The organism is Micromonospora sp. DT15 (assembly GCF_049841475.1).
Lineage (GTDB): Bacteria > Actinomycetota > Actinomycetes > Mycobacteriales > Micromonosporaceae > Micromonospora.
Genome location: NZ_JBNCKJ010000003.1, coordinates 55,066 through 111,519, shown reverse-complemented (window position 1 = coordinate 111,519; position 56,454 = coordinate 55,066). Strand labels below are relative to the sequence as shown.

The window sequence follows — 56,454 nt, the reverse complement described above, 5'->3', positions numbered from 1 at the left end:
GCGCCGCTGGCAGTCCTGGCTGACGATCTTCATCATGTCCGAGGACGACAACGAGGGCGTCTTCGGACCACCGCCGGAGACCGGCAACGCGCACCGCTTCTCCCAGCAGATGCTGGGGCACGGTCCGCTGAGCTACAAGCCCACCGCGAACACCCGGCGGGGCTGGTCTCTGGCCGACGCCGACATCAAGGACATCCTGGAGCGCGACGGGCTGGCCCGGGTCGAGCCGTGGACGAACGACCTGGTCGGCGCGTACACGGTGCACCCGTTGGCGTCCTGCCGGATCGGCGACGACCCGGCCACCTCGGCGCTGGACGACCGGCACGAGCTGCGCGGACACCCCGGAATCTTCGTCACGGACGGATCGGCGGTCCCCGGTGCGCTCACGGTGAATCCGGCGTTCACGATCGCCGCCCTTGCCGAACGCGCCATGCCGGGCATCATTCGGGCCGCGCAGGAGCGGGGGGTCTCCGTCACCTACGGCGCGCCGTCGCCGGACGGCGAGACCGCCGGCCGCCGGGCGGTGTTCGCCCGCTGAACCGTCGGGCGTCGGCCGGCCGGGCGTCGGCCGGCGCCTGTTCTTCCGAGGGGGAATCGGTGCGAAAGCTCATCGCGAGGGTCGCTCGACCCGCCACGGCGTTGCAACTCCGGCACGTCGCGCCAGTCGCGCCGAGCCGGGCCGACGCCCCGGTGGCGGCCGTGTACCAGCAGATCGAACGGGACTTCGGGATGCTCGCACCGCCGGTGGCGCTGCACGCGGCCTCTCCGGTCGTGCTCGCCGCGGCCTGGACCATGCTGCGCGAGGCGCTGCTGGCATCCGGGCAGACGGGCCGGGAGGCCCGGGAGGTGGTGGCAGCCGGGGTGTCCCAGGCCAACCGTTGCCCGTACTGCGTGGACGTGCACGGTGGCACCCTCGCCGGCCTGCTGAGCGGCCCGGACGCCGCCGCCATGCTGACCGGGCAGTTGGCCGACCTGCGGGACCCGCGGCTGCGTGAGCTGGCCGGCTGGGCCGCCAACGGCGGGCCGCCGCCGTTCCCGCCCGAGCACGGTCCCGAACTCGTCGGCGTCGCTGTGGTGTTCCACTACCTGAACCGGATGGTCAACGTCTTCCTGCCGGACTCGCCCCTGCCGCCGGTGCCCAGCCCGGTCGCTGCGGTGCTGCGCCGGGGTGCGGCCCGGATCCTGGCCGGGCTGGCCGGCAGGGCCGTGGTCCCGGGCGAGTCCCCGGGCCTGCTGCCTCCGGCGACGGTGCCGCCGGACCTGTCCTGGACCGGCGACCGGCCGCACCTGGTTGCGGCGTTCGCGCGGTCCGCGGCGGTGGTCGACGCGGCAGGCGAACGCAGTGTCCCGGCACCGGTACGCCGGCTGTTGACGGCGCAGCTCCCTCGCCTTGGCGCGCCCCCGTCCGGCCTGGACGCACGCCCGGCCGCCCTGCGACTCCGTTGGCTCGACGAGTGCGTCGCGGGCCTGCCGGAGTCGGACCGCCCGGCGGGGCGTCTGGCGTTGCTGGTGGCGTTCGCCTCCTACCGGGTCACCGCCGCCGATGTCGACCGGGTACGCGCCCAGGGGTACGACGACCGCGGCCTGGTCGAACTGGCCGCCTGGTCGAGCCTCACCGCCGCCCGTCACCTGGGCGCGCGCGCCCTTCGCGTGGCGCCGGCCCCGACGGCGGGCTGGAGCCGGCGCACCATCGGCTGATCCTGGAGGGCGTACGGCCCGCCCGACAGCTCCTGGATGTCGCCGGTCGCGCCTTCAGGTGGCAACGACGCGGCCCGTCTCGTACGCCTTCCTGAGCAGTAGGACGCGCCCCTCGGGTGTGTCTCCCACGGGTGTCCCGCCGACGGGATACTCGAAAGGGGTCGGTCAGACAACCCTCGCCCCCATCCTGGTAGGGACCGTGCCGGGTGGCACGAGGCGGTGCGGCCGACGGGATTCCACTGTCATTTCCCCTATTGTTCACCTGGTCGGACGGCGACCTTTGGAATCCGTCCCGACTGACCATCCGGGCCCGATCGAGACCAGCGCGACGAGCGGCTGATCCACTCAATCAGCACCGGATTGAGAATTGACGAATATTGGCCACGCGATCCCGGCCCGAGAAATTCAGATAGTAATTCTCTTTAAGAGCGAAACGGCTATTGGCAATCCGGGAAACGCTGACTATGCATTGCATTAAATCCGATCAACAGCGTGAGCAAATAATCTTACCTTCCGCTCATCGCTCCGGTCAATAATCTTTTTCAGTCGGCAAAGCGCCAGATTCACTGAAGGTAGCCAAACTACCGGGTACATGATCGACAATTACCGACGTTTCGCGTCAAACCGCAGCCCAGGGGCACCGTATCTGTGACCAGTTTCCAAATTGACCGCTTTCGGCACCCCCCGTGGAAAGTGGGTCGCACCGCTATCCGCATGGATGACCGTCAAGCTCCATATGAGTGTCGAAGGCACTGCTCAAGGCGTTCCTCTCTTCACGATTGCGGTCTATTGCCCTCGATGATCAGCAGTATTGTCAATCGCTCTGGGCTGGGCTAGCCTCGACCGGAAGCGGAGCCCTTCGGGGCGGCGGGAGTGAGGCAGCAGGGCATACCAGCGCAATCATATGCATCACTACAGCGCTCGATGGGACCAAAACCGCGATGCTTTACACGACAATTATTACCACCTAGTACGAAAAATCGCCGGACAGGTCAGGGGGAGGCATCATGGAGGAATCGACCAAGCAGGCCGTGAATCGTGCGATCAGCACCATGCGAGAGAACCTCGGCGAGCAGCTCACCGTCGACGACATGGCCAGGGCTGCCATGTTCAGCAAGTTCCACTTCACCAGGATCTTCCAGCGGACCACCGGGGTCTCCCCGGGCCGTTTCCTGTCCGCGCTGCGTCTGCAACGCGCCAAACAGCTGCTGATCTCCACCACACTCAACGTCGCCGACATCAGCCTCCGCGTGGGCTACAACAGCGTCGGCACCTTCAGCTCGCGGTTCACCCGCAGCGTCGGCATGTCGCCAACCACCTACCGGCGCCGCGCCGGCTACGCCCCGCAGATCGCGACCGACCCGGAACCGGCCCCGCTCTCCGAGGCTCGGGTGCACGGCCGCATCCCCTCGCAGCCGGGCCGGCCGAACGGGCCGGTCTTCGTCGGCCTCTTCACGGACCGCATCCCCGAGGGCCGTCCGGTGCGCTGCGCGGTGCTACCCGACGGCGGCTACTTCCACTTCGACACGGTGCCGCCGGGCACCTGGTACCTGCTCGCTCAAGCCGTCGACACCAACGCGGGCGGGCGTCCCGACGAGGCGAACCGACCGATCGCGGTCGCCTCGGAGGGGCCGCTGACGGTCGCATGGAACTCCGACATCCGGGTGGACCTCGACCTACAGCCGATCCAGAGCATCGACCCGCCCGTGCTACTGGCCCTGATGGACAGCCGAAAGCTCGCGTTGGCCCGGGTCGCGGCGGAACAGCAGGCCGCCGAGACGCCCCTGAGCGCCGCGCCCGTAATGATCACGAAGCTCCGCGAGTCCGACCGTACCGCTGCCTGACTGCTCGACTGCCGGTCCCACCCGGGCCACAGCCGCGACGCGGTGACGGCCCGAACGCTTCCGCCACGAGCGTGCCATGGGATCGCCATCAATCTCCACCCTTTCTACGTGGGAGAATCGCACCGCGGGGCTGTGTTGACCAGCTGGGGGAACTCGATGCGCATCTCTGACCTGAGCCGCTACACCGGCGTGCCCGTCGCAACAATCAAGTTCTATCTTCGTGAGGGTCTCGTCCCACCGGGCCGACTGACTGGCCGCAACCAGGCGCAGTACGGCGAGGCGCACCGACGGCGCCTGCTCTTCATCCGAGCGATGACCGGCATCGGCCAGCTTGAACTGTCCACAGTGATGGAACTGCTGACGGCCATCGAGGACGACGACCTCCCACTTCCCGGGCTGTACCGGACCGCCAACCGGGTGGTGTACCCGGACCTCGACAAGTCCAAGGCCGTCAACGACGTGACGGCCGAGCGCACCGAGGTCGACCGCCTCATCAACGAGCTGGGCTGGCAGGTGGGCGACGACGTCCCGGGTCGGAACCGACTGGCCCATGTCCTCGCAGCTCTGCGCGAGCTCGGCTGTAGCCACGGCACCGAGTTCTTCCATCCGTACGCACAACTCGCGGAACAGTCCGCGGACCGCGAGCTCAGTCTGCTTCCGCGCGACGACATGGAAGTGGAGCGGGCCGCCGCGGTGGCCCGCGCGGTGCTGCTCGACGCGGCGCTCGCCGCGCTGCGCGGGATGGCCCAGGAGCACCTGGTCACCCAGCGTTTCGGCAGACCGGCCGACACGTCCGGCGCGGCCCCGTCGACGCACGGCCGCTCCCCCACCACCGACGCGCCGCCGGCGAACCGCACGCGGCACGCCGGCGACCCGGCGACCGGGGTGCCCCAACAGCTTCCCCGCCGGGCCGACCGTGCCAGCTGAGAGGCACGTGGGAGACGGGCACAGGCACGTTGCCCGGCGGGAGAGCGGCGACACCCGCACCGGCCGCGGTGCGCGCGCCTCAGTCGGCGTACGCGACCCGGTGGCGCCCGCGGATCCTGGCGAGGTCGTACCGCCTGACGGTGCGCGCCGCGAGCCAGCCGCTCATCGGGAGTCACCCGCTGGGTCGGCGTCGTAGAAGGGGCCGTCGAGAAGCGTGGCCGGAATGCCGCGCCAGCGGTCTTCGACGTTCTCGGCGCGAGAGTTTCCGAGCGTCTGCGGCGCACCTCGCCCGTCTCCGGCCGGCCCGCCGATGTGGTAGCCGGGACCGTCGAGGAGCGTGGCCGGGATACCGCGCCACGGGTCTTCGAGGTCCCCGTGGCGAGGGTCTGCGGCCGAATCCTCGGCATCGCGCCCATCCTCACCGTGCGCACCGGTGTCGGTCATGTTCTCGCTCCTCACCTGCCGAAACGCCAGATGGACACGACGCCTCCGCCCGGTCCGGGCCGCGCCGATCAGGGCCGGGGGGCGGCGAAGAAGGTGGGGAACCGGGCGGTCAGACCGAGGTCGCCTCGGGTCTTCAACCGGCCCTTCATCACCAGCATCACCGCGTGCGCGTTGCCCGTGACCAGGTGGACGAAATCAGCCGCGGCCAGGTTCAAGGTCAGCTGTGGCTGCCCGTCGGCGCGGGACGACAGAGTGCAGACGCCGTCGGCGATAACCATCTGGTAGGTGTCGACGCCGCCGTCCGGTCGATCGCCGATGCGCCAGTGCACCACCGCCCGGGTCCGGCCGGCGACCTCGGGCCGAAACGCGGACTGCATCCCGCCGATCAGGTGATCGAGGATTTCGGCACGCCGCTCACCGCGCATGACCTCGCGCAGCTCGTCGTCCGGAGTGTGCTTGACCAGACGGGCGAACTCGACCGGATCCATAGCTTCGACACGTGAATCGTGGATGGACATCAAACTCCTCCATGCTCACCGCAGCAGCGGTGCGACTTCCGTGCCCTCCGGTCATCGCCACCCCCTGCTCTCGTCACACATCCTGGCCCCGAGTTCGACCGGGAGCACCTCCCAGGCTGCGCAGGTGCCAGGGCCCGTCTGATCGGGCGTCGCCGGTGCCCTGCGCTGCGGGAACGGCACGGCGCGAGATGCCCGCCCAGGCGACCGACGCCACGATGGTCGGATGCGACTGTCGCTGAATCTGGGACATCTGGTGGGCGCCGGCGATGCCGCCGGCCGGGTGCGGTTGGCCGTCGAGGCCGAGCGGCTCGGCTTCCACACCGTGTGGGCGGCGGAGGTGTACGGCTCGGACGCGGTGACGATGCTGACCTGGATCGCCGCGCACACCCGGTCCGTCAACATCGGCTCCGCCGTCATGCAGATGCCGGGACGCAGCCCCGCACTCACCGCGATGACCGCCGCGACCCTCGATCGCCTGTCCGGCGGTCGGTTCCGGCTGGGCCTCGGCGTCTCCGGACCACAGGTCTCGGAGGGATGGCACGGCGTGCCCTTCGCCGACCCGCTCGGGCGGACCCGTGAGTACGTCGACGTGCTCCGCCTCGCCCTGTCCCGGCGCCCGCTCGCCCACCCGGGCCGGCACTACCCGCTGCCGCTGGCCGGCGGCGCCGGCAGAGCCCTGCGGTTGACCGTCCATCCGCCCCGCCCGGACCTGCCGATCTATCTGGCCGCGGTCGGCCCGCGCAACCTGGAACTGGCCGGGGAGATCGGCGACGGCTGGCTCGCCGCATTCCTCAGCCCGGAGTTCGCGGCCGAGCAGTTGCGGCACGTCCGGGCCGGCCGGGAGCGAGCCGGCCGGCCCATGGACGGGTTCGAGGTGATCGCGTCAGTGCCGCTCGCCGTCGGCGACGACGTCGGGCGGTGCGTCGACCGGGTCCGCGCGCACGTCGCCCTCTATCTCGGCGGCATGGGCAGCCGAGACCGCAACTTCTACAACCTCCTCGCCGCACGCATGGGATACGCGGACGCGGCCCGTGACGTCCAGGAGCTGTATCTGGCGAAACGGTACGCCGAGGCGGCCGCCGCCGTACCGGCGGACTTCGTCGACCGTACGTCGCTGCTCGGGCCGGTGGACCGGATCGCCGGGCGGCTCCGCGAGTTCGCCGAGGCCGGCGTCACCGAGCTGGCGGTCACCGTCTTCGGCGGCGGCATCGGTGCCCTGCGGGAGGTTCACGAGGCGTACACCGCGGACCGCTCGACGCCGCTCAGGCGGGGGTGACCGTCCGGTTCCAGTCGATCCGGTGCCGGTGCACCGGGCCGAACATCCGCTCGGGCTTCAGCACGGTGTGCCGCGCGACGGGGGCCAGCAGCCGCATGAGCGCGTACGCGACCGGGCCGGGTGCCTTGGCCTGATTGGCGCGCGCGGCATCGGCAGCAATCTTCTCCACCCGGGGCCGGCGCATCATCTCGTAGGTGGCGAACGCCGCCTGCACCCCCGGCACATCACGCAGGCAGCGGGCGAGCTGCACGGCGCTCTCCGAGGCCAACGAGGCGCCCTGACCGGACACCGGGGAGGGCGCGTGCGCGGCATCCCCGACCAGCACCATCCGCCCGCGGTACCACGTCCGCAGCGGGGGCAGGATCTCGATGGCGCCGAACGGGAACACGTCCTGCGGCCCGGCCCGGTCGAGCACGTCGCGCGCCGGTACGTCCTCGGCGTGCACCCGGCGCAACCGGTTCAGCCATCGGTCCGCTGGCACCCGGCGCGCCTCGGACATCGGCATCGGCTCGTCGCTGGTGATGTTGCTGAACCAGTTGACGCGTCCGTCGGATCCGATCCAGTGGCCGAAGAAGGCGTCGTGCCCGTTCGCCAGATGCATGACGCCCGGCTCACCGACCGACGGCACCTCCACGGCGCCGCCCAGGCCGAGCATCCCGGTGTACTGCGCCGTGGGTGCGCCCGGGTCGATGAGGCGCCGGACGGCCGATCGGATGCCGTCCGCGCCGATCAGGACGTCGGCGGTCGCGCTGCTGCCGTCGGCGAAGCTGGCGGTGATGCTGTCCGGCGAGTCCGTGGCGCCGACCAGACGCCGGCCGTAGACGATGCGGACACCCGCCGCCTCGGTCCGCTCGCGCAGCAGTCGTTGCAGGTCGGCGCGCTTGACCGCGCGGCTCGGCGGCAGATCGGGCAGGTGCTCGAAATCGCCGAACGGGCGGCCTCGGCCGTCCGTCATCACGGTACGGCGGATGGGGCTGCCAAGGCGGTGCACGTCGTCCTCGACCCCGACGATGCCGAGCGCGTCGATGCCGTTGGGCGCCAGCATCAACTCGCCGCCGACATCGTCGGACGGTCGGTCGTACGCCTCGAACACGGTCGGCTCGATGCCTGCCCGGCGCAACGCGAGCGCCGCCACACTGCCGGCGATGCCGCTACCGATGATCATGGCTGTTCTGGCCTGTGTCATGCCGCTTCCTCCGGGTCGACGCCCCACACTGCCTCGCGATGGAGCTGAGGTGTGGCCTTCGTACCCGTTTCCCATCAGATGCCTTCTTCCAAAGTGCTGTGGCGGGTGCCCGTCACGACGAGACCGGGTGGGTGGCGAACAGCCACCCACCCGGTCGTCACGGTTCATTTGAAGGAGAGGCCCTTCGCCTTCATCGACGACTTGAGCGTGCTCAGGGCTTTGGGGCCCATCCCGTGCAGCTCCTTGACCTCGGACTCGCTGATCTTGGTGAACTGCTCCAGCTTGGTGTAGCCGGCACCCTCGAGTGCCCGCAGCGCGGGCTTGCCCAGTGAGCTCGGCAGATCGGTGCCTTGCGCCATCGTGTGACTCCCTTCGGTTCTTTGGACGCGCCCGTCCGGCGTTCATGGTGCCCCAGCGGCGGTGCGAAGACGGTCCGGAAACGTTCCGGTCCCGGTGAGTCGCCACCCGTGCCACGCGTACGCGTTCGTGCGCAGTCGCCCTGAACACCCCGGCGGCGAAGATCCACACTGCCCCGCAGCGCACTGACGAAGGTGCATCACCCTCCGTGCGAGGTCGACCATGGAGACGTTTTCCGGGGATTGGCGCACGGGCCCCACCTGCCGAGAACCGACGCCGATCCAGGCCACACCGCCGCCCGGCTCGCACCGGCCCGACGCCACCCGTACGCCCGATCGAGAGGACCTCACGGTGACCGGACCCGACCCGATCCCCGCCCTGACCGCTGACGGTGACGAGCTGGACCGGCTGCTCGCCGGCCTGGACGACACACAGTGGAAGCTGGACACCCCGGCTCCCGGTTGGACCATCGCCCATCAGGTGGCCCACCTGGCCGCGACATTCCGGCTGGCCGGTTTCGCCGCCGCGGACCCGGACGGCTTCCGCGCCCGCGTCGCGACGATGAGCGGTGACTTCGACCGCAACGTCGACGTGGCGCTGTCGGCCTATCTCTCCGACCCGCCGCACGTCCTGCTGAACCGGTGGCGGGAGGAACGCGCCAACGCCGAGAAGGCTCTCGCCGCCGTGCCGGACGGTCAAGTGGTGCCCTGGCTGGTGCGGCCACTACCCGCGCCGGTGCTCGCCTGCGCCGGAATGATGGAGCTGTTCGGCCACGGCCAGGACATCGCCGACACGCTCGGCGTGCGTCAGGTGCGGACGGACCGGATCCGGTTCCTGTGCGGCTTCGCGGTGCGCACCTGGGACTTCGGCTATCAGGCTCGGGGCGAGTCGACCCCCGACGTCGAGTTCGGCTACACGCTCACCGCTCCGTCCGGCGCCGTCTGGCAGTTCGGCCCGGAGGACGCCGAGCAGCGGATCTCCGGGCCGGCCGAGGACTTCTGCCTGCTCGTCACGCGTCGCCGGCACCGCGACGACCTGTCCCTGACCGCGACGGGGGCCGACGCCGAGCACTGGCTGGACATCGCCCAGGCGTACCGCGGGCCGGCCGGTGCGGGTCGCACGCCGGGACAGTTCGGCCGGTCCTGATCATGCCGGATGCACCTCGTTCCAGCAGCGCAACCACGAAGGCGCTGCGCGACACCCGCTGTTGCCAGGATGACGGCATGACCGTCGCGCCGCACGCCGCGGACTTCCTGCTGGGCGACGCGGCACAGCGGCACGCCGGATCCGCACGCCTGGCGGCGCTGGGACCGGTGCACCGGGTGACGCTGCCGTCCGGCGGTCCGGCGTGGCTGGTGGTCGGGTACGACGAGGTGCGCCGGTGCCTGGCCGACACCCGCCTGGAGGGCCGCACCGGCGCGGTAGCCGACCGGCGCGGTCTTTCCGAGCGGCTCCGCCTCGGCATGAACAATCACATGCTGAACCGGGAACCGCCGGACCACACCCGCCTGCGCAGGCTGATCTCCGCGGCGTTCACCCGGCGCCGGATGGAGGACATGCGGCCACGCATCGAGCGGATCGCCGAGGATCTGCTGGACGCGATGGCCGGCGCGGACGAGGTCGACCTCGTCGCGGCGTACGCGTTGCCGCTGCCCATCCGGGTGCTCGGCGGGCTGCTCGGCATCCCCGAGTCGGACGACGCCGCCTTCCACCGCTGGACGACCACACTGACGGCGAGCGCGCTGAGCCTCGCCGAGCTGGAGGCGGCCGCCGGGGAGATGCTGGACTACGCCCAGGGCCTGCTGCGCGACAAACGCCGCGCGCCGGGTGACGACCTCCTCTCCGCCCTGGCATCGGTGCGGGACGGCGGTGACCGGCTCACCGAGGACGAGCTCACCTCCATGGTGTTCCTTCTGCTGATCGCCGGACACGAAACCACCGTCAACCTGATCGGCAACGCGATGCTGGCGTTGCTGACCGACCGCCCGCAGCTCGAGCGGCTGCGCGCCGATCCGGACCTGGTGCCGGACGCCGTGGAAGAGGTTCTCCGGTACGAGAGCCCCGTGCAGGTGGCCGCCCGGCGGGCGCGGCAGCCGCTGGCCGTCGGCGGGGCCACCATTCCGGCCGGCGCGGTGGTGCTGGTCTCGCTGCTGGCGGCCAATCGCGATCCGCAGCGGTTCGCCGAGCCGGCCACGCTGCGCGTCGACCGGCCGCAGAACGCGCACGTGGCGTTCGGGCACGGACTGCACCACTGCATCGGCGCGCCGCTGGCCCGGCTGGACGCGACGATCGCCATCCGCGCGCTGGTGCGCCGCTATCCGCACCTGCGGCTGGCCAACCCGGCCGAATCGCTGGCCTGGCGGGCGAGCGTCGTCATGCACGGCCTGAACGCGCTGCCCGTGCGACTGCGCTGATCTCCCCGTCGCCCCAACCGATCTGGAAAGGAGGAGGCGTGACCGCGAACACCCAGGGTCTGGAGCCGGCCGAGGCCGGCCCGACCGTGGCCGACCTGATCCGGGCGCAGGCCCGGCGGCATCCCGAAGCGATCGCCGTGTCGGACGGCGACGTCGAGCTCACCTACGGCGAGCTGGCACGCCGCGCGGCCGGTGTGCGGGCGGCGGTACGGGCGTACGGTGCCGGGCCGGGACGACCGGTGGCAGTGCTCGCGTCCCCCGGCGCGGACCTGGTCGTCGCGCTCGTCGGCGCGCTCGGTTCGGGGGCGCCGATGGTGTGCCTCGCCGGCACCGGGACCGCGCACGCCGCGCTCGCCGATCTGGGGCCGGCGTGCGTAATCACCGACTCGGACCCGGGCGATCCGGTACGCCGGGCGGTCGACGCGACCGGCGTGCCCGTGCTGGACCTCGCCGGCATCCCCGGCGCCACCGACACCACGGTGTCCGCCGTCGCTCCGGACGCGACCGCCTACGTGGCGTACACGTCCGGCACCACCGGTCGACCCAAGGGCATCCGGCAGACCCACGCCGCGCTGGCCCAGTTCACCGGATGGTTCGCCGCCGAGTTCGGCATCGGTGCCGGCACCCGGCTGGCGCAGTGGGCGGCACCCGGCTACGACGCCTGCCTCGTCGAGGTGTTCGCGGCCCTGCGCGGGGGCGCCACGCTGTGCCCGGTGCCGTGGCGAATACGCGCGGACCCGGATCGCCTGGTGCCGTGGCTGTCACGTGAGCGCGTGACAGTGCTCCAGACCGTGCCGAGCTTCGCCCGTGAGCTGGAGCCGCTGCTCGCCGGCGATCCGGCGTCGACCCGGCTGGCCGCCCTGCTGCTCGCCGGCGAGGCGCTGCCTGGCCCGCTCGCCCGCCAGCTCCGGGCGCGGCTGCCACGGACCAGGCTGGTCAACCTGTACGGACCGACCGAGACCATCCTCGCCACCTGGCACGAGGTGTCCGTCGCGGACACCGGGCCCGGCACCGTCGCGATCGGCCGACCCATCCCCGGACGCGACCTGCTCGTGCTCGACGACCGCGACGGCCCCTGCCCGCCGGGCGAGATCGGTCACCTGGTGATCCGCAGCCGGTACGTCACCACCGGGTACGTGGGGGCGGCGGCCGCGGACAACGGGGTGTTCCACCCGCCGCCCGGCGTCGACGGCGTCACCCCGCACTACCGGACCGGTGACCTCGGCCGGTGGCGCCCGGACGGTGTGCTGGAGTTTCACGGCCGCCGGGATTTGCAGATCAAGATGTACGGCGTCCGCATCGAGCTCGCCGACGTCGAGGCCGCCCTGTCCGCTGACGAAGCCGTGGCCGCCTGCGCCGTGGTGCCCGTGACCGGCTACGACGGTCTGGTCGTCCGCCTCGACGCCTACGTCGTACCCGGCCCAGGCGGGACCCCGGACCACTGGCGCTCGGCACTGCGCCGCCGGTTCGGCGATCCCGTCCTGCCGGTCACCTTCACCACCGTGGATTCCCTGCCGCGCAACACCGGCGGCAAGGTCGACCGGCGCGCCCTGGCCGGCCTCCGTACCGGAAGAACGAAACACCGCGATCCGATGGAGTGTGCACTGTGACCCTTGTCGAGACCCAGACGACCGTCGACTTCGACGGCGAGACCGTCGGCGTGCCCGATGTGTGGAAGGTCGCGGTGGACCGCGTCCGCTGCGGCGTGAACCGGGACGCGCTGGGCCGTGCGGCCAGCAGCCGGGCCATGTTCGAGGACACCGTACGACGCGGTGAGCCGGTGTACGGCGTCACCACCGGTTACGGCGAGATGGTCTACATGCTCGTCGACACCTCGAAGGAGGTCGAGCTCCAGACCAACCTCGTGCGCAGTCACAGCGCCGGCGTGGGGCCGGACTTCGCCGAGGACGAGGCCCGGGCGATCGTGGCGGCCCGGCTCAACGCCCTCGCCAAGGGATATTCCGCTGTCCGCCCCGAGGTGCTGGAGCGGTTGGCGCTGTATCTGAACGAGGGCCTGACGCCGGCCATCCCGCAGATCGGCTCGCTGGGAGCGAGCGGTGACCTGGCTCCGCTGGCACACATCGCCTCCACCCTCATCGGCGAGGGTTATCTGCTGCGTGGTGGTAGCCGCGTGCCGACCGGCCCGGTGTTGCGCAAGCTCGGCATCGAGCCGCTGGAGCTCCGCTTCAAGGAGGGCCTCTCACTGATCAACGGCACCTCGGGCATGACCGGCCTGGGCTGCCTGGTGGCCAAGCGCGCGCTCGACCAGGTTCGCCAGGCGGAGGTCGTCACCGCGCTGGTGTTGGAGACCATGCGTGCGTCGACCAGTCCGTTCCTCGCCGAGGGCCACGACATCGCGCGCCCGCACCGCGGTCAGATCGACACCGCGGCGAACATGCGGGCCCTGATGCGGGGCAGCGGGTTGGCGCTGGAGCACGAGGACCTGCGCCGGCAGCTGCAGGCGACCGAGCGGGCCGCGAACGGCGTCTCCCGTACGGAGATCTACATGCAGAAGGCGTACACGCTGCGGGCCATCCCGCAGGTGGTGGGCGCCGTCCGGGACACCGTGTACCACGCCATGGAGAAGCTGGAGACCGAGGTCAACTCGGCCAACGACAACCCCCTGTTCTTCGTCGGCAAGGAGGTCTTCCACGGCGCCAACTTCCACGGCCAGCCGATCGCCTTCGTGATGGACTTCCTGACCATCGCGCTCACCCAGCTCGGGGTGTTCTCCGAGCGGCGCACCAACCGACTGCTGAACCGGCATCTCAGCGACGGGCTGCCGGAGTTCCTCGTGGCCGGCGATCCCGGCCTGAACAGCGGCTTCGCCGGCGCGCAGTACCCGGCCACCGCGCTGGTCGCGGAGAACCGCACCATCGGTCCGGCCAGCACCCAGAGCGTGCCGTCCAACGGCGACAACCAGGACGTGGTCAGCATGGGCCTGATCGCCGCCCGCAACGCCCGGCGGGTGCTGGAGAACAACGACCGCATCCTCGCCGTGGAGTTCCTGGCCGCGGCGCAGGCGGTGGACCTGCGGGGTGGGCCCGACGGGCTGAGCCCGGCCGCCCGGGCCACCTATGACACCGTCCGCGGCCTCGTGTCCACGCTGAACGAGGACCGGTACATGTCCGACGACATCGAGCGGACCGCCGAGGCGCTGTCGCGCGGGGTGTTCCTGACGGAGCTGGAGCGCGCCGATGTCGTGCTGCGCTGACGGGGCTACGGGCAGGGCGGCCGCCGCCACCACCACGCCGGCCCCGGCCGACCGGGCGCAGTGGCTGGCTGCCCGCAAGGCGCTGCTGGAGCGGGAGAAGGAACTGACCCGGGCCCGCGACGCGGTGACCCGGGAGCGGCAGGCGCTGCCCCTGCTGACCGTCGACACGGACTACACCTTCATCGCCCCGGGCGGGCGCCGGCTGAGCCTGCTCGACCTGTTCGAGGGCCGGCGCCAGCTCATCACGTACCACTTCATGGGTTCGTTGGAAGGGTACGGCTGGTGTCCGATCTGCTCGTTCTGGGTGGACAACATCGGTCACCTGGCACACCTGCACGCCCGGGACACCACGCTGGTGGTGGTGTCACCGGAGCCGCCAGCGGAGACGGAGCAGTTCGTCAAGCGGATGGGCTGGACCGTGCCGTTCGTCTCCTGCCACGGCACCACGTTCTACGAGGACTTCCACGTGCGCCTCGACGACGACGACCCGGAGCCGGAGATGCCCGGCGTCAGCACGTTCCTGCGCGAGGGCGACGTGGTGCGCTACGCCTACTCCACCTACCGGCGCGGTAGCGACCTGCTCAACAACACCTACAACTACCTCGACCTCACCCCGCTGGGTCGCCAGGAAGATCACCTGGAGGACAAGATGGACTGGGTCCGCCACCACGACGACTACGAGAGGTGGTGAGCGGATCATGATCAACGTGTTTCAGCCGTCCCTCGGCGAGGCGGAGCTGAACGCCATCGCAGAGGTGTTCGGCAGCAACTGGGTCGGCAAGGGACCGCGCACCGCTGCGTTCGAGGCGGCCTTCGCCGGCCACCTCGGTGTGGACACCGACAGGGTCACGGCGGTGAACTCGTGCACCGAGGCGACGTTCATCGCGATGCAGCTCGCCGGTGTGGGGCCCGGCACCGAGGTGGTGCTGCCGACAGTGAGCTTCGTCGGTGCGGGCAACGCCATTGCGGCGCACGGTGGCCGTCCGGTCTTCTGCGACGTGGACCCGCACACCCTCAACCCCACCGTCGACGACGTGGCGGCGGCACTCACTCCGTGCACCCGCGCAGTGCTGGCGCTGCACTACGGTGGCCGGCCCGGTGACATCGCGGGCATCGCCGAGCTGTGCCGGGAACGCGGAATCCTCCTCATCGAGGACGCCGCCTGCGCGGTGGACTCCAGCGTGGACGGCGTGCCCTGCGGCACGCTCGGCGACATCGGCGTGTGGAGCTTCGACGCACAGAAGATCGTCGTGGCCGGCGACGGCGGCATGCTCACCGCCCGCGATCCCGAGCTGGTGGCGCGGGCCGCCAAGCTCGCGTACTTCGGTCTGGAGCAGTTCAGCGGCTTCTCCCAGGCCCGGCGCTCGGCGCACCGATGGTGGGACTTCGACATCTCGTCGTTCTCCAGGCGTTCGATCATGAACGACATGCAGGCCGCCGTCGGCCTTGTGCAACTGGGCCGACTGCCGGACTTCGCCGACCGGCGGCGAACTGTCGAGGCTCGCTACGACAGCGGCCTCGCCGACGTGCCCGGTCTGACCCTGCCCCCGCCGCTGCCCCCCGGCCAGCGCAGCTCGTACTACCTGTACTGGGTGCAGATGGACGAGGGAATCCGCGACGACGTGGCCAGCGATCTGTACGCCCAGGGCATCTACACGACGTTCCGCTACCCCATCCTGCACCGGGTGGCCGCGTACGGGTCGACAGCGCGGCTGCCCCGGGCCGAGCGGGCCGCCGAACGCACCCTGTGCCTGCCGATGCACCAGGCGCTCAGCGACGACGACGTGGACGCGGTCGTCGCGGCGCTGCGCGCATCCCTCGCCCGTCGGCTCGGCCGGCACACCGTCGCGGCGGGAGACACCCGGTGACCGGCCAACCCACTGTGACCTCGGCGGCTTACGACGCCGACGTGGCCGAGATCTACGACCTGCTGTACGCGGGACGGGGCAAGGACTTCGCCGCCGAGGCGGACGCCGTGGCGCGCGTGGTCCGCGAGCGCCGGCCGCAGGCCCGGTCCGTGCTGGACGTGGCCTGCGGGACCGGCGAGCACCTGCGGCGGCTGGCGACGACCTTCCTGGAGGTCGCCGGACTCGAACTGTCCCCGGCGATGTGCACTGTGGCGCAGGCCAAGCTGCCGTCCGGCGCCGTCCACGTCGGCGACATGCGGTCGTTCGCGCTGGGCCGCGAATTCGATGCCGTGTGCATCCTGACCGGCACCATCGGCTACGCCCACGACGTCGACGAGCTCTGCGCGACGGTCCGGACGATGGCCGCGCACCTCGTTCCCGGTGGCGTACTGGTGATCGACCCATGGTGGTCCCCGGACACCTTCCTCGACGGGCACGTCGCCCACGACGTGGTCCACGACGACACCCGTACCGTCGTGCGGGTCTCGCACTCGGCGCGGCAGGGGCAGGCGGCCCGGCACGAGGCGCACTACGTCGTCGCCGACGACGGCGGTATCCGGCACTTCTCCCACGTGCAGATGCTGACCCTGTTCACCCGGGAGGACTATCTCGAGGCCCTGCGGTCGGCGGGCTGTACCGCCGAGCATCTCACCGATGCCGGCGGCCTGCCCGGCCGTGGCCTGTTCGCCGGGGTCCGCCGATGACCTACACCGCGGAGTTCGCCGAGATCTACGAATTCATCTACCGCAGCCGGGGCAAGGACTGGGCCGCCGAGGCGGAGACCCTGACCCGGTTGATCCGCGACCGGCGTCCGGAGGCCGCCAGCCTGCTCGACGTGGCCTGCGGGACGGGCGCACACCTGGCCACCTTCGCCGGCACCTTCGACGAGGTGGCCGGCGTGGAGCTGTCCGAGCCGATGCGTGCGACGGCCCGGACGCGCCTACCCGGGGTGCCCGTGCACGACGGCGACATGCGCGACTTTCGCCTGGGCCGCCGCTTCGACGCGGTCACCTGCATGTTCAACGCCATCGGCTACCTGGGCTCGGTGGCCGAGTTGCGCCAGGCCGTGTGGTCCATGGCGCAGCACCTGGAGCCGGGCGGCGTGCTGGTGGTGGAACCGTGGTGGTTTCCCGAGCGGTTCCTCGACGGTCATCTGGCCGTCGACTCCGACACCGACGGGACGCGGGCGGTGGCCCGGATGTCGCACACCACCCGCACCGGGCGGATGTCGCACCTGGAGGTGCGCTTCCTGGTGGGGGACGCGGGCGGTATCCGGGAGTTCACCCAGACGTCGCACCTCATGCTGTTCAGCCGCGACGAGTACCTGGGTGCGTTCGCGGACGCCGGCTGCCCGGCCGAGTTCCTGGATGACGGGCTTACCGGGCGCGGCCTGTTCGTCGGGCAGCGCGGCTGAGACGAAGGAGAGCGACGATGCGCTACACCCGACTCGGCCGTACCGCCCTGGAGGTCAGCCCGCTGTGCCTGGGCACGCTCAATCTCGGTGTGCGCACCACGCGCGAAGAGGCGTTCCGCCTCATGGACGAGGCGCTGGACCACGGCATCAACTTCTTCGACACGGCTAACCACTACGGCTGGCAGGTGCATCGAGGGCTGACCGAGGAACTCATCGGCGCATGGTTCGACCAGGGCGACCGCCGGCGGGAGAAGGTGGTGCTGGGGACCAAGGTGTTCAACCCGATGAGCGACTGGCCCAACGACCGAGGGTTGTCCGCCCGGCACATCGTCGCCTCCTGCGAGGACTCCCTGCGGCGGCTGCGCACCGACTGGATCGACCTGTACCACATGCACCACTTCGATCCACACGCCGGCTGGGACGAGATCTGGCAGGCGATGGAGATGCTGACCGGCCAGGGCAAGATCCGGTACGTCGGCTCCTCGAACTTCGCCGGGTGGCACATCGCCGCGGCGCGGGAGACGGCGACCCGACGCGGTCACCTCGGGCTCGTCGTCGAGCAGTGTGCCTACAACCTGGTGGCCCGGCAGGCCGAGACGGAGGTGATCCCAGCGGCCCAGGCGTACGGCGTCGGGGTGTTCGCCTGGTCCCCGCTGCACGGCGGGCTGCTCGGCGGCGCGCTCCGGAAGCTGGCCGACGGCACCGCGGTGAAGACGGCGCAGGGGCGCGCGATGCGGGCCCTGGAGGACCGGTACGAGGCCGTCGCCGACTACGAGAAGTACTGTGCCGGTCTCGGGCTGGACCCGGCCGAGGTGGCGCTCGCCTGGGTACTGGGCCGTCCCGGACTGACCGGCGCGGTGATCGGTCCACGCACCCTGGCGCACCTGCACGGTGCCCTCGCCGCCCTCGACAGCCCGCTCGACCCCGCGGTGATCCGGCGCCTGGACGAGCTGTTCCCTCCGGTCGCCGGCGCCAGCCCGCCGGCGGGCTGGTGAATCACCTCGAACCCGAAGGAGAGACCCGCCATGCGTGTCCTGTTCGTCGCTCCCCCGGACCTGAAGTCACACCTCTACATCATGACGCCGCTGGCCTGGGCGCTGCGCACCGCCGGTCATGACGTGCGCGTCGCCTGCCAGCCGGGCTCGACCGAGGCGCTGGCGCAGGCGGGGCTCACCGCCGTCCTGGCCGGTGAGCCCATGGCCGAGACGCTGGCCGAGGTCGACGAGATGTCCGAGCCGCCGAAGCGCCAGGCCGCGCCGGCCACGCTGCCGGTGCAGACCGACTACGCCCGGGACGATCCGTACGCCGAGCTTGAGTACCTCACCACCAACCTCCTCCCGTTCCTGCACACCGACGAGATGCTCACCGACCTGATCGGTTTCGCCCGCGCCTGGCGGCCGGACCTGGTGCTCTGGGACGCGATGACCTACGCCGGACCGGTGGTGGCCCGGGCCTGCGGCGCGGCGCACGCGCGCATCCTGTTCGGCACGGACGCCTTCGTGCAGCTCTGGGAGGCGGTCCGGGCGGCCGGCGGGTCCCGCCCGGACCCGATGCGCGCCTGGCTGGAGCCGCTGCTGCGCACGCACGGCGGCGGCGCGTTCGCCGACGACGTCGTGCACGGCCAGTGGACGATCGACACCATGCCGCCGTGGACCTGGCGCCCCAGCTCACCGCACTACATCCGGATGCGTCACCTCGCCTTCAACGGCCCGTCGGTGGTGCCGCGGTGGCTCTACGAGCCGCCGGTCCGGCCGCGGGTCTGCGTCACGCTGGGCATGACCCACCGCGAGGCGGACGTCGCCGAGGCCTCCGCCGTGGACCTGCTCGAGGCGGTGGGCGACCTCGACATCGAGGTGGTCGCCACGATGAGCGCGGAGCAGCTCGCCTCGGTGCCGCGGATACCGGACAACGTGCGGGTGGTCGACTTCGTGCCGATGAACGTCCTGCTGCCGACGTGCAGCGCCATCGTGCACCACGGCGGATCCTCGACGATGGCCTCAGCCTTCGAGCACGCCGTACCGCAGCTCATCGTGCCGAGCGCGTACTGGAGCGAGAAGTGGTTCGGCCCGGTGGCGCAGGCGAACGGGCTGCAGGAGCGTGGCGCCGGGGTGTGGCTGGCCTACGACTCCGACTACCTCACTCCCGCGGGGCTCCGCGAGGACCTGATGCGGGTGCTCAAGGACCCGTCGTTCAAGGAGAACGCGGTCCGCCTGCGTACCGAGATGATGGGTCTGCCCACGCCCAACGAGGTGGTGCCCGCCGTGGAGAAGTTGACGGCGGCCTACCGGCGGGCGGGCTGAGGCAGGGCTGTGCGCCTCCGCGCGGACGGGGGCGGGCCGGCGGAGGCGCACAGCCTGTTCGGGGGTTAACGCAGCGGTTCCAGCAGCACCACCGGGATCTCCCGGGATGCCTTCTTCTGGTAGCGGCGGTAGGTGGAGAAGATCCCCGCCATCTTCTCCCACAGCGCGGGCCGCTCGGCCTCAGCGGCGACCGACGCCTTGGCCTGGAAGGTCTCGCCGTACACCTGCACTGACACCTCCGGTTCGGCGCAGAGGTTCAGGTACCAGGCGGGATTCGCCTCCTGCCCGCCCGCCGAGGCCACCACCACGTACCGGTCGCCGTCCCGCCCGTAGATCAGTGCGGTGCGGCGCAGCTTGCCCGTCCGGCGGCCCCGCGTCGTCAGGAGCAGGGTGGGCAGCTTGCCCTGGAAGTCGTGTCCCTTGGCGCCGTCGCTCTCCACGTAGGAGCGCACGTGGTCGGCCACCCACTTGGTGGGACTGTCGTGGATCTCTTCGTCAGCCATGTGTCATCCCTGTTCTCCGTCGAGCAGTCGACGATAGCGTTCGACCAGCGCCGGAGGTGCCGGATCGGGGCCGGGTGGCACGACCTCGCGGCCGGCCAGGTGATCTTCGAGCAGGTCGAGGCCGGCGTGCCAGCCGGCCGCGCTGTAGGCGATGTGGCCCGGGTCGGCCACCGTGGTCAGCAACGTGAGGTCGGTCCCGTCCCCCGCGGCGGACAGGTCCCAGCGCAGGGTGTCCGGACCCCAGGTGTACGCGAAGAGGTGGGGTGGGTCGACGGCGAGGACCTGGCCCAGGTCCGTGTCGCCACCGGGCCAGGTGAACGTCATCGCGGCGCCAGCCTCCGGCACCAGCTCGACGGTCATCGGCGTCCACCAGGCGTTGACCTGATCCGGTTCGACGAGGCACCGCCACACCGCGGCGACCGGTGCCGGATAGCGGCGCCGCAGCCGCACGCTGGGCCGCGCGCTGTCCCGGCACAGCGTCACCTGGGTGCCATCCACGTCGAGTGACATGGTTACTCCTTCCGCGATGCCCGGCGGGCCAGGCCCGCCGGGCATCGGCGTCAGCGTTGAGGCGGAACGGTCTGCGGGGCGTCGTCGGTGCGGCCGGCCTCGACGCCGGCGGCGTCCGCGGCCGTAGCCTGCTCGGCAAGCGGCGGTATGTCGGTCGGCGGCGTCATCTCGCTCAGCTCGGTGTGCCGCAGTGCGAAGTACGCGAAGATGGCCAGGCCGATCATCAGCGCCGCGCTGACCCAGGCGACGTTGTTCAGACCGACGGTGAACGCGGCCCGCGCCGGCGCCAGCAGGTCGGGGAACTGCGCGGACAGCACGCTGGCGGGGGCGATGCCCTCGCGGGCGGCCTCCACCACGTCCGGCGGCACCGTGTCGGGCACCGTGTCCGCCAACTCGCTGCGGTAGGTCGCCATGCCGATGCTGCCGAGCGTGGCGATGCCGATCGAGATGCCGAACTCGTTGCTGGTCTGCTGCAACGACGACGCGGAGCCGATCCTGTCCGGCGGCGCGGCGCCCATCACCAGCATGGTGCCCAGCGACGAGGGCAGGCCCATACCGAACAGCAGCACCGCGAAGCCCGCGACGAGCAGCCCGAGACCGTCCACGCTCTCCACCTGGGCCAGGATCAGATAGCCCACCACCCCGATGCCGAGCCCGAGCGCGATCACCCTGCCCGCCTTCAGTTTGGCGGTGAGGCCCGGCGCCAGGAACAACGCGATGATCATGGCCAGGGACGGCGGCAGCAGCCACAGGCCCGCCCGCAGCGGTGACAGCCCCTCGATCACCTGGAGGAACTGGGTCACCAGCAGAGACGCGCCGCCGTTGAGCGCGCTGACCAGCAGGCCGAGGATGAGCGCGGCGCGCAGCGTGGCTATGCCGAACAGGCGCAGGTCGAGCAGCGGGTCGGTGAGGCTCCGCTGCCGCCGCACGAAGAGCACGCCGACCAGAACGCCGAACACCATGGCGAGCAGCGCCGGTGCCGTGAAGCCGTCCTGGGCGAGCTTCTTCAGCCCGTACACCAGCGAGATCATCGCGACCAGGGACATGGCGACACTGAGCAGGTCGAGCTTGCCCGCGCCCGGGTTGCGGCGCTCCGGCAACAGCACCGGCGCCACCACCAGGACGAGGACCATGATCGGGACCGCGAGCAGGAACGCCGAGCCCCACCAGAAGTACTCGAGCATGATGCCGCCGACCAGGGGCCCGAGCATCAGACCGCCCATGAAGCAGCTCATCCACGACGCGATCGCCATGCCGCGCTGCGCCGGGTCCCGGAACATGTGTGTGATCAGGGCCAGGGCGGCGGGCATTCCTGCCGCGCCGGCCACGCCGAGCAGGGCGCGGGCGCCGATGAGCATCTCCGGCGTCGTGGCGTACGCCGCCAGCAGCGACGCCGCGGCGAACGCGGCGGAGCTGATCAACAGCATCCTGCGGTTGCCGAAACGGTCACCGAGCGTGCCCATGGTGACCAGCAGGCCGGAGGTGAGGAACCCGAAGATGTCCACGATCCACAACTGCTGGGTCGTGGTGGCGCCGAGGTCGGCGCTGAGATGCGGTAGTGCGAGATACAGGACCGTGAGGTCCACCGAGGCCAGCAGGGTGGGCAGGCAGAGCACAGCCAACCCGATCCATTCCCGGCGGCCCGCCCGCGGCACGGCCGCAGTGGTGCCTTCGGTTGTCATCGAATTCCTTCCTGAAGTTTCCCGAGTCGGGTGTCGGTCGGCGCCACGCGTCCGCGCCGCAACGTGTCGGCCCACCAGACGAGCTGTTCGAGCATGCGACCAGCCGCGACCGTCAGACCGGGATCGACCGGCCGGCCGGCGAGATCGAAGGCGGACCGGTGGTGAGGGATGGTCACCGGGTCGCGCACCGTCATCGCGTCCAGGTCGGTGAACACCTGGCGCAGATGGTCCACCGCCCGCAGCCCCGCTGCCGGACCGCCGTAGCAGACAAAGCCAACGGGCTTGCGCCGCCATTCGTCGCGGAACCAGTCGATGGCCGTCTTCAACGACCCGGGGAAGCTGCCGTTGTACTCCGGTGTGACGACGACGAACGCGTCCGCGGCGGCCAGCCATGGTGCGAGGTCGCGAACGGCGGGCGGAGCCGGGTCGCCGGCGACCTCGGGCAGGCGGGCCTCGGCGAGGTCGATCACGTCCGCCTCGATGCGCCCACCACGGTTGGTCTCGTCGCACAGCCAGCGTGCCGGGACCGGACCGAACCGGCCTCGGCGGATGCTGGCAATGACGATCACCAACCGCAGATGGTTCTCGCTCATCCTGGCGTCACCTCTCCCCGGCTCGCCGGCTTCCCCGCAACAGTGGTCAGCCTTCCGTGCCGGGGTTCCGGTTCGGTTCCGGCCGGACGTGCGCCGACCGGAACCCCCGGGTCACCGCTGGGCGGCGATCTTCTCGAGAACCGGCACGATCTCGCTCGGTGCCGGCTCGGCGAGCATCTCGCCCCGGATCCGGTCGGCGGCCGCCCGGAACTCCGGCTCGTGCACCAGCCGCAGGACGTTGTCGCGGATCGCCTCGGGCGTCGCCCGGTCGAGCGTCAGATCCAGGCCGGCGCCCTGCTCGCGCAACATGTCGGCGCGCACGACGGCGTCCCACAGGTCGGGGACGAGAGTCAACTGCGGCACGCCGTACGCCATCGCTGTCGACACCACGCCGGCGCTGCCGATGTGCACGACGGCCGCGCAGCTGGGCAGCAGCGCGTGCATCGGCACGAAGTTCACCACCCGGACGTTGGGCGGCACGTCGGCCAGTTCGCTCTCGTCGACGGCCAGCGTCGCGACCACCTCGACGTCGGCGTCGGCGAAGAGCTTGAGCGTCGAGACCGGGATCGGGTCGTAGCCCAGCATGTAACGCATCGAGATGCCGGCGGTCACGCAGACCCTCGGGCGCTCCGGGCGCTCGCGCAGCCAGCCGGGGACCCGGGCCGGACCGTTGTACGGCACATACCGGAACGGCACGATTCGCAGCCCGACGTCCAGCCGCATGCTCTCCGGCGCCTGGTCCAGGGTGTACTGCCCGGTCAGCACGTCGGCGTCGTAGGTGACTCCGAACCGCTCCAGGTGCGCGGCGGCCCAGTCCTGCATCGGGTCGCGCCGCTGATCCTCGGGCTGCTCGGCGAGCAACGCCTGGAACCGGTTGTAGATGCGGGTCTGCGCGTCGGCTCCCCAGAGCAGACGGGCGTGCGCGGCGCCGGTGACCCGGGCCGCGATGGCGCCGGCGAGGGTGAAGTTCTCCCAGATGATCAGGTCCGGCTGCCACTCCCGCGCGTACGCCACGAGGGCGTCGACCATCGGGTCGTTGAACACCTTGGCCGAGGTCTCCACGGCCTCGTCGAAGAACGCCAGCAGGGCCGGATAGTCCATGTCGGCGCCGCCGGTCCGCAGCGCCGTGGTGATCCGCTCGCCCCAGGTCGGGTCGTCGGCCTTGGCCGCGATGACCGACATGAAGTCGTGGTCCTCCCCGACCTGCACGGCGGTCAGGCCGGACTGCACTACCGCGTCCATGAGGGCCGGTTGGGTGGCGACCCGGACCTCGTGGCCGGCGGTGCGCAGGGCCCAGGCCAGCGGGACCATGTTGTAGTAATGGGTGGTTTCCGCATAGGTGGCGAACAGAACGCGCATCGGTGCCCTTTCGGTCGGGTCGTCGTGTGCCCGCCTACCGTCCACCAGCCGCCCTGGCCGGGGCATCTCGCAGATTGCGCACCTCGATCGCCCGGCAGCGGGCGTAGTCCGGCAGCAACCCCGCCTCCCTTGCCTGCTCCAGGGTCGGCGCGGCGCGGTCGCGCTCGGACAGATCGTGCCCGGCGGGGTTTCCCACCGGCAGACCCAGCCGTGGATCGAGGACGGAGACGGCGCGCTCGTCAGAAGGCTCGTACTCCCGCGAGAGCAGGTACTGCATGACGGCGTCGTCGGTCAGCGCGACGAAGGCGTGGCCGACACCGACCGGCAGGTACAGCGCGTCCATCCGGTCGCCGGTGAGCCGCACCGCGTCCCACTGGCCGTACGTGGGCGACCCCACCCGGATGTCCACCACGATGTCGAGCAGGGCGCCGTGCACGCAGTAGACGTACTTCTCGGCGCCGGGGGGTGCGGCTGTGTAGTGCACCCCCCGAACCACCCCCCGCCGGGAACGGCTGTAGCTGGCCTGCGCGAGTGGGAACAGCGGACGGCCGGTGGTCTCGGCGAACAGGCCAGCCTGCAACGGGGTGCCGAAGAAGCCCCGGTCGTCGGGGAACACCGGCGCGGTGAAGTGCAGGGCCCCGGTCACGGCGAGCGGGCTCACTGTCACGGTGACCCCGTCAGAACCAGTAGCTGATGTACGGGCTGCGCTCCGGCACCGCCATGGCGTCCCACAGTCGCACCTTGCGCGCGTCCGGGGCGCTGATCCGGCCGGCCCTGGTGAGCGCGGCCGCCGGGGTGCCACCGAGCAGGATGACGGCCAGCGCGCCGACGCCCATCTCCAGGTCGGCCGCGCCGGTGACCGGCTCGCACGTGGCGTGCCCGTCGGTCACCTCCAGCCGGAACGTGCCGGCCGCCAGGCCCTCCGGGTCGTGCACGGTGAGCGTGAGGACGCCGTCGCAGGCCCAGCCCCGGGTGCGCAGGAGCCGTGGCACATCCAGCGGACGGATCCAGAGGGCGTCCTGGCGGCGGACACGCATCCGTCGCGCGTCGTCGACCCACCAGCGCAGCGGGCTGTCCACCGGCATCCGCCACACGTCGATCTCGCGGACCAGGTCGACGGAGAACAGGTGCCGCCAGAGCGCGCCCTCCGCCTCCTGGTCGGCCGCTAGGAAGTCGATGACGTGCAGCTTGCTCTGCGGCGCGGACTCCGCCGTCCAGTCCGGCATGATCCGGTATGTCACCAGCCCACGGTCGTCGATAGCGGCGCAGTGCCGGGGCCCGTACCCCGGGGCGCCCAGGGCGAGAGCCTCCTCCAGCGCGCCGGACGCGGGGTCGCCGGCAAGCCGGTCCCAGTAGCACGAGGGGGTGAGCACCTCACCGGGCGTCTGCGCCGCCTGCTGGGAGTACAGCTTGTACCCGAGGTCCCGGGCCTGCGTACCGTCGATCCGACGCGGACGCAGGTCGCGGCCCGGCACGTCGTCGCGCAGGCCGACCGCCCGGACATCGAACTCGACCGCGTCGGACCAGGTCGCGGGGCCGGAACCGAACCGGCCGTAGATCGGCCACTCGGACGCGCCCCCGACGACGATCGCCTTGCCCTCGTCGACGGCCCGCCGGTTCAGGTGCGCGACAGTGGCGCGCAGCAACCCGCGCCGGGCCACCACCGGGTGCGCGGAACCACCGGTGCACGCGGCGGCCGGCACCGTGTTTCCGCCGGGGAGTACAAGGTCACGGTCGAGCGCGGTGTTGGTGGCGACGTACCGTTCGTCGTCGGCGACCGCCACGGCCCGATCCGGCGGGTGTGTGCGCCGGTAGAAGTCGAGGATCTCGGGATCGGCGCTGACCGGGTTGCCGAAGGCACCGAGCCAGCAGTCCAGCCATTCCCCGTACCGGTCGTCAGGGAGGTCGGTGACCAGCTGGTAGCCGGGAGGCAGCGTGCTCACGAGTGCGCCCCTTCGTGGGTACGGGCGCCGGCCAGCGGCGCGTCCGGGTCGGCCAGGACCCTGCCGAACAGGTCGCGGAACTCGGCCAGCATGCGGTCCACTGTGGTCTGCTCGAACCGGTCCGTGCTCGAGCTGACGGCGCAGAAGATCTCACCGTCCGGGTCGATGTCGATGGTCCACAGGATCGCGTCGTCGGGGATGCCCGGGCCCTGCGCCTGGGACAACCGCCGACGCACCGGCGCGTACTCGACCGCACCGGCGGACCGGGTCTTCGACGCCGCGGGGTTCTGGAACACCGCGAAGCCCGGCACGACCATGCCGCCCTGTTCCAACCCCGCGATGACGTCCGGGGCCCGCTGCGCCAGCCCGACGAACGGCACCTCGTGCGGGAATGCCTCCAGGCAGGTGGCGCGCACCCGGGCGAGGACGTCGCGGTAGGTGACGCAGCCCGAGATGTCGGTTCGCAGCGGTGACATGTTGACGAAGTAGCCGACCGTGGCCTCGGCCCACTCGTGCCGGCGGCCGGGTCCGGGGGTGAGGGTCCACACCACCCCGTCCGAGACACCGGTCATCCGCTGGAGATGGATGAGCTGCGCCGCGAAGATCACCATGAACGGTGAGCTTCCCGTCGCACGGCCCAGACGCAGGGCGGCCGAGCCGAGCCGGGCGTCGATCTGGAAACGGTCGACGCGGGTGACGCCCGGATGGTCGGGGTTCGCCGGCCGGTCCGCGGCGATGACGACGGGGCGCGCTCCGGCCAGCCGCTCACGCCAGTACTCGAAGGACGGGTCGGACCCGCCAGCGGCGGCATCTCCCTCGGTGCGTCGCACGTAGTCGCGATACCGCGGCGGGTCCGGCAGGTCGGGCTTGCCGCCGGCCAGGCGGGCGGCGTAACACGCGGCCAGGTCGTCCATGACGATGCCCAGTGACCACACATCGATCAGCGGCAGGTACGCGACAAGCACCAGCACCGCGTCCCGGTCGTCGAAACGGCCCAGGTACGCCCAGAGCAGGGGAAGCTCGTCCGCGTCGAAGTGACCGGACTCGGCCTCGTCGAGGAACCGCTCGGCCCGTACGCCCCGGCCGTCCGGGTCGTCGCCCAGGTCATGCACCTGGAGCCGGGCCGGGCACGGGTCCCGCACCTCCTGTTCCCAGCCGTCGGCGCCCCTGATCACCATGGTCCGCAGTGGTTCGTGCCGGGCGATGACGTCGTCCAGAGCCCCGCGGAGCAGGTCGGCGTCGACCGGCCCGGTGAGCCGCCAGCCACCGCTGGAGATGGGGCGCGGGCCGAACCCCGCCGTGGAGCCGTCCTCCTGATGCTGCCCGCGCAGGAACTCCTGCTCGATGGAGAACGGGAAGCGGTTCTCTGCGTACACCATTCCACCGTGCCTTTCCACGTGGTCGAGCCCGCTCGGGTCAGCGCCGTTCCGCACGCGCGAGAACCGCCCGGGCGAAGGCGGCGCGTGTCGGATCCTTGAACAATTCCTCGACGGGAACGTCGATGCCGGTCCGGTCACTTATCCGCGCGACGATGCGAAAAGCCGCTATCGATTGCCCGTTCAATTCGAAGAATGTCGCGTCGGGCGGGCCGGCTGCGGTGTCGAGCACGTCCTCCCAGATCGCTGTGACGTGCTTTTCGAGATCGGCGCGCGATTGTTCTGACATCCGGATCCCCTCGGCCGGGAATTCACTGTCTCGCGAGCTGAAGCATCACACGGGTACGACCCGATGTTCATCTCCTGCGTTGCGCAGGCTCGTCAGCGCCGGGCCATCGACCGGTCGTCGCGCAGCAGGTCGTCGAGCGGCGCGCCGGCCCCTGCGGCGCGCTCCGCGACCAGTTGGGCCGGCCCCAGGTCGGCAGCCAGGAGCCCGGCGACGCGTCGCGAGTCGTGCCGGTCCGCGTCCGGTGACGGCAGTCCCGCCGCGTCGCGGGCGGCGTCCGCCGCGCCCAGCAGTCGGGCCGCCCGCACCGGGTCACCGGCCAGCCGGTACGCCCCGGCGAGCCCTTCCAGGGCGAGCGCCACCGCTCGCGGGTCACCGCTGGCCTGAGCTGCGGCAAAGCCCTCCCGGTGCCGGTGCAGCGCGTCGTCGGCCGCACCGCGCTGCTCGGCGACGAAGCCGAGCTCCGCGCCGACCGCTGCCACGCCGGCATGCCAGCCGGCCTGCCTGTTCCACTCCAGCCACGGGTGCAGCAGTCGCTCGGCGGCGTCCCATCTGCCCTGCCGGCGTGCCGTGATCGCCAACCCCAGGTCGGCGAACTGCTCCAGGGCCAGATTGGACTGTTCCTTGGCCATGTGCCGGGCCTGGGCGTGCATGTCGCCAGCGGCGGCGTGGTCGCCGGCGTCCAGCGCGATCCGTCCCAGTTCGTTCAGCTGGTACGACACCTCCGGCCACAGGCCCAGCTCGCGGGCGATGCGGAGGGCATCGCGGTGCAGCCGCGCGGCGCGGCCGCTGTCCCCGGTCATCCGGGCCAGCGCGGCCAACGGGTTGGTGGCCTGCAACACTCCCCAGTGGTCGCCGAGATCGCGGAACTCCTCCAGACTCCGCTCCGCGTCGCGGCGCAGCGCGGCGACGTCTCCGCGCAGCAGCGCCGTCCAGGCCAGGCTGCTCAGCGCGGCCGCCGCCCCCCAGCGGTCGCCGAGGCTACGGAAGTCCGACAGCACTCCGTCCAACCGGCCGTCGCCGGGCCGGGCGGTGACATCCTCGGGCAGCGCCGAGGCGAGCAACCAGCGGGCCCGCGCCACGGCGTGCGGGTCGGCACCGGCCTCACCCTCGGCCTCCGCCTGGCACAGCAGGTCGTGTGGGTCATCGCCGCCGAGCGCTGCCATGCCCGCCTCCCAGAGCAGCGCCAGGGCGCGCCGGCCGGCCGGTACCTCGCCCGGCACCGCGGCCGCCGCCGCCAGCGCACGGCGGCCCTCGCCCAAGTGGCCGCGCAGTACCCAGTACCAGGCGCAGGCGCAGGCCAGCCGGAGGGCGAGCACCGCGTCGCCACGCTCGATCGCCGCGGCCAGGGCCGCCCGCAGGTTCGCCTGTTCGGCGTCCAACCGGCGCAGCCACCGGCGCTGGACGGGACCGCGCAGATTCTGGTCCGCCTCCTCGGCGAGGGCGGCCTGGCAGGCGCCGTGCCGCAGTCGCACCGTCTCGTCCTCGCCGGACTCGCGCAGCCGCTCGGCGCAGTACGCCCCCACCGACTCCAGCATCCTGTACCGCACCCCGTCGGCGTTCTCCACCAGCGTGACCAGCGAGCAGTCCACCAGTCGCCCGAGCAGGTACGCCACGTCGGCACGGGACACTCCCCCGGCGGCGGGCGGATCGGCGCACACCTCCTCGGCGGATGACAGCGCGCAGCCGTCGGTGAACACCGACAGCCGTCGCAGCACGGCCCGCTCGTCCGCGCCGATCAGGTCCCAGCTCCAGTCGATCATGGTGCGCAGGGTGGCGTGGTGGGCCGGGCCGCCGCGCCGGTGGGCAGCCAGCAGTCGGAACCGGTCGTCGAGGCGGGCGGCCAGTTCGGTGATCCCCATCGTGCGCACCCGGGTGGCGGCCAGTTCCAGGGCCAGCGGTATGCCGTCGAGCCGCCGGCAGACGGTGGCCACCGCCGCCGCGTTCTCGTCGTCCGGGGCGAAGCCGGGCTCGGAGGCGGCCGCCCGCGCCAGGAAGAGCTCCCCGGCGCTGGACCGACGCAGTTGCGCGACCGTCGTCGTACCCGCCTCCGGCGGCGCCAGGGGCGGCACCGGCACCAGAACCTCGCCGGGCACACCGAGCGACTCCCGGCTGGTGGCAAGAATGCGCAGGTCAGGGCAGGCATCCAGCAGTTCGCGGCCGAGCTCGGCGACATCTTCGACGACGTGCTCGCAGTTGTCCAGCACCAGCAGCAGACGCCGACCCCGCAGCGCCGCCACCAGTCGGTCGACACCGCCGGCGGCGCCCGAGCGGCCATCGTCCCGGAGCCCGAGCGTGCCGGCGACGGCGTCGATCACGGCGGACGCCGCCCGTCCGCCGCCGGCCGGGCGCGGCACGGTGCTGAACTCGACCATCCACGCGCCGGCCGGCACACCGGGTGCGATCCGCGCGGCGACGGCCACCGCGAGCCGGGTCTTGCCGACGCCGCCCGGACCGGTCAGGGTGACCAGGCGGCCGGCGTCCAGCAGTCGAGCCGCGTCGGCGACCGCGGCGTCCCGGCCGATCAGCCCGGTCAGCGGGGCCGGCAGGTTCCCGCGTTCGGGTTCGATCGGCGCCGGCGTCGTGGCCGGGCCGGTGAGCGCCGGGTCCTGGCGGAGCAGGGCGCGGTGCAGGGCGACCAGTTCGGGCCCCGGGTCGAGCCCCATCTCGTCGCGCATGCGGTCGCCGAAGACCCGGAACTCGTCGAGCGCCTCGGCCTGCCGGCCGCACTGGTACAGCGCCCGCATCCGCGCCGCGCGGAAACGCTCGCGCAACGGATGGCGTTCCACCAGGTCGCCGAGATCGGCCAGCACGTCGGCGTGTCGACCCAGGTCGAGCGCTGTCTCGGCCCACTCCTCCTGAGCGATCAGCCGGGCCTCCGACCAGCGCGTGACAGCCGGGCGGACGAACGCCTCGTCCGGGAAATCGGCGAGCGCGGGGCCGCGCCACAGCGCCAGGGCATCGGTCAGCAGCGCCATCCTGTCCCGGGGGTGGACGGCGCGGCGGGCGCGGCCCACCATCTCGGTGAACAGGCCGACGTCCACCGCGTCGTCGCCGGCCGTAAGGGCATACCCGGCCGGGGAATGCGTGACCAGATCGCGCGCCCCCGGCTCGGCGTCGTCCAGGGCGCGCCTGAGCTGCGACATCTTGCTGCGGAGCACGCTGGCCGGGTTGGCGGGCAGTCGGTCGCCCCAGAGGTCGTCGATGAGCCGGTGCGCCGCCACCGGCCGACCGTCGTGGACCAACAGGTCGGCCAGCAGCGCGCGGACCTTGAGCTCCGGGATGCGCACCGGCTTGCCGTCGGCGGTCCAGACCTCGAGCGGACCGAGCATCCCGAAGCGCATGCGGCACAGGGTAACCCACCCGGTGGCGCGACGGCGGCAACGGAATGGCAGGTCAGCCTGCCGCGCGCAGCTCCACGATGGAGAACGAGCCGGCCGGATGGACGGCCACAGCGTGCAGCCCGACGGATGCCGCCAGAGCGGTCAGATCGGCGGCGGTCCGCTCCCGACCACCGCAGGCCGTCAGCATGCGCAGGTCCATTCCCGTGTGGGTGGCCTCCCCACCGGGCCCGGTCTGCTCGACCACCAGCACCGCGCCGGTCTGCCCGGCCGCCTCCGCGCACCGGCGCAGGATCTCCCGCGCAGGGTCGTCGGCCCAGTTGTGCAGCACGAACGACAGCACGTACCCGCCGGCGCCGGCCGGCAGCGGGTCGAAGAAGCTGCCGGCCACCACATCCAGGCGCTCCCCCAGGTCCGACTCCGCGACCGACTTGCGGGCGGCCTCGCAGTTGTCCGGCATCTCGAGCACCGTGCCACGTAGCGTCGGGTAGGCGTTGAGCAGCCCGATCAGCAGAGCGCCGTTGCCGCCGCCGACGTCGACGACCCAGCCCAGCGGACCCCAGTTCATGCCTTCGACGATCTCCGGAGACCGTGACTCCAGGTCGCTGGTGAGCCGGTTGAAGTTCGCGGCCCGTTCCGGGTCGGCGGCCCAGTCCTCCCAGAAGGAACGGCCGAACTGGACCGGAAAACCGGCCTCTCCCGTCCGTACGCTGTGCAGCAGCTGCACGAACGACAGTTCGGCCCGGCCGACGGAACCCTCGATGTCCAGCCGGGCGCGGGCCTTCGACGGGTGGTCCTCCCGCAGCACCGCGCCGAGCGGGGTCAGTGAGTATCGCCCGCCGCTCTCCCGGGTCAGCAGGCCCCGGACGGCCAGGTACCGCATGACCCGCTCCAGCGCGTCGGCGTTCACCCCCTCGGCCCCCGCGATCGCCTCGGCGGTGTCGGCCCCGGCGTCGATGTGGTCGGCCAGGCGCAGCGTCGCCGCCGTCCGGATCGCCATCGGCGTACCGAGCCCCGCCATGGACCAGATCCTGGCGCTCATCTCGTCCCGTGCCACCGTGCCCCCTCGTGGGTCGTGAGAATCTGATCGTCGCCCGCTCACGCTCGCATTCCTTGCGTAGCAGCGGCATCTCCTGAATTGCCGTTCCGCTTCCATTGCCTTGTCGTGCCACCGAGCCGGCTGGCACGCTCCATGAATATCCGCACCGCCACGCCGAGGAGCTGATTGCCGATGCCGAGCGCAGAATCCACGACGGAGACGCCGGAGGCGCAACCGTCCGGACTACGGCCATTCACCGGGGCCGAATATCTGGATAGCCTGCGCGACGGTCGGGAGATCTGGCTGTACGGCGAGCGAATCAAGGACGTCACCGAGCATCCGGCCTTTCGCAACAATGCCCGGACCATCGCGAACATGTACGACGCGCTCTGGGAGTCGCCGGACCGCGACGTGCTGACCGTCCCGACCGACACCGGCAACGGTGGCTTCACCCATCCGTTCTTCCGCGCCCCGGTCGACGCGGCCGACCTGCGCCGCTCGCGCGACGCCATCGCGGCGTGGCAGCGACGGTGCTACGGCTGGCTCGGCCGCTCGCCCGACTACAAGGCGTCGTTCCTCGCCACCCTGGGCGCCAAGGCCGACTTCTACGCCCCGTTCGGTGACAACGCCCGGCGCTGGTACAAGGAGTGCCAGGAGCGCGTGCTGCACGTCAACCACGCGCTCGTGCACCCGCCGGTGGACCGCCACCTGCGCCCCGAGCAGGTCGCCGACGTGTACGTGCACGTGGACCGGGAGACCGACGCGGGCCTCGTGGTGAGCGGGGCGAAGGTGGTGGCGACCGGATCCGCGCTGACCAACTACAACTTCATCGCCCACCACGGGCTCCGGATCAAGGAGAAGCAGTTCGGTGTCGTGTTCATGGCGCCGATGAACGTCCCCGGGGTGAAGCTGCTCTGCCGCACCTCGTACGAGATGACCGCGGCCCGCACCGCCAGCCCGTTCGACTATCCCCTGTCGAGCCGGATGGACGAGAACGACGCGGTCATCGTGTTCGACCAGGCCCTGATCCCGTGGGAGAACGTCTTCGTCTACGGCGACCTGGAGAAGGCGAACACGTTCTTCCACGACTCCGGCTTCATGCCGCGGTTCTCCCTGCACGGCGCCACCCGGCTGGCGGTCAAGTTCGACTTCATCTGCGGCCTGCTGATGAAGGCCGTGGAGATCAACGGCACCGACGAGTTCCGTCAGGTACAGGGCAACATCGGCGAGCTGATGGTCTGGCGGCATCTGATGTGGGCGCTGTCCGACGCCATGATCGAGCGGTCCCGTCCGTGGGCCGACGGCTACGTGCAGCCCAACGAGGAGTACGCGCTGACGTACCGGACCCTCGCCCCGATGGCGTACGGCAAGATGCGCGAGATCGTCCAGCACACAGCGGGCAGTGGGCTGATCTACCTGAACTCGGGTGTCGCCGACTTCCACAACCCGGAGATCCGCCCGTACCTGGACCGGTACCTGCGCGGCTCGCACGGCGCCGACGCTGAGCAGCGGGTGAAGGTGATGAAGCTGCTCTGGGACGCGGTGGGCACGGAGTTCGGCGGGCGTCAGGAGCTGTACGAGCGCAACCACGCCGGCAACCCGGACGACAACCGGGCCCAGGTGCTGCGCCGCGGCACCCAGGCCGGCGTCACCGATGACATGATCGCCCTGGTCGAGCAGTGCCTGTCCGAGTACGACCTGAACGGCTGGACGGCGCCGCACCTGGCGACGTAGTAGGCGGCGGCGATCGCCGCGGACCCCTGAACCGGCGTGGGCGCTCGTCGAGCGTCCACGCCTCAGTCTGCCCGCGACCGGCGTCCACGCCTCAGTCTGTTCGTGCCGGCGCGCCGGCGCGCACGCCAGGGCCCGGCGCCTCCTGTTGAGGCACCGGGCCCGCGGCGTGTCTCAGGAACAGCCGCCCTTGTCCGCCTTGAGCATCCCGAGCGTGGTCCGTCCGTCCGGAGCCGGGGAGCCGGCCTCCGCGGACCGCGACGCCGAGGAGGCCTCGAACTCCGCCTCGCTCAGGCCCTCGGCACTCCCCCGCGCGTTGTCGTGGACCTCCTCGGCGGTCATCCCCATGAAGTGCACGACGATCTCGTGGTTGGTCGACGTGACCGCCGACTCCGAGCCGGTGCGGTAGTACAGGTCGACGGTGAAGTCCACCGGCGACAGGTCCGGCTCCTCGCCGCGTCGGATGGCCCCGACGATGGCCGGCACGTCGTAGCGGAGCCGCACCCCGCTGCGCAGGTAGTACTCCTCATCGCGTACCAGCACCACCGGCAGGTCCTCACCGACCGGATGGTCGGCAGGGCGGTAGACCGGCTGGGTGAGCAGGTCGTACCGGAACACCTCGTCCAGCACCGGCGCCGCCTCGGCGGGCACCAGCGGCCGGATCGCCTCGTCCCACCAGCGGTGCAGCATCCGCTCCGCGTCCGGGTCGGTGTAGAGGTAGGTGATCGCCGCCCCGAACGCGCCGGTTCCGCCGACAGCGGTCGCGGCGTACCCTCGCAGTGGCGCGGCTGCCGGGTCGTCAGTGGTGCTGATCCAGGTGTCCAGGTGGCGCAGCACCTGGGACTGGGTGATACCGGCGAGGTGCCGCAGCGCCGGCCAGATCCAGCGCAGGACCGCGTTCTCCGCCACCACCCGCGCCATGAAGAGGAACCGCTGCATCTGCTGGTTCTCGGCGAAGGTCATGGTGTTGTGCGCGAGCACGTACTCGAAGTCGTCGTTGTCACCGCGGACGGCCTTGATGCCGTACTGCTCCTTCTTCTCCATGTAGTCGGTGTTGGGCAACAGCAGGATCGGGTAGACCGCGATTCGCGACACCCGCCGTGACAGACGGTCGTAGCCTTCCATGAAGGACTGCACCGTCTCGCCCGGCGCTCCCCAGATCAGCTCGGCGTAACAGTCGAGCCCCTCCTCGTCCAGCCAGGCGGCGAGGTCCTCCCATTCGTTGACCTTCATGTTGCGCCGGTTCATGGTGTCCAGTGCGGTGTCGCTGAGCGTCTGGAGCGCGAGCGTGAAGGAGCTCCGCATGCCGGCCTCCTTCATCATCTTGACGATGCGGAAGAACGTCTTCGACTTGTTCTTCGCCCAGGACGTCTCCAGCGCGCGCGGGAAGCCGAGCCGGTCCCGGGTCTCGATGAGCGTCTCGACGAACTCCACGTCACCGGGCAGGAGCCCGAAGTTGGCGTCGCAGGCGACCACGGTGTGCACCTTGAGCCGGCCGAACATCTCCAGCTCGGCGCGCATCCGCTCCGGCGAGAACGCCCGGACCTTCTGCCCGACGGCGCCGCCCCAGTAGCAGAACGCGCACTTGTACGGGCAGCCCCGGTTGGTCTCCATCAGCGCCACGTCGTACCGGAAGTTGCCGTCGGCGTCGGTCATCTCCAGCGCCCCGGTCAGGAAGGGCGACGGTATGATCTCGAGGTCCTCGATCCGGTCCCGGGCGACGTTGTGGCAGGTGGCGCCGTCGGATTCGCGGAACGACACACCCGCCACCGCGTGCAGCGCGTGCTTGTCCACCCCGTCGAGGTAGCAGTTGAGCAGATCGCGGAACGTCAGCTCACCCTCCCCGTTGACCACGACGTCGACCTCGGGGAACATCCGGAACACCCGGTCGGCCTGCTCGGCCACGTGGGTGCCCCCGAAGACGACCCAGCCGTCCGGGTTGAGCTGTTTGAACGTCGCGGCCAGTGATCCGAAGGACCGGTAGTTCCAGCCCAGCACGCTGAACGCGAGAACGTCCGGCGGCTCGTCGCTGAACAGGGCGTTGGCCATGGTGGCGTTGGTGGTGCCGCCGCGGAAGTTGTGGATGCTGATGTCGCAGGCGTCGCGGATCCGGTCGTCGGCCAAGGCCGTCGACTTCAGGTAGCCCGACGCCAGCGGCATCGACTCCAGCGGCATCTCCCAGACACCCTGTTGCACCAGGAACACCTTGGTCGTGGCGTTCGCATTGCCGTCCGGGCTCGTCATGTCGGTCCTCCGTTTGCTGATCGGATCGGGTCGGCCGGGACTCAGGTCGTCCCGGCTGTCCGGCAAGGACCGCCACCCCTTCCGTCACACCGTCGTCAGGGCAGTACGCAACCGGCCCCACACCCGTCATGTCGATGGGCGTGGGGCCGCTTCGCGACCGGCTGTGTCAGCGGTCTGCGGGCAAGACCTGGACGAACCGCCCGGTCAGGCGGGCTCGATGGACATCGCGTGTTGGAAGGTGTTCAGCGGGTCGTACTTCTTCTTGATCCGCTGAAGCTTCGGGTAGCTGTCCTTGTAGTAGAGGTCGTGCCAGGGCACCCCTGACGTGTTCCACGCCGGGTCCTTGGTGTCCTTGCTGGGGTAGTTGATGTAGCAGCCGTCGTACTGGTCGTTCGGGACCGGCACCCCGCCGGTGGCGGCGTGCACGTCCCGGTAGAGACGGCGGGTCCACTCCACGGCCTCCGCGTCGGCGTTCGGATCGGCCCAGGTGGAGTCAATCCAGAAGCGCAGAATGGAGTCACGCTGGGGCACCGCGGTGGCGTCCGACGCAACCGCGTTGACCTGCCCGCCGTAGGCACCGAGGTAAACCAGGCAGGAGTTCTTGGCGTCGGGGTCCGTCAGAGCCCCGTAGACGATGTCGATCTGGTCGTCGGTGAGCGGCTTGCGCAGGTTGCTGCCCGCCGACTTCGTCCGGGCGCCGAGCGAACGGGGGTACTCGAACAACGCGTTGGCGAGCCAGAGCTCCTCGTTCATCTCGACGTAGCCCTGCACTGACACGCCCTCGGAGACAGCGGCGATGTAGTCCTCAACCATCCGGCGGGCATTGGGCGCCGTGGCGTCCATCCGGCACTCCAGGTAGAGCGCATAGTCCCTCGTCATGTTGAGGTGCAGGGCGCTGTGCATGACGACGTACGGCGAGTCTGGCCCGCTGTTGGCCGCGTGCCAGGCACCGTGGTTCTGCACCAGCCGCTTGAAGTCCGCCTGGCTCAGCGACTCCCATGGCCAGGTCACCCAGGTCATCAGGAGCCGGGCCGGCGGCCGCGGCAGCGCCTTGGTCGGGTTGTTTCCGGTGGCCCGCGGGTCGCGGAACCAGTACCGGGTGACGACGCCGAAGTTGCCGCCGCCACCACCGGTGTGCGCCCACCACAGGTCGCGGTTCGGGTCGTCGGGGCGGCGCGTGGCGACGACGATGCGGGCCTTGCCCTTGGCGTCGACGGTCACCACCTCGACCGCGTACAGGTGGTCGGAGATGAGACCGTACCGCCGGGACAGCGGCCCGTATCCCCCGCCGGCGGTGTGTCCGCCGATGCCCACCGGTGGGCACACCCCACCGGGGATGGTCACGCCCCAACCCAGGTAGAGCGCTTTGTACGCCTGCGCGAGCGTGCTGCCCGCGCCGACCGAGAAGGCGTTCATCTTGGCGTCCCAGGAAACCTGGTGCATCGGGGACACGTCGATGAGCATGTCGAAGCGCGGGTCGGCGACCAACGCCTCGAGGCAGTGCCCGCCGCTGCGGACGGTGAACTTGCGGCCCTCCTTGACCGCCCGCTGCACCGCCTCCTGGACCTGGCCGGCCGAGTAGGCCAGCACGATCGAATCCGGGGAGAAGACGAAACGCGCGTTGAACCCGCGCGTCAGCAGTTCGGGGTAACGCGGGTCGTCCGGACGTACCACCACATTCGGCAAGGCCGCCCCACCGCTGTGACCGACGGCCTGCGCAGCGCCGGGCTGCAGGACCAAGCCGGTGACAGCAGCGCCGGAGACAGCAGCGGCCGAGCCGAGGAACTGCCGGCGCGATGCAACCATGTGAGCACCTACCCATCGGTATAAGTCGACTGATCCGGCTCAGTCTGCTTGCTCTGGCCACGCGCGATCTTCTTCCAGATTGCGGTGCCGCCCGGCGCCCGGACCGAACATCGACAGGCGACGCTGCCTGCGATGGCACCACTGTGCCGCAGCGGCGACATCCCGGGCATCTCGCAAGTTGCGCTCAGCGGACGGACGACCCGGCTGCGCAACGTGTGAGATGCCGTCCCGGGCGGTGCTCCGCGATGGTGATCAGGTGATTCCCATGCTGTACGTGCGGTTGCGGGTCGCTCTCGTTCTGGGGCGACGCCGATGAACCACGTGCCGGTCCCCGTTCGCCTGGGCGTGCTCGGCTGCGCGGACATCGCGTGGCGCAAGCTGCTGCCTGCGGCTGCGGCGGAACCGGGCCTGCGTACCGTCGCGATCGCCGGACGTGACCCGGCACGCACCGACCGTTTCGCGGCCCGGTTCGGCTGCGCCGCGGTGAACCGGTACGAGGAGCTACTCGAGCGTTCCGACGTGGAAGCGGTCTACCTGCCGCTGCCGATCGGCTTGAGGCACCGGTGGGCGGGCGCGGCGTTGGCCGCCGGCAAGCATGTGCTGGCCGAGAAGCCGATGGTGGGCACCGAGAAGCAGACAGCGGACCTGGTTGCCCAGGCGGCCGAGCGCGGCCTCACCCTGATGGAGAACTCCGCGTTCCTCCTGCACGGCCAGCACGCCGCGGTGCGCCGCGCGTACGAGGCCGGCGAGATCGGGGAGCTACGCGCCTTCAGCAGCGTGTTCGGGATTCCGCCGCTGCACAACGGGGACATCCGGTACCGCCCGGACCTGGGCGGCGGGGCGCTGCTCGACGTCGGCTTCTACCCTTTGCGCGCGGCACGTCACTTCGTCGGCCCGAACCTGCGGGTGGTGGGCGCGGACCTGCGCACCGGACCGTCCGGCGTGGACGTGGCGGGCACCGTGCTGCTGAGCGGGCCGAACCAGGTCGCGGTGCAGGTCGGGTTCGGCTTCGAGCACTTCTACCGCAGCGGGTACGAGCTGTGGGGCAGCACCGGTGAGCTGCGCCTGGAGCGCGCGTTCACGCCGCCGCCGGAACACCGCCCGGTACTCGGGTTGCGGCAGCAGGACCGCCGCGAGTCGCGGACGCTGGCCGCCGAGGACCAGTTCGCCGCTCTGGTCCGCACCTTCGTGGCGGCGGTGCGCGGCGAGCATGACCTGTCCGGGCACCACGCCGAGATGCTGGGGCACGCGCGGCTGGTCGACACCATCCGCCGGGCGGCCGGCCTGGGCGAGCCGTGACCGGGCGCGCCCTTGTGGTCGGCACGGGTCTGCTGGGCCGGCACGTCCGTGACCGGCTGACCTCGGCGGGCTGGGACGTGGTCGTGGCCGGGCGCCGGTCCGAGGTCGCGACCCGGTCGCTGACCGAGGCGATCCGCGCGGCGCGGCCCGGCGTGGTGGTCAACGCCGCCGGTGAGATCTGGCGGCCGGAGCCCGACCGGCTCACCGCCGCCAACGTCGAACTCGCCGGACTCGTCGTGCGGGCCGTGGCCGAGGCCGGTGCCGACGCCCGGCTGGTGCATCTCGGCTCATCGCTGGAGTACGCGCCGCAGCCACCGCCGACAGCCCTGACCGAGGACTCCCCGGCCGCACCGCGCAGCGCGTACGGACGGTCGAAGCTGGCCGGCACCGAGCTGGTACGCCGCCTCGCTGCCCGGCACGGCGTCGAGGCGGTGGTGCTGCGGCTGTTCAACGTCATCGGCGCCGGCATGTCACCGGTCAGCGTGCTGGGCCGGACGGTGAACCGCCTGGTGGCGGCACACCGGACCGGTACGACAGCACACCTGGAGCTGACGGACCTGGCGCAGTACCGCGACTACGTGGACGCACGCGACGCCGCCGACGCCGTCCTGGCCGCCGGCACGGCACGGCAGATCGCTCCCGGGCTGTTCAACATCGGGTCGGGTGTCACCCGGACCGCAGAGGAACTGGTCCGGGCGCTCGCCGAGGTCAGCGGTGTCCCCTACCGACTGGAGCTGCGGCCGGCGCCGACGACCGGCGCGCGCTCCGCCGACGGCGACTGGCAGCGGGCCGACACCCGCCGGGCGTACACGGTGCTCGGCTGGTCGACGCGCCGGGAGCTGCCCGAGACGCTGCTCGGGATCTGGCAGGCCGCCCGGTCCCACCCGTTCCCCGGCCACCCCGCGCAGGAGGCGAGCACACCATGATGACCCCGGACCTCAAGGCAATGATCCTGGACCTGGTCCGGGCCTATCACACCGAACGCACACCGGACGACCAGGAGTTCGTTGCGGGCGTCACGCCGGTGCTGTCGTCCGGCGCGGTACTCGAAGCCGAAGACCGGCTGGCGCTGGTCGAGGCGGCGTTGGACATGCGGATCGCCGCAGGGTTCCACGCGCTGCGCTTCGAGCGCTCCTTCGCCCGGTACTTCGGCCTCCGCAAGGCCCACCTGGTCAACTCGGGATCGTCGGCGAACCTGCTCGCCCTGTCCGCGCTACGCGCGTCCGAGCTGGGAGACCGGCGTCTGCGGCCCGGCGACGAGGTCATCACGGTGGCCGCGGGCTTTCCCACCACAGTGAACCCGATCGTGCAGAACGGCCTGATACCGGTGTTCGTCGACGTGGAACTCGGCACGTACAACACCACAGCGGAACGGGTGGCCGCAGCGATCGGGCCACGCACCCGCGCCATCATGATCGCCCACGCGCTCGGCAACCCGTTCGAGGCGGCCGAGATTGCCGACCTGGCCGAGCGGCACGGGCTGTGGTTCATCGAGGACAACTGCGACGCGGTCGGCTCGCTGTACGGCGGGCGGCTCACCGGCACGTTCGGCCACCTCAGCACTGTCAGTTTCTATCCGGCCCACCACATCACCACGGGCGAGGGCGGCTGCGTGCTCACCGACAGCGTGGAACTGGCCCACCTCGTGGAGTCCTTCCGGGACTGGGGGCGCGACTGCTGGTGCGAGCCCGGGGAGGACAACCGCTGCAAGAAGCGGTTCGACTGGCAGCTCGGCACACTCCCGGCCGGTTACGACCACAAGTACACGTTCTCGCAGGTCGGCTACAACCTGAAGGCGACCGACCTGCAGGCGGCGCTCGGGCTGAGCCAGCTGGAGCGGATCCAGGCGTTCGGCGAGGCCCGGCGCAAGAACTGGCAGCGGCTGCGCGAGGAACTCGACGGAGTGCCGGGACTGCTGCTGCCGCGTCCCACACCGGGCTCGGATCCGAGCTGGTTCGGGTTCGCGCTCACCGTCACGCCCGACGCACCGTTCGGCCGCGGTGAGCTACAGCAACACCTGGAGGAGCGGCAGATCCGTACCCGGCTGCTGTTCAGCGGCAACCTGACCCGGCACCCGGCCTACCGGGATGTCGAGTTCCGGGTCGCCGGTGACCTGTCCAACAGCGACGCGGTGGTGCACGGCACCTTCTGGATCGGCGTCTATCCCGGCATCACCGACGACATGATCCTCCACGTCGGGCGGACCATCCGGGAATTCGTCGCCGGACGCCACTGAACGAGCGTCCACACTTCCTGCAAGGAAAGGAATTTCCACGGTGAAGGCTCTGGTCCTGTCGGGCGGTTCCGGCACGCGATTCCGCCCGCTCAGTCATTCCATGCCGAAACAACTGCTCCCCGTGGCCAATCGACCGGTACTGGAACTGGTGCTGGAAACCGTCAGCGGCCTCGGCGTCACCGAGATCGGGGTGGTGGTCGGTCGGTGGGGGCCCGACATCAGGGCGGCGCTGGGCGACGGCCGGCGTTTCGGCGTACCGATCACGTACCTGCACCAGGACCAGCCGCGCGGGCTCGCGGACTGCGTCCGGCTGGCACGTTCCTTCCTTGGCGACGACGACTTCGTCATGTACCTGGGTGACAACGTGCTGCCCGACGGTGTCGCCGACATCGCCGCCGACTTCCGCGCGCACCGCCCGGCCGCCCAGATCGTGGTGCACAAGGTCAGCGACCCGCAGGAGTTCGGCGTCGCCGAGCTCGACCCGCACGGCACCGTGCTGCGGGTGGTGGAGAAGCCGGCCCGGCCGCGCAGCGATCTGGCGATGATCGGCGTCTACTTCTTCACGGCGGCGGTGCACGAGGCGGTGGCAGCGATCGACGCGAGCACCCGCGGGGAGCTGGAGATCACCGACGCGGTCCAGTGGCTCCTCGCGTCCGGCGCGGACGTCCGTGCCAGCGTCTACGACGGCTACTGGAAGGACACCGGGCAGGTCGACGACCTGCTCGACTGCAATCGCCGGATGCTGGCCGATCTGACGCCCGGCGTCGCCGGCGACGTCGACCCGGCCAGCATCCTGACCGGGCAGGTCGTCGTCGAGCCCGGCGCCCGGGTGGTGCGCTCCCGCATCGACGGCCCGGCCGTCATCGGGGCGGGAACCCTCGTCGAGGACAGCACGGTGGGGCCGTTCACCGCCGTCGGCCCGGACTGCGTCCTGCGTCAGTGCACAGTGGCCGACTCGGTGGTGCTCGCTGGTGCCACCATCTCGGCGGTGCCGCCACTGGCCCGGTCGCTGATCGGGCGCGCCGCGACGGTCAGCGCGGGCGACGGCCTCGCGCACCGGCTGGTGATCGGTGACGACACCCGGATCGAGCTGGCCGCATGAGCGCGCCGGGGGCGGCGCTCCGGCTGCGCCCGCGTGAGGACGACGGGCTGGCGCAACGCCTGGCTCGCTCGGCGGCCGAGACCGAGGCCGGCGCGGCCATCCGTACGACGGACGTGCCGGGCTGGCTGGCGGAGCGGGCGCGCGCCCAGCGGTTCCGGGTGACGCCGATCCCGTTCCAGGAGTTGGACGGTTGGGGGTTCGCTCCGGGCACCGGCAACCTGGTGCACCACAGCGGCCGTTTCTTCACTGTGGAGGGCCTGCACGTACGCACCGGCGGGTCGCCGCACCTGGAGTGGTGGCAACCGATCATCAACCAGCCCGAGGTGGGCATCCTGGGCATCGTCGCCACCGAGTTCGACGGCGTTCTGCACTTCCTCCTCCAGGCCAAGGCCGAGCCCGGCAACCCGACACCGGTGCAGCTCTCACCGACGGTCCAGGCCACCCGCAGCAACTACACCGGGGCCCACCGCGGGGCGCCGGTGCGCCACCTGGAGCTCTTCACCGATCCGCATCGCGGCCGGCCGCTCACCGACGTGCTGCAGTCGGAGCACGGGTCCTGGTTCCACCACAAGACGAACCGGAACATGATCGTCGAGACTGGCGCCCCGGTCGACGCCGGCGCGGACTTCTGCTGGCTCACCCTCGGCCAGATCGGCCGTCTGATGCAGGTCGACAACCTGATCAACATGGACACCCGTACGGTTCTGGCCTGCGCGCCGGTGACCTTCGGCGATGCCGTGGCCCGGCACGACGACACCGAGGTGCGTTCCTGGTTCACCGCGGAACGCACACGCCACGACCTCCACGGCCGGCTGGTGCCGCTGCGCGGGCTGCCCGGCTGGACCATCGGCGAACGGACCATCGAACACGTCCCGCCCCGCTACTTCCGGGTGATGGCGGTCTCGGTCGAAGCCGACAACCGCGAGGTACGCGGCTGGACCCAGCCACTCTTCGAACCGCTGGAACGAGGGTTGATCGCGTTCCTGACCCGCCGGTTCGGCGGCGTGCCGCATCTGCTCACGCACGCCCGGGTGGAGGCCGGCTTCCACAACACCGTGGAGCTCGGGCCGACCGTACAGTGCACACCCGGGCACCACGGCTCGGGCACCGGGCCGGCATTCCTGGACCTGATCAGGTCGGCGACGCCCGGCCAGATCCGATACGACGTGGTGCACGCCGAAGAGGGCGGGCGTTTCTACCACGCGGAGAACCGCTGCGTCGTCCTGGAGTCCGACGCGGCGCCCGCCGATCCGCCGCCGGGATACCGCTGGCTGACACCGGGCCAGCTGACCGCGCTGCTCCGGCACGGGCACTACGTCAACGTCCAGGCCAGGACGTTGCTGTCCGCCATCACCACCGGCGCGGTCGTTCTCTGACGCACACCACGGCCGGCCGGGATCACCCGGCCGGCCGCGGCGGTTGTCGATCAGCGCACCAGACGCACGAACTCCCGGACGTCGTCGACCAGGGGGCCGGGCTGCTCCAGGGCGGCGAAGTGACCGCCCTGGTCAAACTCGGTCCACCGGGCGATGGTGGGGATGTGCGCCTCGGCGAATCGGCGTACCGGCAGGAAGATGTCCTTCGGGAACACGGCCACACCGACCGGCACGGTGATCGGAGGAGGCGCCGCCCCGGCGGCCGCCGCCTTCACCGCGGCCGCGCCCTCGTAGTAGAACTGCGCCGAGGGCCCGGCGGTGGCGGTGAACCAGTACAGCGACACCAGCGTCAGGATGTCGTCGCGCGACACCGCGTCCTCGGGCACCTTCTCGCTGTCGGTCCACTCCCGGAACTTCTCCACGATCCAGGCGAGCTGCCCGACCGGTGAGTCGGTGAGCGCGTACGCCAGCGTCTGGGGGCGGGTCTGCTGGATCTTCATGTAACCGGACAGGTGCTCGTCGAACTCGCGCAGCCGGCCCAGCCGCGCCATGTCCCGCTCGCTCAGGCCGTCCAGGTCGGCCGGGTCGCCGGACGGGAAGGTCATCAGCATGTTCACGTGCACCCCCGCGCAGTGCGTCGGGTCGATGACGCCGAGCGCCTGCGAGATCACCGATCCGGCGTCACCGCCCTGCGCCACGTACCTGTCGTAGCCGAGCCGGCGCATCAGCTCCGACCACGCGGAGGCGATCCGCACCACGTCCCAACCGGTGTCCGGCAGGCTGGAGAAGCCGTACCCGGGCAGCGACGGGATCACCACGTGGCACGCGTCGGCCGGGTCGCCACCGTGTGCGCGCGGGTCGGTGAGCGGGCCGACGATCTCGGTGAACTCCGCGAACGAGCCGGGCCAGCCGTGGGTGAGGATCAGCGGCACCGCGTCCGGTTCCGGGCTGCGCACGTGCACGAAGTGGATGCTCGCGCCGTCGATCTCGGTCCGGAACTGGGGCATCTGGTTGAGCCGAGCCTCCGCGGCCCGCCAGTCGAAGGTGGTGGCCCAGTAGTCGGTGAGCTCCTGCAGGTAGCCCAGCGGCACGCCGCGTTCCCAGCCGACGCTGGCGAGCTCGCCGGGCCACCGGGTGGCCGCCAGTCGGCGACGCAGGTCGTCGACGTCGGATTGTGGGATGTCGATCCGGAACTCTTCCATCGCGCAATTCCCTTCCATTGGCTGAAGCACGCGCTTATCGGATCTGTGCGGGAAAAGACTTCAAACCGTTCACGAAGTTCGACTCCAACCGGATCTCCGGTCCGGTACGCACCAGCGACGGCAGGTGCGGGAGGAACGCCCGGAGCAGGGCGGTCAACTCGTGCCGGGCCAGGTGGGCGCCCAGGCAGAAGTGAGGGCCGATGCCGAACGCCAGGTGCGGATTGGGACTGCGGCCGAGGTCGAGCCGGTCCGGCTCGCTGAAGACGGCAGGGTCACGGTTCGCCGAGGTGTAGTAAAGAACCACCTTGTCGTCGGCCGCGATGGCCTGCCCGGCCAGCTCGGTGTCGCGAGTGGCGGTACGTCGGAACTGCATGATCGGCGTGACATGGCGGATCAGCTCGTCGACCGCCGCGGCGATGGGCACCGTGCCAGCCACCAGCCGGTCGCGCTGCTCGTGGTCGTCGACCAGGGCCGACAGCGAGCCGGCGATGAGGTGTCGGGTGGTCTCGTTACCGGCCACCACCAGCAGCAGCCAGAACATGCAGAATTCGCGGTCGGACAGCCGCCGGCCGTCCACCTCGGCGACGGCGAGCCGGCTGATCAGGTCGGGCTGCGGGCGCGCGCGGCGCTCGGCCGCCAGCTCCAGCGCGTAGGTGAACGCCTCGGCGAACGTCCGCCGGTACGCGTCCACGTCCCCGCCGCCGAACTCGGGATCGTCGAAGCCGACGAGATGGTTGCTCCACCCGTACAGCAGGTGGCGATCGGCGCGCGGGACACCGAGCAGGTCGCAGAGCACCAGCAACGGCAACTCGGCAGCCAGGTCGGTGACCACGTCCAGCTCGCCGGCGCGCACGACGCGCCGGACCAGCTCGGTGGCGTGTGCCGCGACCCCGTCGGCGAGACCGCCGACCGCCCGGGGCGTGAAGACCGACGTCACCAGGCGGCGGATCTGGACGTGCTGCGGTGCGTCCATGCTGATCAGCAGCTGCCTGGTCTGCCGCAGGTCCGCCGGTGTCCGCGGGTCGACGAGGAAGGCGCCGGCCCGCCCGGACGAGAAGTCGCCGGTGCGCCGCGACGCCTCCTGCACCGCCGCGTGCGTGGTGACCGCCCAGTACCCGCGGCCCCGCTCGGTGATCCGGCCGCTCGCGCTGTGCCGGGTCAGGAGCGGCTCGTCGACCCAGGCCACCGGTTCGTCGCGCCGCCGACGGGCGAACTCGGCGTGCGGCACCCCGTGCGCGTAGGTGGCCGGATGGGCGATGTCCGGCCGGGTGGCGCCCGACACGCCGGTCACGGCACCGGCTCCGCCGACGACGTCCGCTCCAGCACCGCATCCGGGTCGTCCGGCGCGGGCGGCGCGATGGCGCGGCGCAGCGCGTCCTTGCGCAACTTGCCGGAGGTGTCCCGGGGCAGGGCGGCCACCACGTGGTACGCCCGAGGCGTCTTGAAACCCGCGAGCGAGCGGCGGCAGTGCGGATCGAGCAGCGCGAACAGGTCGGCCGGCTCGGGCAGAGCGGGCTCGATCACCGCGACCACGTGCTCCCCGAACTCGTGGTCGGGCACGCCGATGACCGCGGCGTCCCGTACCGCCGGATGGGCCAGCAGCACCGCCTCGACCTCCGTGGGATAGACGTTCACGCCCCCGGTGACGATCAGGTCCTGGGCACGGCCGTCGAGGTACAGGAAGCCGGCCTCGTCCAGGTGTCCCAGTTCGCCGTAGGTGAACTTGTCCGGGGCCAGGTGCACGGCCCGGGTCTTCTCGGGAGCCTTGTGGTACTGGAACGTGCGCCCGGTGAGGCGCCGGACGAACACCCGCCCGGACACACCGGCGGGCACCGGGTCACCCTCCTCGTCGACCACCACGAGTTCGTACGGCGGCACGGCGCGGCCCACGCTGCCCGGCCGGCGCAGCCAGTCGTGCGAGTTGATCAGGCTTACGACGCCGCCCTCGGTGGCGCCGTAGTACTCCAGGAAAACCGGCCCCCACCACTCGATCATGGCCCGTTTGACGTCCGGCGGGCACGGCCCACCGCCGTGCCAGACCCGCCGTAGCGATGCGCCGGAGAAGCCGCGGCGGACGTGCTCCGGCAGCCGGAGCAACCGCACCAGCTGGGTCGGCACCAGATGCGCCGCGGAAATCTGCTCCGCGTCGATGACCGCGAGCGTGGCCTCCGGGTCGAACCTCTCCTGGATGTGCAGCGTGCAGCCGCGCAGCAGGGCGAGCAGCGCGAGGAACAGCTGCGACGAGTGGTACCAGGGCCCGTCGAGCAGGAACCGCTCGTTCGCCGGGACGTCGAGGACCACGCGGGCGTACTCCAGCAGTTTGGCCACCCGGGTGAACGGCGCTCCGACCACGAACATGCCGTTGAGCACGCCCTTGGGTGCGCCGGTGGTCCCGGACGTGTAGAGCATGGTGGAGCCGCAGGACTGCTCGGCCGGTTCGGCCGGATCCGCGGCGGCGAGCAGAGGCTCCACCGCCCGGAAGCCGGGCACGTCACGGTCGCCGAGCACCAGTCGCGTCGGCACCTCCCCCGGCGCGCGGGCGGCGGCCCGGCCACTCACCTGCGCGTAGGGCTCCTCGACGATCAGCCCCCGACACTCCGAGTCGGTGATCAGGTAGGCGATCTCCGGCTCGGTCAGGTGCCAGTTCACCGGCACCACGGTGATCCCGCGGTGCAGGCAGGCGAGCAGGATCTCGAACGTCTCCCGGCGATTGCCGAGCACGCAGGCCACCTGGTCGCCGCGACCCAGCCCTTCGGCGGCCAGGACGCCCATCCAGCGATGCACCCGCGAACCGAGCTCCGGCCAGCTGGAACGGCCGCGCTTGTCGACCAGGGCCGTGCGGTGTCCGTTCGCGGCGATGAGGTCGTTGATCAACGTCGGCATGGGCGCGTCTACTCCTCGATCAGGTCGGGTTGGGCGCGGAGGATGTCGTCGTACAGCGGGGAGAAGTTGAGCCGGCCCATGCCCGGCGCGCCCATCAGGGCCGCCGTGGCCCGCGCGGCGTCCGGGCGGATCGGTACCGGCCGGCCGGCCGCCTCGGCGAGCAGTTGCACCTGGCAGCTGCGATCCATGGTGATGAACCACCACGCCGCCTCCTGCACGCTCCCGCCCACGGTGAGCAGGCCGTGATTGCGCAGGATCACCGCCTTGGCGTCGCCGAGCCGGTCGGCGATGTGCTTCGCTTCCTGCGACTCCAGGACCACGCCCTCGAAGCCGTCATAGACCGAGTGGTCCTCGTAGAAGGCGCAGGCGTCCTGGGTGAGCGGGTCGAGCGGTCGACCGAGGGTGGACCAGGCCCGCCCGTACGTGGAGTGCGTGTGCGCGGCCGCCACCACGTCCGGCCGGGCGGCGTGCACGTGGGAGTGGATCGCGTACCCGGCCGGGTTCACGCTGCCCTTGCCCGCGACCACAGTGCCGGACTCGTCGACCAGCAGCAGATCGGCGACCCGCACGTGTCCGAAGTGCATGCCGAACGGGTTGATCCAGAAGTGGTCCGGCTCGATCGGGTCACGGGCGGTGACGTGTCCGCCGGCGCCGTGGTCGAAGCCGAAGCGGGCGAACAGCCGCAGTGTCGCGGCGAGCCGCTGCTTGCGGTAGCGCCGTTCGGCGAGCGGTTCGCGGCGCGTGGTCATCCGCATCCGCCCGGGGTGTCGAGGTCGTACGGCGGGGTCAGCCGGGCCGACTCGGTGACCACCGGCCGGTCGTCCCCCGCCTGCCACATCTCCAGGAAGGCGTCGACCCGTTCCAGTCCCCAGAACCGGTGGCGTCCCAGCTTCAGGTAGGGGATGCCGAAGATGTCGTCGAGGTACGCGCGGTACAGGCAGTCCACGCCCTCCTCCCGGATACTCGCCGACTCGGCGGCCAGCACCGCCGTCTCCGGAGCGAACCCGGCCTCCTTCGCCGCACGGCGCACCGTGTCGGGCTGGCAGATGTCCTCACCCCGTCCCCAGCGGGCCTGCGCCAGCGCGTCGTAGAACGCCTCGGCCAGGCCCTCGCGTCGTGCGGCCAGCCAGGCCAGATGCGGCAGTTCCCACCACGGGTCCCGGTCGATCGGCCAGGCCATGGTCAGGTTCTGGCGCTGGGCCAGGCGTTTGGTGTCGAGCAGCATGTACAGGTGCTTGGCCCGGCTCATCTGCACGTAGTGGAACTCGCCGCCGCGCGCCGCCAGTGCCGCCGTCGACCGCTCGTCCGGGTCCCAGTACGGCTGCAGGTCCATTCTGGTGAACAGATCCGGTACGGCCTCGCGCAACCGCCGCACCGCGAGCCAGCTGTACGGGCTGCGGAACGAGAAGTACAGCCGCGGCCGGGCGCTCATCGTCGGTCTCCCCGCAGCGCCGCGACCACCTCGTCATCGAGCTCGGCCATGCCGCCCGCGCCGGGTCCGGCGGCGATGGCGTAGCCGTGCAGGATCCGCGCCTGCGCGACCTGCACCAGGCTGTCGCCGCGTTGGACGTGGCACCGCATCCGTCCGTCGAAGAGCACGCCGCGCAGGATGTCGGTGACGGTGAAGACGGTGTGCACGGTCTCCTCCATCCGCGCGGCCTCGACCAGCTGGAGGTGGCTGCGCGACACCACCGGGATCCAGGACCGCTCGGTCAGCAGGCGGCCGACGGAGATGCCACGGTCGGCGAGGAACCGGTCCACCACCTCCTCCAGAGCGCGCACGAACCCGGAGTGCTGGACCCGGTCGGAGTAGTGGCAGTAGAAGTACGGTGCCCGCCAGGACCACAGGTGTGCGCCCGGTTCCGCGCCCAGCACGTCCTCGGCGGTCTCACCGGGTGCCAGCGACCGGTGGTCCGGGTGTCGCACCGTTGTCGCCGCGGCCAGCTCGGGGACCTCCAGGGCGTCGAGCCCGCCGGGTGCGCGACGGTAGGTCTCGGCGGTGCGCTCGCGGACGAGCGCGACCCGCACCCGGCCCCGCAGCGCGGTCACCTCCTGTCCGTCCCGGGTCGACACGAGCCGGACATTCAGCAGGTTGTCAGTGGCCGAGGTGACCTCGGCCCGCACCTCGTCGTCCAGTTCGAGCACGGCGGGCAGTTGTACGGAGCTCTCCACGATCTCCAGGCCGAGACCGTGCCGCAGGTACAGCTCACCGGCGCCGGCGCCCTGGTCGCGGAGCCAGCGCAGCACGCCCTGCTCGACCAGGTAGAGGAAGTGCTTGAAACCGATCCAGGTACGGATGTTGGCGCCCTCGTACCCCGGTTCGGTGTGCACCACTGTGGGTCTTGGTGTGATCGTCACGGTCATTGCTCATCCCGCCGTTCCCATCGTCGCCCGGGCCAGCCGGGCCAGGTCGGCGACCCGGTCGGCGATCCCTTGGGCGTGCCGTACATGGCAGAAGTGGTCGTAGTCGTCGCGCAGGTGCAGGAGGCCGCCCGGCATGCCGGCGGCGAGCACCTCCGCCGCCTTCGGGGTCAGCGTGGGATCCGCGCCGCCGGCGAGCACCGCGACCGGCCTGCCCACCGCCTCGAGTGACAGATCGGCGGTCGCCAGGTACTGCTCGAAAACGGTGAGGAACCCGGCCGGGCCGACCCGCTCGATCGCCAGGTCCGTCATCGCCGCCAGCAGCCCGGCGTCGATGCGGGCCGCCCGGCTGCCCATCCGGGCGCGCAGGCCGTCGTGGATGTGCTGCACGAACGTCTCCCGGGAACGGTCGAACAGTGCCCAGGTGACCGGCCCTCCAGGAGGTCGGTACAGGGGGCAGATCAGCGCGACGGTCCGCCCGGCGAGGGGTTCGTCGGCGCAGAGCAGCTGGAGTGCCGCGTTACCGCCGAACGAGTGCGCCACCAGCACGTCCGGGGTCCGGGGCAACGCGGCCAGGCCCGAGCGCAGCCAGTCCGCGGGCGACCGGTGCCGCCACCGGTAGTCGTTGCCGGCTCGCCACGGAAGGTCCAGGGCGACCAGGCGCCGGCGCGGGCCGAGCCACTCGGCGAGAGGTCGCCAGCTCTGCCAGGTGTCCTCCAGCCCGTGCGCGAACGCCACGAGCGGGGCGCCCGGATCACCCTCGTTGAGCACGTGCACGGGGACGGTCACGACGCACCGCCGAGAACGGCGAACGGTGTGTCGCCGGGATCGCCCACGGCCAGTGCGCCGTGTCCCTCGTCGGCCACCAGGTGCGCGGCCAGGGCGAGGGCGACGATGTCGCGTGCGCCGTAGGAGTCACCCCAGTCGTCAACCGGGCCCGGCGGCAACGGCTCGGCCGCGGGCAGGGGCTGTCGCGAGTGGACGGCGAGGGGACCCGGGCGCGCGGTGAGCACGACGCAGGCGGCACCCGCGCGCAACGGCGGGGCACCGGCGTGCAGCGCCGACGCGATCTCGTCGGCCGGCTCCACGCCGACCAGGACCACCCGGTCGGCACGGCCCGCCGCCAGCAGCAGCGCGGCGGTGCGCAGGCCGGCCCGCCCGGACCGGGCGCCGGAGCAGATCATCAGATTCGGGCCGCCGAAGCCGAACCACAGCGCCACCGCGCTGGACACCACGTTGCTGGACACGCCCGGCGCGTCGAGCACACTGACCGCGCGCCCGCCCTCCTCGGTGACCGTCCGGGCCACCCGGGCCACGGTCTCGACGTTGCCCAGATTGCTGCACGCCACCACCGCGGTTGCGGGCAGCGGCGTCGGCAGCGGGTGACGGCCCGGGGTCAACCCCAGCGCCCGGTGCACGGCGCAGAGCGCGAGCCGCGTCGCGGGGTCCTTGGAGAGCAGGCCCTTGCGACCCAGCAGCGTGGCCGCCCGGTCGGCGGTGGCGGCCTCCGCGCGCGCCCACTCCCCCACTCCTGCGGCGCTCAGGTCGGCACCGGGCAGGTGGAGGCTCCAACCGGTCGCGTAGATGGCGGTGGTCACGACGCCTCCAGCAGGGAGACCGCGTTGACGCCGCCGAACCCGAAGGCGTTCACCTGCACCAGCCGGGGCCGCGACCCGACGAAGTCGCCCACGACGAACCGCAGTCCGGCACCCTCGTCCAGGACCGTACGCAGGCCGGCCACCGGCGGCACCAGCCCGGTCTCCAGGCAGCGGATCGCCACGTCGACGTTGACGAGCGCCGCGGCACCGGAGGTGTGCCCCACCGCGCCCTTGACCGCGGTGATCAACGGCGAGCCGCCCGCGGCGTCGACCACGGCCCGCAGTGCCCGGCACTCGGCCGGATCGTTGAGCGCAGTGCCGGTGCCGTGCGCGATCACCAGATCGGTCTCCGACGGCTCCCGCCCCGCCCGCGCGTACGCGTCGCGCATGGCGCGGCAGATGCCGTCCACGTCGGGCGCGGTCTCGTGCCGGGCGTCGCAGGACAGGCCGGTGCCGGCGACCCGCGCGAGCGCCGGCCGGGAGGCGTCCGCCGGTTCCACGACCAGCGCCGCCGCGCCGTCGCCGAGCAGCACACCGGTACGGTCCCGGTCGAACGGGCGGACCCGCGTGGTGGGCGGATCGCTCACCCGCCCGATCATCGCCAGCATGGAGCGTGTCATGGTGTCGGCGGCGGCGACCACGACGGCGTCGGCGTCGCCCAGGGCCAGCATGTCCTCGGCCAGTGCGAGGACATGCCCACCCGCGCTGCACGCGTTGGACACCGTGATGACGTCGGTGACGCCCGGCAGCACGCGGCGCACCGCGTCGGCGAAGTGCAGCTTCGAGCGCGGCGGACGGACACCGCTGAGGGCGAACTCCTCGACCGCGCCGAGTTCCCGCAGCCCGGTACCCACCAGGGCGGTGACCCGGCGACGGCCGGCGTCCAGCCCGGACGCGGCCACCGCCTCGGCGACGCACGCCGACAACATCCGGGCGGCGCCGAACGGTGCCGCGCCGGCGGCGTGGTAGCCGTGCGAGACGTTCAGAAGCGCCCGGCCGGGGTGCCGCAACGGTGCCGCGCCGCAGGCGCCGCTGAGCAGCGCCGCGAACGTCCGTTGGCCGTCGCCCAGGCAGGTACGGACGGCGCTACCGGTCACCAGTGCCGGCATCGGCGCACCTCCTCACGACAGCTACGGCCACCGCGCCGTCGGCGTTGCGGGCGGTCAGCAGGGCCGGACCGGCCGGCTCCGGGTCGGCCAGCCAGACCGCGAGCGCGGCGGCGGACGAGGCCGCGTCGCACTCCCCCAGCAGCCTCTTCGCCGCTACCCGGCGAGGTCGGTGGCGGAGCAGCCCGGCGACCGCGAGGTACTCGTCCTGACCCGCCTCGTCCGCCTCGCCGGTGAGGACCGCGGTGACGTCGGAGGGTGCGACGCCGGCCCGGTCCAGGGCACGCCGGGCGCAGGCCAGGAGTGCGCGCGCCCCGGTGCCGCCCGGACCGAAGCCGGTGGCGGTGACGAGGTCGGCGACCGGCGCGGCGCCGACCCAGGCCGGTGGCTGGGGCGCGGACAGGACGAACACGGCGGCCGCCTCGCCGAGCGGCACCTCGGCCGTCGTACCGGTGAGGTGGGCGGCCCACGCCCGGTGTGCGGAGAACTCCTCGACGGCACCGGCGAGCATCACGTCGGCGTATCCGCCGGCGAGCACCATCTCGGCGTACCGGACGGCGTTGAGGAAACCGAGCGCGCCGCCCGCGACTGTGGCGTTGACACCGCGCAGGCCGTGCCGGATGGCGACCTGGCCGGCCGCGCCGTTCATCACGGTGTTCGGGAACAGCATCGGGTTCACCAGGTACGGCTTCTCCTGCACCAGCGTCTCGCGGCTGAAGTCGCTGGTGGACCGGAAACTGCCGATCGTCGTGCCGAGCACCACACCGACGCGACCGCGGTCGGCGTCGGCGGCCAGTTCGGCCGCGCCGAGGGCGTCCTCGCAACAGACCACCGCCAGCCCGGTGGCCCGGTCGTACGTGCTTGTCCCCTTTCGGCCGAGCCGGGCCCGGATGTCGAAGCCCGGCACGACGTGCCCACGCGGCGACGGAAGCGACTCGGTGAACAGGCCACCGGTGCCGGGGGCGACCGGGGCGTCGGAGCGCGGCAGCGAGGCGGGGGCCGCGGACGTGGCCGTGCCGGCCGAGGTGAGCGCGGACCAGCCGAACACGCTCACGCCGGTCATGCCACCGCTCCCAGCATCACGATGGCGTTGTTGCCGCCGAAGGCGAACCCGTCGTTCTGCACCACGCGCACTGTGGCGTCGCGGGCGACGTTCGGCACGGGGTCGAGACCCGGCAGCCCCTCGTCGGGGTGCTCCCAGTTCACTGTGGGCGGCAGGAAACCCCTGTCGATCGCCAGCACCCCGGCGATGGCGCCGAACCCGCTCGCCGCGCCCATCGTGTGCCCGATCATCGACTTGATCGAGCTCACCGGCGGCGGCTCGGGCCCGAAGACCTCCAGGATCGCCGCGCCCTCCACCAGGTCGTTGGCGGGTGTGCCGGTGCCGTGCGCGCAGATGTAGTCGACGTCCTCGGGTTTCACCCCGGCGTTGCGGTGCGCCAGCCGGATGCAGTCCGCGATGCTGGGTGTGTGCGGTGCCACCGGATGGTGTGCGTCGCAGTTGCGCCCGTACCCCAGCAGCTCGGCATAGATCCGCGCGCCGCGGGCGCGGGCGTGCTCGAACGTCTCCAGCATCAGCACGGCCCCGCCCTCGCCGGTGAGAATGCCGGAGCGGTCCCGGTCGAACGGCGCGCACGCGTGCTCGGTGAGCGCACCCAGCCTGAAGAAGCCGGCGTGCGCCCACCGGCACACCGCGTCGGCACCGCCGGCGAACACCACGTCGGCCTCACCGGCGACGAGCAGGTCGTAGCCGTACCCGATCGCGTAGTTGCTGGCGGAGCAGGCCGTGGCCAGGGTGAGCGACTCACCGGCGAGGCCGAGTTCCTCGCTCACGGCGTGCGCGAGCCGGTTCGCCGGTAGCTGCGCCAGAAGGCTCGGGTCCTGGCCGGCGAACCCCTCGGCGAGGATCTGGGCGGTCAGCGCCTCCAGCACCTGCGACTCGCCGCTGGTGGTGCCGATCACCGCGTGCGCGCGTCCGGCGTCGATCCGGTCCGGGTCGAGACCGCCGTCGGCGGCGGCGAGCCGCGCCGCGGTGGCCGCGAACAGGCTGGACCGGCCCCACCGGGACGGGTCCAGCCTGGACAGGTGCTCACCGGGCCGGAACCCGTGCACCTCACCTGCCTTCACGAACGGAAACCCGGAGGTGTCGAAGCTGGTGATCCGGGATATGCCGGATCGCCCGGAGCGCAGCGAGTCGGCGAACGCCGACACGCCGACCCCGATGCTCGATACCGGACCGAGCCCGGTCACCGCGACGCGGACCACGGCTCAGTCCCGGCCGGTGGCGTGCCGGGTCAGGGCGGCGTGCACGGCCTTCAGGTTGCGCAGTTCGGGAAGCTCCGCCTGCGGAATCTCCACCTTGAACTGCTTGTCGATACGGGCCAGGATCTCGATGGCACGCAGCGAGTCCGCCTCGTACTCGTCCATGAAGTCGCCGGTGTCGGTGAGCTCCTCCGGCTCGACCTCCAGCACCTCCGCGACGATCTCGCGAAGCTCCTCCAGCTGCTGTTCCTTGATCGTCATCGCTGTCCTTCCGTGCTGACCGAAACCATTGGATGAGGGTGGGCAACGCCGGACGGCGGGACCGCCGGCCGGGCGACGGGGCGGCGGGTGGCGATGAGGGTGCCCACGGTGGCCACCCGGCGATCGCCGATCCAGGTCTCGCCGTGGGCGAACGCGGTGTCGGCGACCACGGAGTCGAGGTGGACCTCGTGCCGGAGGACGTCACCGGGGTATGCCGAGCCGGCGAATTGCCAGTCCCGGGCGCCGGCGAACATCAGCACGCCGTCGTCGTCCGGCGGTGGGCTGTCCCCCAGCCAGAGCAGGGCCGCGCTCTGGCCGAACGACTCGATCAACAGCGACCGCGGGTACGCGAACCGCCACGGCTCGGCGCTCTCCGGCAGGTCGGCGTAGCAGGGCTCGGTCGCGCTGACCAGCTTGACCGTCCGGATGGAGCGTCCCGGCTCCAGCGCGAGCACCCGGTCCACCAGGAGCATCGGATGACGTTGCGGGAGCACCGCCCGGATCTCGTTGTGCTCACCCATCGCCGGCTCCGGCGGCGGCGAAGAGGGCGCGCAGCTTGGCCGTGGTGGTGCCGTCGGCGCGGTACGCCACCGCGCGCACGTCCCAGCCACCGGGCGACTCCTCGGCCCGCACCGTGAGCGTGAGCGTGTCACCGTCGAGCAGCGGCGCGAGAAACCGCACCGAGCGCAGCTCGACCAGCTCGGGCGGGCGGTCCCCGGCGGCGCCGGCCATCGCCCGGCACAGCGCCTCCACGACGAAGACCCCGGGGAACACCGCCAGGTCGGGAAAGTGGCCCCGCAGGTACGGATCGTCGCCGCGCACGGGAACCCGTACGGCGAAGGCCGCCCCGGAGGAG

General features: G+C 71.5%; 52 protein-coding genes (2 of these 52 cut by a window edge). 21 read left to right on the top strand and 31 right to left on the bottom strand.

Features of this window, described 5'->3' with window-relative positions:
• From ACLQ3F_RS08160 to ACLQ3F_RS08145, 4 genes are all read left to right on the top strand, one after another.
• A protein-coding gene (locus ACLQ3F_RS08160; protein ID WP_357259392.1) for a GMC family oxidoreductase crosses the window boundary here: on the top strand, positions 1-538 show its end. It extends 1,097 nt beyond the left edge of the window; the window shows 538 of its 1,635 coding nt (coding positions 1,098-1,635); its start codon lies off the left edge, out of view; its stop codon occupies positions 536-538.
• A 59-nt stretch (positions 539-597) separates the two neighbouring features.
• Entirely contained in the window at positions 598-1,698 is a 1,101-nt protein-coding gene (locus tag ACLQ3F_RS08155) for a carboxymuconolactone decarboxylase family protein (protein WP_425847521.1), read from the top strand.
• A gap of 1,007 nt (positions 1,699-2,705) precedes the next feature.
• The gene (locus ACLQ3F_RS08150; protein WP_425847520.1) at positions 2,706-3,542 is read left to right on the top strand and encodes a helix-turn-helix domain-containing protein; all 837 of its coding nucleotides are present in this window, start codon (positions 2,706-2,708) and stop codon (positions 3,540-3,542) included.
• Positions 3,543-3,698: 156 nt separating this feature from the next.
• Positions 3,699-4,469: a MerR family transcriptional regulator gene (locus tag ACLQ3F_RS08145; protein WP_425847519.1), complete on the top strand. Its 771-nt coding sequence runs from the start codon at positions 3,699-3,701 to the stop codon at positions 4,467-4,469.
• A gap of 162 nt (positions 4,470-4,631) precedes the next feature.
• On the opposite strand, the gene ACLQ3F_RS08140 is transcribed toward ACLQ3F_RS08145, so the two are convergent.
• Both ACLQ3F_RS08140 and ACLQ3F_RS08135 read right to left on the bottom strand, forming a co-directional pair.
• On the bottom strand, positions 4,632-4,913 hold the full coding sequence (locus ACLQ3F_RS08140; RefSeq protein WP_425847518.1) for a hypothetical protein: 282 nt from the start codon (positions 4,911-4,913) through the stop codon (positions 4,632-4,634).
• 68 nt (positions 4,914-4,981) lie between these two features.
• The gene (locus ACLQ3F_RS08135; protein WP_357204124.1) at positions 4,982-5,431 is read right to left on the bottom strand and encodes an SCP2 sterol-binding domain-containing protein; all 450 of its coding nucleotides are present in this window, start codon (positions 5,429-5,431) and stop codon (positions 4,982-4,984) included.
• A gap of 223 nt (positions 5,432-5,654) precedes the next feature.
• Here ACLQ3F_RS08135 and ACLQ3F_RS08130 point away from each other — a divergent pair, with 223 nt between their 5' ends.
• The gene (locus ACLQ3F_RS08130; protein ID WP_425847517.1) at positions 5,655-6,707 is read left to right on the top strand and encodes an LLM class F420-dependent oxidoreductase; all 1,053 of its coding nucleotides are present in this window, start codon (positions 5,655-5,657) and stop codon (positions 6,705-6,707) included.
• Here ACLQ3F_RS08130 and ACLQ3F_RS08125 read toward each other — a convergent pair.
• Together ACLQ3F_RS08125 and ACLQ3F_RS08120 are read right to left on the bottom strand one after the other, a co-directional pair.
• Positions 6,694-7,893: an FAD-dependent monooxygenase gene (locus ACLQ3F_RS08125; RefSeq protein WP_425847515.1), complete on the bottom strand. Its 1,200-nt coding sequence runs from the start codon at positions 7,891-7,893 to the stop codon at positions 6,694-6,696. The genes ACLQ3F_RS08130 and ACLQ3F_RS08125 overlap by 14 nt on opposite strands.
• A 164-nt stretch (positions 7,894-8,057) precedes the next feature.
• Positions 8,058-8,252 (bottom strand): DNA-binding protein, encoded by a 195-nt coding sequence (locus ACLQ3F_RS08120; protein ID WP_355008720.1) that lies wholly within the window; start codon positions 8,250-8,252, stop codon positions 8,058-8,060.
• 349 nt (positions 8,253-8,601) lie between these two features.
• Between ACLQ3F_RS08120 and ACLQ3F_RS08115 the strand changes: the two genes are divergently transcribed.
• The 10 genes from ACLQ3F_RS08115 (at position 8,602) to ACLQ3F_RS08070 (ending at position 19,499) form a co-directional block, all read left to right on the top strand.
• Positions 8,602-9,396 carry a TIGR03084 family metal-binding protein gene (locus ACLQ3F_RS08115; RefSeq protein WP_425847514.1) on the top strand — a complete coding sequence of 265 codons (795 nt, stop codon included), beginning with the start codon at positions 8,602-8,604 and terminating at the stop codon, positions 9,394-9,396.
• Between the two features lie 77 nt (positions 9,397-9,473).
• Positions 9,474-10,664, top strand: a complete 1,191-nt coding sequence (locus tag ACLQ3F_RS08110; RefSeq protein WP_425847513.1) for a cytochrome P450 family protein — start codon at positions 9,474-9,476, stop codon at positions 10,662-10,664.
• Between the two features lie 38 nt (positions 10,665-10,702).
• A complete protein-coding gene (locus ACLQ3F_RS08105; RefSeq protein WP_425847512.1) occupies positions 10,703-12,274 on the top strand; it encodes an AMP-binding protein in 1,572 nt (523 codons plus the stop codon).
• On the top strand, positions 12,271-13,878 hold the full coding sequence (cmdF, locus tag ACLQ3F_RS08100) for a tyrosine 2,3-aminomutase (RefSeq protein WP_357204136.1): 1,608 nt from the start codon (positions 12,271-12,273) through the stop codon (positions 13,876-13,878). Before ACLQ3F_RS08105 ends, cmdF begins: the two co-directional genes overlap by 4 nt.
• Entirely contained in the window at positions 13,862-14,569 is a 708-nt protein-coding gene (locus ACLQ3F_RS08095; protein WP_425847510.1) for a DUF899 domain-containing protein, read from the top strand. The genes cmdF and ACLQ3F_RS08095 overlap by 17 nt, the downstream gene beginning before the upstream one ends.
• 7 nt (positions 14,570-14,576) lie before the next feature.
• The gene (locus tag ACLQ3F_RS08090; protein WP_425847508.1) at positions 14,577-15,746 is read left to right on the top strand and encodes a DegT/DnrJ/EryC1/StrS family aminotransferase; all 1,170 of its coding nucleotides are present in this window, start codon (positions 14,577-14,579) and stop codon (positions 15,744-15,746) included.
• Complete coding sequence (locus ACLQ3F_RS08085) at positions 15,743-16,489, top strand: class I SAM-dependent methyltransferase (protein WP_425847507.1); 747 nt, start codon at positions 15,743-15,745, stop codon at positions 16,487-16,489. Before ACLQ3F_RS08090 ends, ACLQ3F_RS08085 begins: the two co-directional genes overlap by 4 nt.
• Positions 16,486-17,199, top strand: coding sequence for a class I SAM-dependent methyltransferase (locus ACLQ3F_RS08080; protein ID WP_355008712.1), 714 nt, complete (start codon positions 16,486-16,488; stop codon positions 17,197-17,199). The genes ACLQ3F_RS08085 and ACLQ3F_RS08080 overlap by 4 nt, the downstream gene beginning before the upstream one ends.
• 17 nt (positions 17,200-17,216) lie before the next feature.
• Positions 17,217-18,194: an aldo/keto reductase gene (locus ACLQ3F_RS08075; RefSeq protein WP_357222111.1), complete on the top strand. Its 978-nt coding sequence runs from the start codon at positions 17,217-17,219 to the stop codon at positions 18,192-18,194.
• A 30-nt stretch (positions 18,195-18,224) separates the two neighbouring features.
• Positions 18,225-19,499, top strand: coding sequence for an activator-dependent family glycosyltransferase (locus tag ACLQ3F_RS08070; protein WP_425847505.1), 1,275 nt, complete (start codon positions 18,225-18,227; stop codon positions 19,497-19,499).
• A gap of 65 nt (positions 19,500-19,564) precedes the next feature.
• On the opposite strand, the gene ACLQ3F_RS08065 is transcribed toward ACLQ3F_RS08070, so the two are convergent.
• The 11 genes from ACLQ3F_RS08065 to ACLQ3F_RS08015 all read right to left on the bottom strand — a co-directional run bounded on the left by ACLQ3F_RS08065 (position 19,565) and on the right by ACLQ3F_RS08015 (position 32,149).
• On the bottom strand, positions 19,565-20,002 hold the full coding sequence (locus tag ACLQ3F_RS08065; protein WP_357204150.1) for a nitroreductase family deazaflavin-dependent oxidoreductase: 438 nt from the start codon (positions 20,000-20,002) through the stop codon (positions 19,565-19,567).
• 3 nt (positions 20,003-20,005) lie between these two features.
• Positions 20,006-20,512: an SRPBCC domain-containing protein gene (locus ACLQ3F_RS08060; protein ID WP_425847503.1), complete on the bottom strand. Its 507-nt coding sequence runs from the start codon at positions 20,510-20,512 to the stop codon at positions 20,006-20,008.
• A 50-nt stretch (positions 20,513-20,562) separates the two neighbouring features.
• Positions 20,563-22,194, bottom strand: a complete 1,632-nt coding sequence (locus ACLQ3F_RS08055; RefSeq protein ID WP_355008707.1) for an MFS transporter — start codon at positions 22,192-22,194, stop codon at positions 20,563-20,565.
• On the bottom strand, positions 22,191-22,787 hold the full coding sequence (locus ACLQ3F_RS08050; protein ID WP_355008706.1) for an NADPH-dependent FMN reductase: 597 nt from the start codon (positions 22,785-22,787) through the stop codon (positions 22,191-22,193). Before ACLQ3F_RS08050 ends, ACLQ3F_RS08055 begins: the two co-directional genes overlap by 4 nt.
• Before the next feature lie 111 nt (positions 22,788-22,898).
• Entirely contained in the window at positions 22,899-24,146 is a 1,248-nt protein-coding gene (locus ACLQ3F_RS08045) for an activator-dependent family glycosyltransferase (protein ID WP_425847501.1), read from the bottom strand.
• Positions 24,147-24,180: 34 nt separating this feature from the next.
• Positions 24,181-24,813, bottom strand: a complete 633-nt coding sequence (locus tag ACLQ3F_RS08040) for a dTDP-4-dehydrorhamnose 3,5-epimerase family protein (protein ID WP_425847499.1) — start codon at positions 24,811-24,813, stop codon at positions 24,181-24,183.
• Between the two features lie 10 nt (positions 24,814-24,823).
• The gene (locus ACLQ3F_RS08035; RefSeq protein WP_425847497.1) at positions 24,824-26,089 is read right to left on the bottom strand and encodes a GNAT family N-acetyltransferase; all 1,266 of its coding nucleotides are present in this window, start codon (positions 26,087-26,089) and stop codon (positions 24,824-24,826) included.
• Positions 26,086-27,468, bottom strand: a complete 1,383-nt coding sequence (locus tag ACLQ3F_RS08030) for a condensation domain-containing protein (RefSeq protein ID WP_425847496.1) — start codon at positions 27,466-27,468, stop codon at positions 26,086-26,088. The genes ACLQ3F_RS08035 and ACLQ3F_RS08030 overlap by 4 nt, the downstream gene beginning before the upstream one ends.
• Before the next feature lie 37 nt (positions 27,469-27,505).
• Positions 27,506-27,754, bottom strand: coding sequence for a phosphopantetheine-binding protein (locus ACLQ3F_RS08025; RefSeq protein ID WP_357222127.1), 249 nt, complete (start codon positions 27,752-27,754; stop codon positions 27,506-27,508).
• A gap of 92 nt (positions 27,755-27,846) precedes the next feature.
• Positions 27,847-31,095, bottom strand: coding sequence for a BTAD domain-containing putative transcriptional regulator (locus ACLQ3F_RS08020; RefSeq protein ID WP_425847494.1), 3,249 nt, complete (start codon positions 31,093-31,095; stop codon positions 27,847-27,849).
• Between the two features lie 52 nt (positions 31,096-31,147).
• The gene (locus ACLQ3F_RS08015) at positions 31,148-32,149 is read right to left on the bottom strand and encodes a methyltransferase (protein WP_425847493.1); all 1,002 of its coding nucleotides are present in this window, start codon (positions 32,147-32,149) and stop codon (positions 31,148-31,150) included.
• Between the two features lie 174 nt (positions 32,150-32,323).
• On the opposite strand from ACLQ3F_RS08015, the gene ACLQ3F_RS08010 reads away from it, so the two are divergent.
• A complete protein-coding gene (locus tag ACLQ3F_RS08010; protein ID WP_425847492.1) occupies positions 32,324-33,865 on the top strand; it encodes a 4-hydroxyphenylacetate 3-hydroxylase family protein in 1,542 nt (513 codons plus the stop codon).
• A 171-nt stretch (positions 33,866-34,036) separates the two neighbouring features.
• Here ACLQ3F_RS08010 and ACLQ3F_RS08005 read toward each other — a convergent pair whose 3' ends face one another.
• Together ACLQ3F_RS08005 and ACLQ3F_RS08000 are read right to left on the bottom strand one after the other, a co-directional pair.
• Positions 34,037-36,106, bottom strand: coding sequence for a KedN5 family methylcobalamin-dependent radical SAM C-methyltransferase (locus ACLQ3F_RS08005; protein ID WP_425847490.1), 2,070 nt, complete (start codon positions 36,104-36,106; stop codon positions 34,037-34,039).
• A gap of 204 nt (positions 36,107-36,310) precedes the next feature.
• Positions 36,311-37,912 (bottom strand): FAD-binding oxidoreductase, encoded by a 1,602-nt coding sequence (locus ACLQ3F_RS08000; protein WP_425847489.1) that lies wholly within the window; start codon positions 37,910-37,912, stop codon positions 36,311-36,313.
• A 312-nt stretch (positions 37,913-38,224) separates the two neighbouring features.
• Here ACLQ3F_RS08000 and ACLQ3F_RS07995 point away from each other — a divergent pair, with 312 nt between their 5' ends.
• Genes ACLQ3F_RS07995 through ACLQ3F_RS07975 form a run of 5 tightly spaced genes read left to right on the top strand, consistent with a single transcriptional unit; the run spans position 38,225 to position 43,925 of the window.
• Entirely contained in the window at positions 38,225-39,211 is a 987-nt protein-coding gene (locus ACLQ3F_RS07995; RefSeq protein ID WP_357194087.1) for a Gfo/Idh/MocA family protein, read from the top strand.
• Complete coding sequence (locus tag ACLQ3F_RS07990; RefSeq protein ID WP_357194090.1) at positions 39,208-40,137, top strand: NAD-dependent epimerase/dehydratase family protein; 930 nt, start codon at positions 39,208-39,210, stop codon at positions 40,135-40,137. The genes ACLQ3F_RS07995 and ACLQ3F_RS07990 overlap by 4 nt, the downstream gene beginning before the upstream one ends.
• A complete protein-coding gene (gene rfbH / locus ACLQ3F_RS07985) occupies positions 40,137-41,447 on the top strand; it encodes a lipopolysaccharide biosynthesis protein RfbH (RefSeq protein WP_425848200.1) in 1,311 nt (436 codons plus the stop codon). The genes ACLQ3F_RS07990 and rfbH overlap by 1 nt, the downstream gene beginning before the upstream one ends.
• 40 nt (positions 41,448-41,487) lie before the next feature.
• On the top strand, positions 41,488-42,549 hold the full coding sequence (locus tag ACLQ3F_RS07980) for a glucose-1-phosphate thymidylyltransferase (protein WP_425847487.1): 1,062 nt from the start codon (positions 41,488-41,490) through the stop codon (positions 42,547-42,549).
• Positions 42,546-43,925, top strand: coding sequence for an NDP-hexose 2,3-dehydratase family protein (locus ACLQ3F_RS07975; protein WP_357194100.1), 1,380 nt, complete (start codon positions 42,546-42,548; stop codon positions 43,923-43,925). The genes ACLQ3F_RS07980 and ACLQ3F_RS07975 overlap by 4 nt, the downstream gene beginning before the upstream one ends.
• 50 nt (positions 43,926-43,975) lie before the next feature.
• On the opposite strand, the gene ACLQ3F_RS07970 is transcribed toward ACLQ3F_RS07975, so the two are convergent.
• The 14 genes in view from ACLQ3F_RS07970 to ACLQ3F_RS07905 are tightly spaced (at most 34 nt apart) and all read right to left on the bottom strand, a layout consistent with a single transcriptional unit that may run on beyond the window.
• Positions 43,976-45,127: an epoxide hydrolase family protein gene (locus tag ACLQ3F_RS07970; protein ID WP_425847485.1), complete on the bottom strand. Its 1,152-nt coding sequence runs from the start codon at positions 45,125-45,127 to the stop codon at positions 43,976-43,978.
• 34 nt (positions 45,128-45,161) lie between these two features.
• Complete coding sequence (locus tag ACLQ3F_RS07965) at positions 45,162-46,418, bottom strand: cytochrome P450 (protein WP_425847483.1); 1,257 nt, start codon at positions 46,416-46,418, stop codon at positions 45,162-45,164.
• Entirely contained in the window at positions 46,415-48,010 is a 1,596-nt protein-coding gene (locus ACLQ3F_RS07960) for an AMP-binding protein (RefSeq protein ID WP_425847482.1), read from the bottom strand. The genes ACLQ3F_RS07965 and ACLQ3F_RS07960 overlap by 4 nt, the downstream gene beginning before the upstream one ends.
• 8 nt (positions 48,011-48,018) lie before the next feature.
• Positions 48,019-48,759: a class II aldolase/adducin family protein gene (locus tag ACLQ3F_RS07955; protein ID WP_357259346.1), complete on the bottom strand. Its 741-nt coding sequence runs from the start codon at positions 48,757-48,759 to the stop codon at positions 48,019-48,021.
• Positions 48,756-49,442 (bottom strand): 2-hydroxychromene-2-carboxylate isomerase, encoded by a 687-nt coding sequence (locus ACLQ3F_RS07950; RefSeq protein ID WP_357194115.1) that lies wholly within the window; start codon positions 49,440-49,442, stop codon positions 48,756-48,758. The genes ACLQ3F_RS07955 and ACLQ3F_RS07950 overlap by 4 nt, the downstream gene beginning before the upstream one ends.
• Complete coding sequence (locus tag ACLQ3F_RS07945) at positions 49,439-50,374, bottom strand: thioesterase (RefSeq protein WP_425847480.1); 936 nt, start codon at positions 50,372-50,374, stop codon at positions 49,439-49,441. The genes ACLQ3F_RS07950 and ACLQ3F_RS07945 overlap by 4 nt, the downstream gene beginning before the upstream one ends.
• 3 nt (positions 50,375-50,377) lie before the next feature.
• A complete protein-coding gene (locus tag ACLQ3F_RS07940; RefSeq protein ID WP_357194121.1) occupies positions 50,378-51,160 on the bottom strand; it encodes an alpha/beta fold hydrolase in 783 nt (260 codons plus the stop codon).
• Positions 51,157-51,969 carry a beta-ketoacyl synthase N-terminal-like domain-containing protein gene (locus ACLQ3F_RS07935; protein ID WP_425847479.1) on the bottom strand — a complete coding sequence of 271 codons (813 nt, stop codon included), beginning with the start codon at positions 51,967-51,969 and terminating at the stop codon, positions 51,157-51,159. Before ACLQ3F_RS07935 ends, ACLQ3F_RS07940 begins: the two co-directional genes overlap by 4 nt.
• Positions 51,966-53,078, bottom strand: a complete 1,113-nt coding sequence (locus ACLQ3F_RS07930; protein ID WP_425847477.1) for a beta-ketoacyl synthase N-terminal-like domain-containing protein — start codon at positions 53,076-53,078, stop codon at positions 51,966-51,968. The genes ACLQ3F_RS07935 and ACLQ3F_RS07930 overlap by 4 nt, the downstream gene beginning before the upstream one ends.
• On the bottom strand, positions 53,056-54,138 hold the full coding sequence (locus ACLQ3F_RS07925) for a beta-ketoacyl synthase N-terminal-like domain-containing protein (RefSeq protein WP_425847476.1): 1,083 nt from the start codon (positions 54,136-54,138) through the stop codon (positions 53,056-53,058). Before ACLQ3F_RS07925 ends, ACLQ3F_RS07930 begins: the two co-directional genes overlap by 23 nt.
• Positions 54,135-55,340, bottom strand: coding sequence for a beta-ketoacyl-[acyl-carrier-protein] synthase family protein (locus ACLQ3F_RS07920; RefSeq protein WP_357194130.1), 1,206 nt, complete (start codon positions 55,338-55,340; stop codon positions 54,135-54,137). Before ACLQ3F_RS07920 ends, ACLQ3F_RS07925 begins: the two co-directional genes overlap by 4 nt.
• 3 nt (positions 55,341-55,343) lie before the next feature.
• The gene (locus ACLQ3F_RS07915) at positions 55,344-55,598 is read right to left on the bottom strand and encodes an acyl carrier protein (protein WP_355008681.1); all 255 of its coding nucleotides are present in this window, start codon (positions 55,596-55,598) and stop codon (positions 55,344-55,346) included.
• Positions 55,595-56,119, bottom strand: a complete 525-nt coding sequence (locus ACLQ3F_RS07910) for a 3-hydroxyacyl-ACP dehydratase FabZ family protein (protein WP_425847474.1) — start codon at positions 56,117-56,119, stop codon at positions 55,595-55,597. Before ACLQ3F_RS07910 ends, ACLQ3F_RS07915 begins: the two co-directional genes overlap by 4 nt.
• Positions 56,112-56,454 carry the 3' portion of a 3-hydroxyacyl-ACP dehydratase FabZ family protein gene (locus tag ACLQ3F_RS07905; RefSeq protein ID WP_425847472.1) on the bottom strand. It continues 53 nt past the right edge of the window, so only the last 343 of its 396 coding nucleotides appear in the window; its start codon lies beyond the right edge, outside the window; it ends in the stop codon at positions 56,112-56,114. Before ACLQ3F_RS07905 ends, ACLQ3F_RS07910 begins: the two co-directional genes overlap by 8 nt.

What these genes read in the sequence shown, in the direction of transcription:
- ACLQ3F_RS08150 (WP_425847520.1), top strand. Translation starts at nt 2,706, where the DNA reads ATGGAGGAATCGACCAAGCAGGCCGTGAATCGTGCGATCAGCACCATG.
- ACLQ3F_RS08145 (WP_425847519.1), top strand. Translation starts at nt 3,699, where the DNA reads ATGCGCATCTCTGACCTGAGCCGCTACACCGGCGTGCCCGTCGCAACA.
- ACLQ3F_RS08140 (WP_425847518.1), bottom strand. Translation starts at nt 4,913, where the DNA reads ATGACCGACACCGGTGCGCACGGTGAGGATGGGCGCGATGCCGAGGAT.
- ACLQ3F_RS08135 (WP_357204124.1), bottom strand. Translation starts at nt 5,431, where the DNA reads ATGTCCATCCACGATTCACGTGTCGAAGCTATGGATCCGGTCGAGTTC.
- ACLQ3F_RS08130 (WP_425847517.1), top strand. Translation starts at nt 5,655, where the DNA reads ATGCGACTGTCGCTGAATCTGGGACATCTGGTGGGCGCCGGCGATGCC.
- ACLQ3F_RS08125 (WP_425847515.1), bottom strand. Translation starts at nt 7,893, where the DNA reads ATGACACAGGCCAGAACAGCCATGATCATCGGTAGCGGCATCGCCGGC.
- ACLQ3F_RS08120 (WP_355008720.1), bottom strand. Translation starts at nt 8,252, where the DNA reads ATGGCGCAAGGCACCGATCTGCCGAGCTCACTGGGCAAGCCCGCGCTG.
- ACLQ3F_RS08110 (WP_425847513.1), top strand. Translation starts at nt 9,474, where the DNA reads ATGACCGTCGCGCCGCACGCCGCGGACTTCCTGCTGGGCGACGCGGCA.
- ACLQ3F_RS08095 (WP_425847510.1), top strand. Translation starts at nt 13,862, where the DNA reads ATGTCGTGCTGCGCTGACGGGGCTACGGGCAGGGCGGCCGCCGCCACC.
- ACLQ3F_RS08090 (WP_425847508.1), top strand. Translation starts at nt 14,577, where the DNA reads ATGATCAACGTGTTTCAGCCGTCCCTCGGCGAGGCGGAGCTGAACGCC.
- ACLQ3F_RS08080 (WP_355008712.1), top strand. Translation starts at nt 16,486, where the DNA reads ATGACCTACACCGCGGAGTTCGCCGAGATCTACGAATTCATCTACCGC.
- ACLQ3F_RS08075 (WP_357222111.1), top strand. Translation starts at nt 17,217, where the DNA reads ATGCGCTACACCCGACTCGGCCGTACCGCCCTGGAGGTCAGCCCGCTG.
- ACLQ3F_RS08070 (WP_425847505.1), top strand. Translation starts at nt 18,225, where the DNA reads ATGCGTGTCCTGTTCGTCGCTCCCCCGGACCTGAAGTCACACCTCTAC.
- ACLQ3F_RS08065 (WP_357204150.1), bottom strand. Translation starts at nt 20,002, where the DNA reads ATGGCTGACGAAGAGATCCACGACAGTCCCACCAAGTGGGTGGCCGAC.
- ACLQ3F_RS08060 (WP_425847503.1), bottom strand. Translation starts at nt 20,512, where the DNA reads ATGTCACTCGACGTGGATGGCACCCAGGTGACGCTGTGCCGGGACAGC.
- ACLQ3F_RS08055 (WP_355008707.1), bottom strand. Translation starts at nt 22,194, where the DNA reads ATGACAACCGAAGGCACCACTGCGGCCGTGCCGCGGGCGGGCCGCCGG.
- ACLQ3F_RS08050 (WP_355008706.1), bottom strand. Translation starts at nt 22,787, where the DNA reads ATGAGCGAGAACCATCTGCGGTTGGTGATCGTCATTGCCAGCATCCGC.
- ACLQ3F_RS08045 (WP_425847501.1), bottom strand. Translation starts at nt 24,146, where the DNA reads ATGCGCGTTCTGTTCGCCACCTATGCGGAAACCACCCATTACTACAAC.
- ACLQ3F_RS08030 (WP_425847496.1), bottom strand. Translation starts at nt 27,468, where the DNA reads ATGGTGTACGCAGAGAACCGCTTCCCGTTCTCCATCGAGCAGGAGTTC.
- ACLQ3F_RS08025 (WP_357222127.1), bottom strand. Translation starts at nt 27,754, where the DNA reads ATGTCAGAACAATCGCGCGCCGATCTCGAAAAGCACGTCACAGCGATC.
- ACLQ3F_RS08020 (WP_425847494.1), bottom strand. Translation starts at nt 31,095, where the DNA reads ATGCGCTTCGGGATGCTCGGTCCGCTCGAGGTCTGGACCGCCGACGGC.
- ACLQ3F_RS08010 (WP_425847492.1), top strand. Translation starts at nt 32,324, where the DNA reads ATGCCGAGCGCAGAATCCACGACGGAGACGCCGGAGGCGCAACCGTCC.
- ACLQ3F_RS08005 (WP_425847490.1), bottom strand. Translation starts at nt 36,106, where the DNA reads ATGACGAGCCCGGACGGCAATGCGAACGCCACGACCAAGGTGTTCCTG.
- ACLQ3F_RS08000 (WP_425847489.1), bottom strand. Translation starts at nt 37,912, where the DNA reads ATGGTTGCATCGCGCCGGCAGTTCCTCGGCTCGGCCGCTGCTGTCTCC.
- ACLQ3F_RS07995 (WP_357194087.1), top strand. Translation starts at nt 38,225, where the DNA reads ATGAACCACGTGCCGGTCCCCGTTCGCCTGGGCGTGCTCGGCTGCGCG.
- rfbH (WP_425848200.1), top strand. Translation starts at nt 40,137, where the DNA reads ATGACCCCGGACCTCAAGGCAATGATCCTGGACCTGGTCCGGGCCTAT.
- ACLQ3F_RS07975 (WP_357194100.1), top strand. Translation starts at nt 42,546, where the DNA reads ATGAGCGCGCCGGGGGCGGCGCTCCGGCTGCGCCCGCGTGAGGACGAC.
- ACLQ3F_RS07970 (WP_425847485.1), bottom strand. Translation starts at nt 45,127, where the DNA reads ATGGAAGAGTTCCGGATCGACATCCCACAATCCGACGTCGACGACCTG.
- ACLQ3F_RS07960 (WP_425847482.1), bottom strand. Translation starts at nt 48,010, where the DNA reads ATGCCGACGTTGATCAACGACCTCATCGCCGCGAACGGACACCGCACG.
- ACLQ3F_RS07955 (WP_357259346.1), bottom strand. Translation starts at nt 48,759, where the DNA reads ATGACCACGCGCCGCGAACCGCTCGCCGAACGGCGCTACCGCAAGCAG.
- ACLQ3F_RS07950 (WP_357194115.1), bottom strand. Translation starts at nt 49,442, where the DNA reads ATGAGCGCCCGGCCGCGGCTGTACTTCTCGTTCCGCAGCCCGTACAGC.
- ACLQ3F_RS07945 (WP_425847480.1), bottom strand. Translation starts at nt 50,374, where the DNA reads ATGACCGTGACGATCACACCAAGACCCACAGTGGTGCACACCGAACCG.
- ACLQ3F_RS07930 (WP_425847477.1), bottom strand. Translation starts at nt 53,078, where the DNA reads ATGCCGGCACTGGTGACCGGTAGCGCCGTCCGTACCTGCCTGGGCGAC.
- ACLQ3F_RS07925 (WP_425847476.1), bottom strand. Translation starts at nt 54,138, where the DNA reads ATGACCGGCGTGAGCGTGTTCGGCTGGTCCGCGCTCACCTCGGCCGGC.
- ACLQ3F_RS07915 (WP_355008681.1), bottom strand. Translation starts at nt 55,598, where the DNA reads ATGACGATCAAGGAACAGCAGCTGGAGGAGCTTCGCGAGATCGTCGCG.
- ACLQ3F_RS07910 (WP_425847474.1), bottom strand. Translation starts at nt 56,119, where the DNA reads ATGGGTGAGCACAACGAGATCCGGGCGGTGCTCCCGCAACGTCATCCG.